This is a genomic window from Pseudomonadota bacterium (genome assembly GCA_039024915.1).
Lineage (GTDB): Bacteria > Pseudomonadota > Alphaproteobacteria > Rhizobiales > MH13 > MH13.
Genome location: JBCCPK010000003.1, coordinates 57,672 through 115,342, shown reverse-complemented (window position 1 = coordinate 115,342; position 57,671 = coordinate 57,672). Strand labels below are relative to the sequence as shown.

Here is a 57,671-nt window from a genome sequence, read left to right as displayed (position 1 = left end):
CTTGAGGATTGGCGTCGGCGCTTCATCATGAATGACGACTTCGCGATCGCCCAACCGAATCAGGGCTACGGGTGCATCGACACCTTGTACAAGCGTGGACAGCTGCACGGGATCATCACGCAGAACATTGACGGGTTGCACAAACGTGGTCGGGTGTCGGGCGAGCGCATCGTCGAGCTGCATGGCAACGCAACGTTCGGACGGTGCCTTGAGTGCTCGCGCGCTATGGAGCTTGAAGCGGTCCGGGGGGTTATCGAGCGCACCGGTGCCTGTCCCCGATGCGAATCATGCGGAGGGCTGGTCAAAGTAGCCGTGATCTCTTTCGGCCAAAACCTTGACCCAGCCGCCTTGCAGCGCGCGGCGCAGTGGTCTGCCGATTGCGAGCTTTTCCTTGTTCTGGGCTCATCATTAGTTGTCGAGCCCGCCGCCAGCCTTCCCCGGCTAGCGGCCAGTCAAGGTGCGACCTTGGCAATCATAAATCGAGAGCACACCCCCCTCGACAACCTCGCTGCCTGCATTGTCCGCGGCTCAATCGGCTCCGCTTTCACCCAAGCCGTCTCAATGGCGAGCTGAGCCTAGCGAGAGGCGAAGCAAATACGTCACGGTCCACGAAAATGTGTGCCTTTGCGACCACATCGGATAGGTAAAGATATGGTTAAGGGGCTTGCCCCGCCAGAAGCGCGAGGGGCATTCTTGCCATAAGAATCAGTTGGTGTAGCGCTGTGCGGCGCGCGCCAACGGTGGCGATTGTGGCAGCGGCGGACTGCGCAGGTTAGGTGGGTAAGCATGACGGGAAAACCACCCTTGGACCCCAAGCTTCTTGAAGAGCTTGGCGAAGAGGTAGGGCGTGATGATCCCAATCTCGATGTTTTCGAGGTGGCAGGGCATATCAAGTGGTTTGATGTGGGCAAGGGCTTCGGCTTCATCGTGCCCGATGATGGCGCGCGTGATATTCTGCTGCACGTTACCTGCTTGCGCCGCGATGGCTATCAGACTGCCTATGAAGGTGCGCGGATTGTTTGCGAAGTACTCGACCGTCCGCGTGGACTACAGGCGCTTCGAATCATTTCCATGGATGAGTCGACCGCCATCCACCCTTCTCAACTGCCGCCCTCGCGGACCCATGTAAATGTTACGCCGACCTCAGGCCTCGAGCGGGCGACCGTCAAATGGTTTAATCGCATTCGCGGTTTTGGCTTCCTGACCCAGGGCGAGGGGTCCGAGGACATCTTTGTTCACATGGAAACTCTGCGCCGCTTCGGCCTAACGGAGCTGCGCCCCGGCCAGGAAGTCATGGTCCGGTACGGCGATGGGCCGAAGGGCAAGATGGCAGCAGAGGTTCGGCCCGTTACCGGCACCGCGATCCCCGCATCCCATTAGATGTATGCCTCACGGAGTGCGCGCTGTTTATTTTTCAGCGTGCTTACCCCTCGCTGGCGGCTACCAAGCGGCGCTTGTCGTGTGCGCCAGCCGATCTATGATGACCGAATGGTAAGCAGAGCGGCCCGAGCGCGCAACATGAGCGCAATAGGCAACAAAGTTGTCGCGACAAGCGCCGTTTTTGTCGCGACAAGTCTGTTCTTGCTCGCGTCAGCCCTGGCGTTTGAGCAATCCAGTCTCGTTGTCGAGACCAAAACCGGCGAACATACGTTCCAGATTGAGATCGCCCGCACCGCGCAGGAGCAGGCGTTGGGACTGATGCATCGCCGCTCGCTCCCCGATAACTACGCGATGCTCTTTCCATTTGCCCAAGCGCGTGAAGCTTCATTCTGGATGCAGGATACGTTCGTTTCGCTCGACATGGTCTTCATCGCCGAAGACGGGATCGTTCACCGCATCGAGCGCGATACCGAGCCACTCTCGAGGCGCAGCGTCCCGTCGCGCGGGCCGGTCATAGCGGTGCTGGAATTTGTTGCCGGCACAGCCGACCGCATCGGGCTTGAGCCGGGCGATCGCGTCATCCATGCCGACCTGCAACGCTGACACGGTCGATGCCCCCGGATCGGGGAATACCCGACGCTCTTTCCCCGCCCTTAGCAACAACCCTCAAATAGCCACTTCGGTTCAGCCAGCCCCTCCGGTGCCAGGTTTGAGCCGCCGTCAATGGCTCGCAGGGGGTTTGAGCATGCTGTCTTTGGGGTTGGGTTTAGGGCTGCCGCATCTTGGCGGCGCAGCGCTCGCGGGCGGTTTCGACTTCCATGTCGACTCGGTGACTGGCTCAGACAGCAACGATGGCAGCATGGCAACGCCGCTTGCCAGTCTGGCTCAAGCGCTTTCCCTCAGCTCAAACGGCCAATCCATAGGGATCGCAGCGGGCTCGGCCATCAATGAAGGCAACCTCGATTTTCGTGCGCTTGATGGTATCCGCCTTGAAGGTTACGGCGACTTCGCGAGCCATGGGCTGCCCCTCATCTGTGCCGAGACCGTCGTGACATCTTGGCAGACGAGCGCTGAGCGCGGCGACAGCCACACCAGCGTCTACAGTTTTGACGGGACGATTGAGGCGGCCCCCGATAGCGGCAGCAACCGCCTCGTTCCGTTTATGGGGGAAGACGGTACGGTTCCCACTTGGGTTGAAAGTGTTGCGGCGGTGCAGGCAACGCCCGGCACCTACCATGTACAGGATGGTGCGGGCGCGAACGGTGAGCTGCCACCGGGTACCTATACGTTTTACGTTCACCCGCTTGACGGTAGCGACCCGCGCACCAACGGCAAGACCTACAGCTACACCCATGCAAGCGGCCCGGCGTTCGGTGACGATGCGACACTGAGATATTTGGAGTTTGGCCGTCAGCTCCATCGCAACGGCATCCGCGCAGGGTTCAACTTTCTGGCCACCAACATTGTGCTCAACCAAACCCACCCAGTGCACTCCCTGCTTGCCGCGAGCGGTTTGATGGAAGGCGTGTGCTGCATTCAGGACTTCGTTGATACACGCGAAAGCGCAATCGCATTGGAATTCTACACGCCTAGCGGCAGCGGCCAGACGGGAACGTTCCGGCGCTGCCATTTCCGCGGTGTTTCGGGTAGCTCCCAGTCCATGGCTGCCATCGGTGGACACACAGCGGACGTCAGCGACCTGTACGACCGCATCACGATCGAAGACTGCTCGATCTTTGCGGGCGATCTTGGTGGCGGTTCGTGGGCTGATGATGTGGTGGTGGAGCGATGCAAGATCGAAGAAGGCGAAATCCTGATAGGATCGCACGCCACATCAACGGTCCGCGATAACTGGTGCATCGGCGCGACCGGCGGACAGGCTCATTTCGTGCGGTATCTGAGCGAAGGAACCAACCTTTTTGAGGGCAACCGAACCTACGGGAACTTCACGGTAGGCGCGGTACGAGAGGCCGGCGATGCAACCACAATGCGCCGGAACGTGATCGTCCGTGCCGACAACACAAGTAACCATTATGTCGTTTCCCCTGGTGGAACATTGGTTTCGTTCGGCAATATCTTTGACGATAGCGGGTTCTGGTGGAACCGGACGTACAATGTGAGCGCCCTGGCCGCAGGCACAGACAACAATGTGTTTGCCAATTCGCCCAGAGCGCAGATTAACGGCACGGTTATAGCGCTGTTGCCCGACCTCCAGACGACAACCGCACAAGAGGCCAATTCCGTTCAAACTGACCCGCAGCTTGCAGATCCAGCGAACGGCAATTTCACGGCACACGCCTCCGGATTGCCAGCCAACTCGGGACTTGAGCGGTTCCCGACATACGCCGCCACCCCTGCCGACCTGGCATCGGTGCGAAGTCACGTGATCAACAGCTGACAAGCGGCGACGAGACTTCCGTCCCCCCGTCCAACACAATGACGGCGTCGTTGCATTCAAACCACGCTAACGCGGCTCTCCAGTCAGGCCCCAAAACAGCTGCCAAAGCTTGAGAAAGCCATTTTCATCCCCTGATATCAGTGCTATCTGGCCGTCCATTCGGGGATCGTTCAGCCTTCGCACATAGTGTGAGGCCGTCGAACGGTCGGAAACAGACATGGTCTCGGGGTATAGCGCAGCCTGGTAGCGCACCTGCTTTGGGAGCAGGGGGTCGCAGGTTCAAATCCTGCTGCCCCGACCAATCTGTAAAAACGATCGGTTCGTATCGAGGCTGATCGCTAGCCGCGAGAAAGCCGCTGGTGCGTGGGAGGTTCAACGATGGTTGCGCGGATCTATCGTCCGGCCAAAACGGCCATGCAGTCTGGTTTAGGCAAGACGAAATCCTGGGTTCTCGAGTTTAGCCGTGATGAGCCGCGCAGTGTCGAGCCGCTGATGGGTTGGACGTCATCCTCCGACATGAAAGCTCAGATCAAGCTGCAATTTGATAGCAAGGAAGATGCAATCGCGTACGCGGAGCGAAATGGGCTTGCCTTCCGCGTTGATGCGCCAAAAGAACGGGTTCGCAGACGCGTCGCTTACGCAGACAATTTCAAGTATGATCGTCGGACCCCCTGGACACACTGAACAACTGTGTCGCCTCCAAACCGCAAGCCCCCTTTTCCCCGACCATCTCTTCGCGTATTGGCCTCGTAGCTCAGCTGGATAGAGCACCGGACTTCTAATCCGACGGTCGCAGGTTCGAATCCTGCCGAGGTCGCCAATCCAAGCCGCGGCGCGGCACTGCAAAGAGGCGCTTTGCGTCATGGTTTCCCCTCCCGACGATTCCGACGATGCGGATGGTGCATCATCTGACGACGGCGATAGCTCGGGACAGAAAAAACCCAAACGTCGGGCTGGTACTGGCACGCGTAAGCGCACAGGCACCGCCACGCGCAAACCAGCGGCGGCGCGCAAGCGTTCGTCTACAGCCTCTTCCCGGACGCCTCGACAAAGCGATAGGTCAGCACCGAACCAGGCTGAAAGCGCGGCAGCGGGTGCAGGGGAGGCATCCGCGAACGCAACCCCAGACGAGGCCAAGGGCGCTGGCGACAAGGCCAAACCCAGTCGGCGCAAGCCCGCGCGCCGCAGCACGACGGCCAAATCGACCACCGCTAAACGCAGATCATCCCGCGCGGCGACGCCTGCATCGGGAAGCGATTCCACAGCGTCAGAGGACGCAGCAGCCGCAGCTGAGGGTAGCGCCGAGGGCATCGAGGCTACGGCAGCCAAAAGAAGCCGCTCCACCACGTCGCGAACCGGGGCCGGTACAAAGCCCGCCAGACGCAAGCGCGCGAAGGCAGGGACTGGCACCACGACGGCCAGAAAAACGTCCACCAGAAAGGCCACCGCACCGCGCAGGCGTGCTTCAGCAAGTGCAAAGTCTACCGCAGAGCAGGCTAGCGAAGACGATGGCAGCTCGTCACAGACCGGGCTGAGCATACCCGCAGCTGTTCGCGCGGGTTTGTGGGCGCCAGCAGAAGGTGACGCTGCCGATCTGTTCGACGTCCCAGCTGATGATCATGATGAAAGCGAGGCTGGTGGCGAAGACGGGCGAGCCGCCGCCTTAGCAACATCACTGCGCGAAAGCTCTGCGGCAGGTGCAGCGCGCATGCGCGATGGTGTTGGGCATCTGCGGACACAGGTCCAAGCCCAACGGCAAAGGATCGGTGAGCGCCTTGGATGGCTGGATCGGCCGGCCGCATGGTTGACCGCCGCTTTCGATGGGTTGGCCCGCGTGCGTCTGGTGGCCGTGCTGTGCGTTGCGCTGATCGCTACCGCGGCGTTCGTGCCGGGTGTTGCGACAATCCCCCCGATCGATCGCGACGAATCGCGCTACGCGCAGGCCAGCCGCCAAATGGTGGCTACCGGCGATTTCGTCGACATACGCTTTCAGGACAGGGCGCGGTACGACAAGCCAATCGGGATCTATTGGTTGCAGTCGGCAGCGCTTATCATAAGCGGTGCGGATGTTGAGGGTGACGCGCCGCCCGTTTGGATTTACCGAACGGTATCGTTGGTCGCAGCCGGTCTGGCGGCCCTACTGGTGTATTGGCTGGCGCTGAGCTTTGGCCCGCCGCCGCTCGCCTTTGCGGCGGCAATTTTGTTTTCATGCACGATCCTGGTTGCGGCAGAGGCACGTCTCGCCAAAACGGATGCCGTCCTTTTGGCGCTTACGGTCATCGCTCAGGCAATCCTTGCCCGTGCCTTTATCAGCAAGCGCGACAGCGCGGTCCGTTTTTATCATGCGGCGATCTTCTGGACTGCGATGGCCGCCGGTTTGCTCGTCAAAGGGCCGGTGATGCCGGCCATCGTCCTGGCAACCGGTGCTTTCGCGAGCCTTGCCGATCGACGCCTTTTATGGGTGCGCCGCTTGCGGCCCGGCTACGGCATCTTGTGGATGGCGCTTCTGGCGGTGCCATGGTTTGTGGCGATCTCGCTGACATCAGGCGGCAGCTTCTTCGATGTGGCGGTGGGACGGGAGCTTGCAGCAGCCTTTGAAGGCGAGCCGGGCGATCCCTCGCTTTTTCCGGGTCTCATAACCTTCGTGTCACTGCCGACCCTGGGATGGCCTATTGGGCCACTTGCCTTGCTGGCAGTTCCGTTTGCACTGCGTACCTGGAAAGATCGCGGCACCAAATTTCTCATCGCCTGGATTGTGCCCGCGCTTGTCATGTTGGAGCTGACCGCGCTGAAGCTGCCGCACTATGCGCTGCCACTTTATCCGGCACTGGCGGTGCTCGCGGCGCGCATGGTGGCGTTTGAAAAACTGCCTGCGGGGTTCTGGGCAGGCCTCGTTAAGCTGGTGATCTTTGCCGTTCCGGTTGCCCTTGCGATTGCGATGCCGCTTTTGCTGACCGAGTGGGGCGATGGTATCGCGCCCAGCGGCGCGGCGTTCGGGGCCGCGGTCATCTTGCTGGCTCTTATCGCATGGGGCTTTCTTCTGCATCGTCATGCCCGCGCCGCAAGCCTTTGCATCGTGGCCTGTGCACTGTGCCTGTTTGCCGGATCGTTCGCGGGGCATCTGCCCAGCGCAAGGACGTTATGGATCACGCCGCAATTGGCGGGCGCGCTAGATGCCGTGGTTTGCGCAGATCCTGAATTGGCGACGCTGGGCTACCGTGAGCCGAGCCTTGTTTTGATGACCCGCACCGATCTCATTTTGGAGACCGAGCCGGAGGGCGTGGCCGCGTTTCTTGCGGGCGAGGGGTGTCGTGCTGCCTTTGTGACCCAGCCTGAGGCCGATGCGGTTCGGCGGGCGCTGGCAGAAGAGGGTGCTGCAGTGCGGGCTGTGGCACGCGTCGAAGGTATCGTCCTCAACGGCTGGGACGCGGTGACGATTGATGTTCTCACCAACGATGCGGCAGCCGCGCAGCTGCGCTAGTCTTCAGTTCGCCACCGGCAGGCCTGCTGCTTGCGCTGCGCGCGCTATGTCGGCCTTTAGGTCCGCCACGTCCTCAAGCCCGATCTGCAGCCGCACCACCGGGCCACCCGACCAGCCCTGAACCGTCCGGCAGTGGTCCAGTTGCGCCTGAACCGCCAGGCTCTCATAGCCTCCCCAAGAGTAGCCAAGCCCAAACAGCGACAACGCATTGAGCATGGCCCGACCCTGCTCACGCGTGCCGCGTAAAGCAAACCCGAACAACCCACTGCCGCGCCCGTTGAACAGGTCCATAAACAGGGTGTGCCCCGGATCAGACGGCAGCGCGGGATGCATCACGCGCTCCACGAAAGGCTGTTCGTCGAGCCATTGCGCCATCTCCAGCGCCGAGCGTTCATGCTGTTCAAGGCGTACACGCAAGGTGCGCATGCCCCGCAAGGTGAGAAATATCTCTTCTGTTCCCGCCTGCAGCCCCATGAACTGGTGCGTCTCGCGCAGCGCTGGCCAAAGGCGTTTGGATGCCGAGACCGATCCAATCAGAAGATCCGAATGACCACCATAATATTTGGTACCCGCCTGGATCGAGAAATCGAAGCCCTCGGCAATGGGCTTGTAGATCAGCGGTGTCGCCCAGGTGTTGTCGATCATTGTTATGGCGTCGGCGCTCTTTGCAGCGCTCACAAACGCACGCAAATCGGGCATTTCAAACGTGTTGGAGCCGGGAGCCTCGGTGAAAAGAATGGTTTCCCCACCCTCTTTCATCAGCGCGCCGATGCCTCCGCCAATGAGCGGATCATAGTAGAGCGTTTCGACCCCGAGCCGTGCAAGCGTGCCGTCGCAGAAACGCCGCGTCGGCCAGTAGACATTGTCTGGGACCAGGATGCGCATGCCCGGCTTCGCCACCGCCAGAATGGGCAGAGTGACGGCTGCCAGCCCTGATGGCACCAAGACCGTACCGGCAGACAGCTCCAACGCGTCGATTGCCTGCGTCAGCGCTTCAGTCGTCGGCGTACCCGTCAGCCCGTACGTGTAGCGGACATCGCGCGGGTTCTCCATTGCCTCCACACTTGGAAACAGCACTGTCGATGCCCGCACCACAGGTGGGTTCACAAAACCATGGAATCGGTGGGAATCGCGACCAAGGTGCGATAGCTGCGTGTCGATAGCAGTGTCTGATAGATCGGGCGCTGGCGGGCCCGTTCGGGAGGAGTGTGTCACGCGTCGAAAGCCTTCAGTTCACCGCTTTGCGGCCCTCATTTCGCCTAGCGCATGCGGAAGCTTTGGGAAAGTTCTTCGTGCTATGGTGCGTCAAACCGGACGTCACGGCTCGAGCGAACAGCCTTGTGGCGCCATTGAAAACCCGAAGACCAGCCAACGTGAACATTGAACCGGTAGATGACCCAACAGACAGTCGTTCCCCAAGGACTTGCCCATCCGCGCCAAACAGCCAAAACGGGGCTCATTGCCCTGTGCGTTTTCGGTCTTGCAATGACGATGGCTGCGCCGGCTGCTCTGGCGAATGAAGGGACGTCAACGCTCGATGACGTGCTGGCGCGTGGCTTCCTTCAGTGCGGGGTGTCGCAAGGTCAGCCAGGCTTTTCCAGCATCGATGAGGCGGGCGAATGGCGCGGATTCGATGTTGATTACTGCCGCGCCATTGCGGCGGCTGTGCTGGGGGATGCCCAGGCGGTCGAGTTTACACCGCTGGCCGCCCAGGCCCGTTTTGACGCGCTCATCGAAGGTGAGATCGATGTTCTGTCCCGCAACTCGACGTGGACGATGGCGCGCGAGGCCGGACTTGGTATCAGCTTTATCGGTGTCAACTATTTCGACGGTCAGGCCTTCATGGTGCCTCAGTCCCTGGGGCTGACCTCCGCGCTCGAACTGGCGGATGCTAAAATCTGCGTCAACGCTGGCACGACTACTGTGCTCAATGTGACAGACTTCTTCGCATCGCACTCAATCGACATTGAGCTCGTCACATTTGAGAATGTCGCAGATGTTGTGTCGGCCTACGATGCGGGCGCTTGCGATGCGTACGCCCATGATACATCCGGGCTGTATGCCCAGCGGCTCAACCTCGCAGACCCATCGGCGCATATCGTCCTGCCCGAAGTCATCTCGAAAGAGCCGCTCAGCCCGGCCGTTCGCGACGATGACGTACGCTGGTTTGATGCCGCCCGATGGGTACTGTTCGCCATGATCAATGCCGAAGAACTGGGTCTGACCAGCCAGAACGTGGACAGTTTTCGCGATACAACATCGCCTGCGATTGCGCGGCTCGTCGGAGGCGCCGGCAACTTCGGCGAGTTTCTTGGGCTTCGCACAGACTGGGCCTACCAGGTGATCGCGCAAGTCGGCAATTATGGCGAAGTGTTCGATCGGACGATCGGCGAAGACTCGCCTTTGGGTATCGGTCGCGGCCTAAACGCGCTCTGGTCTGATGGGGGTATTCTTTATGCCCCGCCGATCCGTTGACCTATTGTGTTACGGCCGGTTCGACAGGCACCCTGGCGGGGTTACGACGTCTGCGGACCCTTGCCGATAGGCAGGTCGGGGTCTGCGCCCCATTCCGCCCAGGACCCATCATAAATACGCACATCCTGTGCTCCGGCCAGGGAAAGGGCCAGCCCGAGCGTTACGGCTGAGACACCGGAACCGCAGCTTGTGATGATCGGCTGGTCGGTATCGATCTTGGCATCCTTGAATAGGCTCTCCAGGGCTTCGGTTGGAAGCATCCGGCCGTCTTGTTGGACGCCAGTGAAGGGCAGGGACTGCGAGCCAGCGATGTGTCCGGCGCGCAAGCCCGGTCTGGGCTCCGGTTCTGCGCCTTCGAAGCGCGCCCTTGGACGAGCGTCAATGATAGCCGCGTCATTGCCTTGCACCGCTTTGAGCACATCTGCCGAATGCGCGACCGACGAACTGTCGAATTGCGCAACGAAGTGCGACGGCTGGCGACGCACCGGTTGGTCGGATAGCGGGTAGCCAGCTTCGATCCATGCCGGCAAGCCGCCATCGAGCAAGTAGACACGTTTGGCACCGAACGAGCGTAGCATCCACCAGGCGCGCGGAGCGGAAAACAGGCCCAGACCGTCATAAACAACGAGCGTGTGGGCGTTAGAGAGACCAAGACGCCGCATGGCCGAAGCAAACGTGACCGGGTCCGGCATCATATGGGGCAGATCGGACTTTTGGTCCGAGATGGCGTCGAGATCGAAGAAGACCGCGCCGCCAATATGCCCTGCCTCATACTCCATACGCGCATCTCGCGGCTGACCCTCGCGCGTCATCGTCGGCAGGTACCAACTCGCGTCCACGGCGATCACATCGGGATGGTCTGCCCGCTCAAGGAGCCATTGTGGACTGACAAAGACGTCATCACGCTGCATAGGTTCCCCCTTCAGGCCTCGAAACTAAGCGTCGTCATCAAGCAGCTTGATGCGTACACGCCGGTTCTGGCGACCTTTGTTTTCGATTTTGCTCACGATGACCGTTCTGATTTCAGCGGTCGAGGCCACATGGGTGCCGCCGCAAGGCTGCAAATCGATATCGCCGATCTGAACAAGTCGCACCTTGCCCGAACCGCGCGGCGGCTGAACGCTCATTGTCTTCACAAGCCCAGGGTTAGCATCGAGCTCAGCGTCGCTGATCCAACGCTGCGTCACCGGGTGATCGGCATCGACAACAGCTTGAAGCTGTTCGCTGAGCGCTGTTTTATCGAGCGAAGCGTCGTCGATGTTGAAGTCGAGGCGACCCTCGCCATCCCCGATCTGCCCTCCGGTGACGGGGAATGGAAGGACGACTGACAGCAAGTGCAGTGCGGTGTGCACACGCATGTATGTGTAACGTTGGGGCCAGTCTATGTGGCCGACAATCTTCGTGCCGGTCGTCAAGGACGTCAATGCCGGTGGCAGCGCATCGTCATCCTGGCGGCAGACAAGCAGAGCGGTTTGGCGTTCCGGGCCATATCGGGTGGTGTACACCTCGATCATGGTGCCATCGGACAATTCCACAGTGCCACGATCGCCAGGCTGGCCACCCCCTTGCGGGTAGAAAATTGTTCGCGCCACCAGGACCCCATCGGCATGAGGCCCCGCGACCTGCGTTTCGGCGGTACGAAGATAGGGATCGGCGAGATATGCAGCGTCCAAATCGGCCCTCAAGCACGTAGGGGTTCATGACCCTGGGTGGAGCGCTGGCGTACGCCAGTGGGCCTGATCGATCAAGAGCGTGATAACGGATCAAGAAATGTCACGCGATGTCCGGGATGGTACGTTCTTTCCCTCGCGGCGAGAAACCGATTTGATTGCGCGCATTCGACGGCTGTTATCGTTGTGGTGTTCGTGGCACTTTGCTGCCGATGATGCGGACGCGAAACACGTTCACCAGATTCGCAATGAAAGGGTGATCCGCTTAGTTCCTGTTCCGTAAAGACCGGTACGTTGAGCTTATTCGAAACGGTTTGAATCATACGGATGGCTCTCCGTGATTTTGGTCAATCTTTGCCGCGAGGGTATTGGGCGACCATGGATATTTAGGCGCTGCTTCGCATTTGGCGCTTCGACTGACACTGAAATTGGATTGTATGCTTTGAACGTTCTTGCCACTCGCCAAGTTGACATGGTTTCGGGACTGCTAGCCGAGTATGCGATCGGGGCCCTTTCGCGCCCTGTAAGCGTCGCCGTTGAAGCCCATCTCGAGTTGACCGGAAAAAGTGACCGCTGGATCCGCACACTCGATCAGGTTGGCGATGCCTTGCGTGACGACGATATCGAGTACGGGCGCGGCTTGTCATCGATTGAACCGGTTGCGTTTGATGACGCTGACGCTGCCCTTTCAGACATCTTCGCGTCCATCGATGGTGCCGAAAATGGCGCGGCCTCTATTGAGGCGCACCGCTCGGTGTCTATTGAGATGTTCATCGGCATGTCAGTGGCTGATGTTCCGTGGAAGCGGGTGATGCCAGGCATTGCAGAGCATCGTCTGCCGGACGTTGATGGTGCTGAGGTCAGCTTGCTGCGTATCGATGGGGGCAAATCGGTGCCGGTCCATACGCACCATGGTTCGGAAATCACCGTTGTCCTGCAAGGTGGTTTTTCGGACGGCACCGGTCACTATGGCGTTGGCGACATTGCCTATGCTGATGATGCGGTGAACCACCGTCCTGTAGCGGACGAAGGCGAAGTTTGCATCTGCTTCGCGGTGGTGGACGCGCCTGTCGAATTGACTGGGCCCTTTGGCCGGTTCGTCAACGGATTACGCCGTTAGGTCGAACAAGACCTGCGGTTCGTCGCACTTTCTTTCCATCGGAACTGAACCCGAACGTCGGCCAGCGCGTAGCGTGTGCGGTGGATGTTGTCAGGAAGCTGTAGATTCATGGCGAAATTGGTTTGGGTTACTGGGGCGAGTTCGGGCTTGGGATATGCGTTGGCGCTTGAAATGGCACGGCGCGGCTATCGCCTTGCACTTACGGCCCGCAGTGAAGAGAAGCTCGCCGAACTCAAAGCCGAAATCGAAAGCGATACCTCTGGCTCAGAAGTCTATCTCGCGGCTGGCGATGTCAGCGACGCGCCTCGGATGGCGGCCATTGTCGGTGAGATGGAGCAGCATGGCGGGATCGATATCGCTGTCCTCAACGCCGGTATATACATCCCGGTGGATGGCACCGCACCACCGCTTGATGCGATCCACAAAACCTTCGATGTGAACCTCAAGGGAACTGCGAACTGCGTCGTCCCGCTTATTGAGGTGATGAAGCCCAGAAGGCGTGGGCAGATCACCATGGTTGCATCGGTCACGGGCTATGTCGGGCTGCCAACGTCGGCCGCCTACGGAGCGACCAAGGCAGGGATGATCAATTTCGCTGAAGGTTTGCGGTTCGATACCGACCGGCTGGGCATCACCGTCCAGGTCGTGAACCCCGGCTTCGTCGATACGCCCGCGACGGCTGATAATCCTTTCGAGATGCCCTTCCTGCTGCAGGTCGACGACGCCGCCCGGCGCATGGCGGACGGGATCGAAAGCAAGCGCTTTGAGATTACGTTCCCCAAGCGCTTTACATATCAATTGAAGCTGCTGCGTCTTTTGCCCTACGACGTGTCCCATTGGATCCTGTCACGAACCACCGGTTGGAAGGACAAGCCGCTCGAGGGTGGCAAGAGCAGCGATGGATGAACGGCAAGCCGGTGCCTACGGCTTGTGGGCGTAGACCACCTGGCGCACATCAATGTTGCCGGCGCTGAACCCTGCCTCGCAATAATGCAGGTAATACAGCCACATATGCTTGAAGCGTTCGTCAAAGCCCATCGGTGCGATCTCGTCCCACTTTGACAGGAATGTCTCGCGCCACATCGCCAATGTCTTAGCGTAGTCCCGACCGAAACCGCGGCTTTCCGTCAGCTGCAGTCCGCAATCGGCTCCCAGGCTTTCAAGGTGTGTTGGCGTCGGCAACATGCCGCCAGGGAAAATGTACTGCTGGATGAAATCGGTTGCCTTACGATAATGCTCAAAAAAGCGGTCTTGAATGGTGATGATTTGCAGCCCAGCCTTGCCACCTGGTTTGAGGTGCTGCTTCAAGGTCTGATAGTAAACTGGCCAGTACCGCTCACCCACCGCTTCAAACATTTCGACAGAGACGATCCGGTCGTACAGTCCGCGCTCGTCACGATAGTCTTGCAACTTGATGTCGACCTGATCCGATAGCCCATGCCGCTGCATGCGCGCGGTCGCATACTCAAACTGCTGCTGGCTGATCGTCAGACCCGTCACGTAGGCCCCACGGCTGCCCGCGAGATATTCGGCAAAGCCGCCCCAACCGCACCCAATCTCCAGAACATGATCACCCGGCTGTACGCCGGTTGCATCGGCAAGTGCGGCGTACTTGGCGCGCTGTGCTGTCTCCAGATCGTTCGCACCGTCTTCGAACAGGGCCGATGAATAGGTCATCGAGGGGTCGAGCCAGGCTTCGTAAAAGCCGTTGCCGAGATCATAATGCGCCGAGATGTTGCGCTTCGCCTGCCGCTTTGTATTCCGATGCAGCCAATGCTTGATCCGCATGATCGTCCGCGCAATTGGATTGCTGTCGATGCGCTCGTGGATGATCTGCTCATTGTAACAGAACAGCTCTAGAAAGTTGGTCACATCGGTCGAGGTCCAGTGACCTTCGAAAAAGCTCTCCGCAACACCGATATCCCCGTGGCGCACCACCGCTGCCAAAAAGGCGTAGCTACGGATCTCGAGATCGGCAACCGGCCCATCTTGCCGCCCTTCGATGCGAAAGCGTTCGCCGCCGGGCAATGTGATGGCAAGTGTACCGTGCTCCAGCCCGATAACAAAGCCGAGAACCCGGCGCACCGCACGCGGCAGGTTCGCCGTCAGGTCAGAAAAATTCTCTTTCGTCAGGTGCGTGTATTCACCCAGCGAAAAGGACCTGCCCCGTCCATCTTTCAAAGCACTTTCGATGGTTAGATCGCTCATGGCGCACTCCTCCTGCAATCCGTTCAGGCGGGCTGTTTCAGTCAGCCTCTTGTGCCGAACCGCCCTTCCAAAACGCCGCAAGGATCACCGCTATCCGCTTCGGGATGATCCGTTGCCGCGACGACCCCATCGCGTACCGAGTGACGCGGTGGGGCGGGCGGCCGATGCCTTAACCTTATACCCTTTAACCAAAGTCGCAATGCTTCGTAGTGGATTGCACCTACGACCTTGGCTGTCTGCAGTGGCACGCGCATCGCCTGTTTGAGCAACGTGCGGGTCGTGACCGGCACCGCGTCGCCGTGAAAGCTTGCGGCCAAAATCGGCCCCTCAGGGTCGTGCTCAAGGATGCGGATGGTAATGCTCTCGCCCGGCGGCTTGAGATTGAAATGGTACCGCATGTCCATGTCCATCAGCGGCGAGACATAGAACAGCTTCTTGCGGGTTTGCCGCAAACCGGACGGTCGCAACTGCCCATCTTCGACCCGCGCGACATAGCTATGTCGCTCGCCAAAGGTGTTGCGAACCTCGTAGATGACGCCAACGAGCGCATCGTCGGCATCGTAGGCGTAGTAGACCGATAGCGGATTGAACACCGCGCCAAAGATGCGCGGGTAGCAAAGCAGAACGATCCGCGTCGCTGGCCGTTCCAGCCCCCCTTCGGCCAACAGTGCGTCGGCCCAAGGCCGCAAAGGTGAACCATCTGCCGGGCCATGGTCACGATCATGGACAGAGAACGCATTCCACCGGTTGTGGGAAAACAGTGGGCTGAGACGGTCCAGTGCGTCTGCTTGGTCGAGGTCCATCAAGACGGCGTACACGCCATAGCTGAACCTATGGGCCTTCGGGCGCATGCGCTGGTGCATGACCATGCCGGCATAGATCGTCAGCGGTGCATCAGGCGCGCGCAGCCTTCGCCAGTCGTGGGGCATGGCCTCTGCTGCTGCATGACCGGGGGCGGCATGGCCCGGTGCGGCAGCCACTGTCGGCTCGCCGAGATCCACGTGACCATGCTGCGGGTTCGGCGCGTCCAACATCCGACTACTCGGCGGCCTGCGGCAACATTGGCAGATCGTCATCATTGGCCGGCAGCAGCGCGGTCGAGCGGCGCCATGGGATGATTGCGCCTAGAGCTTCCGCCGCGTCCAGGCCTGACCGCAAACCATCCTCATGGAAACCGTATCCCGTCCATGCGCCAACGAACCAGACCCGCCCACTGCCCTGCACGGCCGGTAGGCGGTCCTGAGCTGCAAGGGCAGCTGCGTCGAACTGCGGATGGTCATAGTGCGTCTCGAAGAAAACCTTGTCCGGGTCCGGAGCAGTGAATGGATTAAGGGAGATGAACAGCGGCGTCGTATGATCGATGTTCTGTAGTTTGTTCATCCAATAGGACACCGAAACGCCGGTGCGCCCATCCGCGCCTCGCGCGTCCGCCATATAGTTCCAAGCCGACCACATGGCAGGACGATTGGGCATAAGCGCTGGGTCTCGATGCAGAAACACATGATTTGGACGGTAGCGGACAGCGCTCAAGATGCCCGCCTCGGCGTCGCTTGCATCGGCCAGCATACCAAGGGACTGGTCCGAGTGGCTTGCCATTATCGCATAATCGAACGTTGTTGTTTCGCCGCTCTGATCTGTGACGACGACGTGCTCGCCTTGCCGTTCGACACGTGTGACCGGCCTTCCGAGCAGCACCCGATCGCCCAGCGGCTCGGTCAGCACGGCCACGTAGTTGCGGCTGCCTCCAGTCACAGTGCGCCACTCGGGTGGGCGAATTTCAAGCAGGCGATGGTTGGCGAAGAACCGCACAAAGCTCTGCGCCGGAAAATGCAGCACATCGGCATCCGGCGTGGACCAGATCGCAGCGCCCATGGGGACCAGATAGTCTTCAATGAAGGCGCGCGAGAAGCCTTCTTTTGCCAGGTACTCCCCCAAGGAAAGACCGGCAAGACGCCCGCTTTCAAGGTCACGCAGGGCGCGTTTATTGAAGCGCAGGACTGATAAGAGCATGCCTATGAAGCGTGGCGAAACGAGGTTTCGCTTTTGGGCGAACAAGGCGGCGGGCCGGTCACCAGACCATTCGAGGGCACCGTTGCCCACCGAGATACCCAGGCTCATGTCGCTCCATTCGGTGGCAACGCCCAGATGGTCGAACAAGGCCGTCAGGTCGGGATAGTTACGGCCATTGTAAACGATGAAGCCGGTATCGACTGCGATCGGCGTCCCGTCATAGTCGATATCGACCGTTGCGGAATGACCGCCAGCTCGCTCCCGCTTCTCGTAGAGGGTGACCTCGTGGTCTGTGAAACTGTGCAGCGCCCACGCTGCGGCGTTTCCGGCGATCCCGGAACCGATAATTGCGACACGTGCCATGCGGGGCGATACTTCCGTGCGTTGTTCGTTCAAGGACGCCCGGAGTGGTGGCAGCCCTCAGGAAAGTGATTTGAACGCGTCGAGCGCGCGCTGGCGCGCTTCCGCGTGATCGACAATAGGGCGCGGATAAGTTTCGCCAAGGATGATGCCTGCATCGGAGAGCACCTTGTCCGGAGCTTCCCACGGTTTGTGGAGATATTTTTTCGGTAGCTGCGCTACCTCAGGCACCCAATGGCGGGTGTAATCCCCCGCGGCGTCGAACTTTTCGCCCTGAAGGATCGGATTGAAGATGCGAAAATAGGGGGCGGCGTCTGCCCCCGAACCGGCCACCCATTGCCAACTGGCTGCATTGTTGGCCGGGTCCGCGTCGACAAGCGTATCCCAAAACCACTCCTCACCATGTCGCCAGTCGATCAGAAGGTGCTTTACGAGGAAAGATCCGACGATCATGCGAGCCCGATTGTGCATCCAGCCCGTCGCGTAAAGCTCGCGCATCCCCGCATCAACGATTGGGTATCCAGTTTGGCCTTTCTGCCATGCACGCAAGTGATCTTTGGTTGGCTGCTTGTGTGTTGGTGCCCACGGAAAGCGGTTGAACTTGTCGGCGTAGTTTTCCTCGCTCAAATCCGGGTTGAAGAACAAAAGCTGGTAGGAGAATTCCCGCCAAAGAAGCTCTTGGTGGAACTTGTACACCGAGCTGCGTGGCGCATTGCTGACCTCAGCCGCGTGCCAGAGCTCGCGCGATGATATTTCGCCGAACTTCAGGTGCGGTGACAGGAGGGTTGTGGCCTCCTTGCCAGGCGAGTTGCGTCGGTCGGGGTAACCGGCGAGGCTCTCGCGGATAAAGGTCTGAAGCCGTGCTTGTGCACCCTCCGTCCCCGGGGTCCAGCGTTCGGCTAGCCCTGTAGACCAATCGGGTTTGGTTGGCAGCAGGCCCCAATCATCCAGCGCATCGCTTTCGGGTGCGCTTTCAAGCCCCTTGATCGTCGTTGGCGCGGGTTTGGGCCTTTCTGGTGACCCAAGCGCCCGAGCTGCCCGTGAGAATGGGGTGAACACCTTGTAGGGCTCGCCTGAGCCAGTTTTCACTGTCCACGGCTCATAGAGCAGATGACCGTTATGGCTCTCCGCTAAGAGCCCCGCATCCTTGAGGTGCGATTTGATCTCGGTGTCCTGTTCGATTCCGGCCTTGGTGTAACGCCTGTTCCAAACGACGGCACCAGCCCCGATCTCTTCGGCGAGCACGGGAACGGTCTGGCCCGCATCACCGCGGCGCAGCACCAGTGGGATGCCAAGCTTATCGAGGTTTTTGCCGAGGGCTAACAATGCGTGGTGCAGCCACCATTGGCTGGCATCTCCATGCGGGCGCTCGCGACGTTCGTCGAGCGCATAGACCGCGCACACCGGTCCGCCTAATTCAGCGGCGCGCGCAAGTGCGGGGTTGTCGTGGATGCGCAGATCGTTGCGGAACCATACGAGGGTTGGGGCAGGCTTCTCGGTCATGAAGTTTGAATCAGCAGTCGTGGTCAAGAGCCGGGAATACGGCGCGCGCCAGGCTGCGGATCATCATCGCGTTGCGACATAATGCCGTGAAACTATTGAAACTGAACGACAAATGGCTCCCCGAGTAGGACTCGAACCTACGACCCAGCGATTAACAGTCGCTTGCTCTACCAACTGAGCTATCGGGGAATACGTGTTGGGTGGGCAGCGCTATAACAAAGCGCCTGCGCCCGCGCCACCCTCTTTTTCACGCCTGACCAGCACACTCGTCACGTCCGCAATCGCTCATTTGACTGCGCGAGCAACGCTTTGCCGAAAAAATGGAGGCCTCGCCCGGAATCGAACCGGGGTACAAGGATTTGCAGTCCTCTGCGTAACCACTCCGCCACGAGGCCATGCCAGGCACGGCGCAGGCCTTTTGGCCCGAACGGGCGTTCACTGCAAGCGCTTTGCCACTGGAGGCGCAACATTCGCGCGTAACGGTAAAGGGTCGCTCCACCGGCTGGCCGGGAGCAAACCTTAGCAGCGGTCCAGTGCATTTGGGTGGTCATGTTATGCTGCCATAAGACCGCTGACACGGCTGGCGCTCGCATGGTAAGGCACTCTCTCAACACCCGAGCATGGATCGCCGACATGAATATGGACCAGCAACGTACCAAGATGGTCGATAATCAGCTTCGACCGTTCGACATATCGCACTACGATGTTCTGGCCGCTTTTCTCAGCGTCCCGCGGGAGTTTTTCATTCCAGCCAGCAAGCGCGTGCTGGCCTACAGCGACGCCGAGATTGAGATCGTTGATGGCGATAGTGTCCGACGGATGATTCGGCCGATGCACCTGGCTCGCATGATCCAGGCCGCAGAACTGAGCGACACGAGCGTTGTTCTCGATCTGGGGTGCCTGACCGGCTACTCCAGTGCGATCCTGTCCAAGATCGCCGGAACGGTCGTTGCGTTGGAGACCACTGAAGCCATGGTGGAGCGTGCAACGAACGCACTCTCCGACGCGGATGTGGACACGGTCGCGGTTCTGGAGGGCGACCTGACGGCGGGCTATCCCTCTGAAGGCCCGTTTGACGCGATATTTGCGGCAGGCGCCATGGAACAGGTGTCCGAAGCTTTGGTCAGCCAGCTTCGTGAAGATGGCGTGCTGATAACGGCGCTCGGCTATGGCGGCGCTGGACGGGCGGTGAAGATCTGTCGCGATGGCGATGGCTACACGGTGATCCCCTTGTTCAACGCCGCTGTCCCGCCTTTGCCGGGCTTCGAGCGTGTCCCGGAATTCGAGTTCTGAACCGCCATCGTTCATAACGGCGGGGTGTGAGCGCGACCGAGACGCCACGCGCGAGGCAAATGGCAAGCGGTGAGCCGTTTAAAAAGCTGGTAAATTTTCTGTCATGGTGTTGCTGATCTGCACAGATTCCAGACAAATGTTTGATTTCCCCGCATTGCCTCTCAGCATCACCATCTCGCGGCTTGCCCACCGCTAACACTTCTTTAATACATTGCCGAGCGCGACAATCTCGCCACCTGATTCCGGCGCGCCGTTCTGGAGCAGGGACGCCGTTAGGCGCCGCAGGTGAGTATGTTGCACGCGACTTTGTAGTGAGTAGACGTGAAAAGGCGCTGCTGTGGCGATGACAACGTTCCGTAATACCTTCTCAATGAGATCTTTGCTCATTGCGGGTGCCGCTTGGGTGCTCGCAATCGCCCCGTCTTCCGTCTCCGCCGAAACCTTGGCTGGCGCCCTGGCGCGCGCTTACCAGCACAACCCAGAACTGAACGCGGAACGCGCGTCGCTACGTGCGACCGATGAGGATGTTCCGCAGGCATTGTCTGGCTACAGGCCGACGATCACCTTCGATGCGTCAACCGGGATCACGGTCAGCCGTAATCGCCCCAATGGTCGGCCGAACACGACGACCACCTTGTATCCCAGCAGCCTGAGTTTGTCGGTGGTGCAGCCACTGTTTCGCGGGTTCCGGACGCAAAACGCCGTGGCGCAAGCCGAAGCTGGCGTTCGGGCGAGCCGATCATCGCTGATCAACACAGAGCAGAACATTTTTGTGTCGGCCGCACAGGCTTACATGGACGTCATAGCCGATCGCCAGATTCTGGTGCTTCGGCAGCAGAGCCTCGAGTTCCTCAATGAACAGGTGCGAGCGGCTGAGGCGCGCTTTCAAGTCGGCGAGGGGACCCGAACCGATGTCGCGCAAGCCAATGCGCGCCGTGCCTTCGCACTAGCTCAGGTGAGCGTCGCGCGGGCAAATCTGACCACATCCAACGCCGTTTACCGTCAGGTGATCGGCACTGATCCGCGCAATCTGCGGAGCCCCGCACCTTATTCCGGGATACCGTCCAACCTTGAGGGCGCATTGGCTGGCGCGCTGAACACGCACCCCGCCATACTAGCGGGGCGGGCCAACGTTGACGTCGCCCAAAGCGCGGTAGCCATCGCCGAAGGTGAGTTGCTACCAACGCTCGACCTGCAGGGCTCCGGCTCACGGTCATGGGATCAGGGCGCCGCTGGCGGCCCTAACGACAGCTTCTCTGCGACGCTTCAGCTGTCGGTGCCGATTTACCAAGGCGGTCGCGTGACATCGCGGGTCCGTCAGTCGATCGAGACACTTGGGCAACGCCGGCTGGAGCTGGTTGTCACCCGAGAGCAGGTTCGCGCTGCCGTCTTGAGCTCGTTCGCCGCGCTTCAGTCGGCACGAGCGCAGGTTGAAGCGTCCGAGTCAGAGGTGTCTGCCGCCCAGACTGCTCTCGCTGGCGTCCTCGAAGAGCGCCGGGTTGGCCAAAGGACAACGCTTGATGTTCTGGATTCGCAAGATGACGTTATCTCGGCGCAGCTGACGCAGGTTGAAGCGCGCCGTGACGTAGTGGTGGCCTCTTACTCCCTGGCGTCGTCACTCGGTCAGCTGACGGCCGAGTCACTAGGCTTGCAGGTCGCGCGCTACGATCCGACCGAGCATTACGACGCTGTCCGCGATGCTTGGTACGGTCTGCGGACACCAGACGGTCGGGGCGGACCGATTTTTGGCAGCGACTAACAGGCTCTAACGCTTGCGCTTATCGTTTGCAGCTTTTGCTGAGGCACAGTCGTTTTCCCCAAAAAAGCAGGGCGCTCGCCGGTGTTGTGCCCGGTGCCAGCCGCTCTCGTGCTGTACTCATACACGCGAATCAGTGCGTTATGCGGCTGCGCCTTGAGGGAAGCTTCCGCAGGCGCGCGTGTGTGCAGCTGAGCGCGTGAGAATATGTCGAAGTCTGGTGCTAACGCCGAACCATCTATGGAAGAGATTTTGGCGTCTATTCGCCAAATCATCTCTGACGATGAGCCGGAAGGTGAGAAAGACGCGGCGGCTGATGCTGCTGCGGCTGAAGAGCCAGTGGCAGAGCCTGCGGAAGCTGATGAGGCCATCTCCGAGGCCGACCTCGACGCTCTGTTTGCGACGCCAGCGGAAGATGATGAGGCAGCCGCTGAAGACCCCGATCCTGCTCCCTCAGAACCAGCAGACACCAATCAGATCGATTTTGACGCGATTGATATTGGTGGTGATGAACAGGCCGAGAGCGCTGACGCGGTATCGACGGATGGCGAGGCGGCGACCGCGTCCGGTGACGATGCTGAAGACGACGATGTTCTCGACCTGGGCATAGCGTCCGTCAAACTCGACGAGCCATTTGAACCGGATGCTGATGTTGATTTCGCAGACGCTGCGGTAGCTGACATCGAGCCGGTCCCGGCGGAACCTGCCGAGGCTTTGCTTACTGAAGAGCCGATGGAACCTCTCGAGCCTATTCGCTCGGAGATCGAACAATCCGTGCGCGCCAGTGCCACGGGGCTTCTGTCAAACGAGAACAGCCAAGCGGTGTCCTCGGCGTTCGCTGACCTCGCTTCGACCATGCTGTCGACCAACGCGCGAACGCTTGAAGATCTGGTTCAGGACATGTTGCGGCCAATGCTTAAAAGTTGGCTCGACGAAAACCTGCCTACGATGGTTGAAAAGCTGGTGCGCGAGGAAATCGAGCGAGTTGCGCGACGCGGCCCACGTCCCTGATATCAGGAGCCAGCACTGGACTGGCACCGGAATCATGCTCGGTGATACCCATCGGCAGTTTAATGTTGCATTCTACCCCGTAACTGACCCGTCAGCCGTGCAGCCGACTGGCTGTTGACAGCACCGGGTCGCTGGGCATTTAACGTGCACCCACGGGAATAGGTCTCCATGGCGCCAGCGCCTCGAAGAGCTTCAGGCCAATCATGAATATGCACACCACCTTCGACCCCGCCACGATTGAGGCGCGGATCAATCAGCTATGGACGAGCGCCAGCGCGTTTGCTGCCGGTGCCGGCGCCAAGCCCGGCGCAGCCAGCTTTTCCATTGTCATTCCGCCGCCAAATGTCACCGGCTCGCTTCATATGGGCCATGCGCTCAACAACACGCTGCAGGACATTTTGGTACGTTGGAAGCGTATGCAGGGGTTTGACGTCCTATGGCAGCCGGGCACCGATCATGCCGGTATTGCGACACAGATGGTTGTCGAACGGCAACTTGCAGAACGGCAAGAACCATCGCGCGCCGACATGGGTAGAGACGCTTTCGTTGAGCGTGTCTGGCAGTGGAAAGAGGAATCCGGCGGTACGATCGTCAACCAGCTCAAACGGCTCGGTGCGTCGTGCGATTGGTCGCGCGAACGCTTCACGATGGATGAGGGCCTATCCAAGGCGGTCCTCAAGGTTTTCGTTGAGCTCTACAATAAAGGCCTGATCTACCGCGGCAAACGGCTGGTGAACTGGGACCCGCAGTTCCAGACGGCGATCTCTGATCTCGAAGTCGAGAACATCGAGGTCGACGGGCATATGTGGCACTTCAAGTACCCGCTCGCGGGGGGTGCCACTTACGAATATGTCGAAAAAGACGAGGATGGGAACGAGGTTCTGCGCGAGACCCGGGACTATATCTCGATTGCCACCACCCGCCCTGAAACCATGCTCGGTGACGGCGCTGTAGCGGTGCATCCCGACGATGAGCGCTATGCGCCGATCGTGGGTCAATTGTGTGAAATCCCCGTCGGTCCGAAGGAACACCGGCGGCTTATTCCGATCATCACCGATGAGTATCCCGATCCGGAGTTCGGTTCAGGCGCGGTGAAGATTACCGGCGCGCATGACTTCAACGACTATCAGGTAGCCAAGCGCGGCGACATCCCGCTGTTCCGACTGATGGACGAAAAGGGTGCAATGCGCGCAGATGGCGAGCCTTACGCGGTCGAGGCGGGCAAGGCCAAAGCCATGCGCGAGCAAGGCGGGACGCCGGACGAGAACCATGTCGACCTGATCAATCTGGTCCCCGATGTCTATCGAGGCATGGATCGGTTCGACTGTCGCAAACAGGTTGTCGCCGACATCGATGCCGAAGGCCTGATGATCATGGTCGAGGACAAAAAGGTCATGCAGCCTTTTGGCGACCGGTCCAAAGTCGTCATCGAGCCCATGTTGACCGATCAGTGGTTCATCGACGCCAAGGTCATGGCGCAACCGGCGCTCGCCTCGGTCAAGGAGGGTCGCACCAACTTCGTCCCTAAAAACTGGGAGCGGACCTACTTCCAGTGGATGGAAAACATCGAGCCTTGGTGCATCTCCCGCCAGCTTTGGTGGGGACACCAGATCCCGGCCTGGTACGGACCTGACGACCACATTTTCGTCGCCGAGGACGAAGAGGTCGCGCTCGATATGGCCGTCCAGCATTATCTGGCGTCGGAAGGCCCATGGAAGGCATGGGTCGAAGACAAGATGAACGATTTCAAGCCCGGCGAGATCCTGACCCGGGACCCCGATGTCCTCGACACCTGGTTTTCATCGGCCTTGTGGCCATTCTCGACGCTCGGCTGGCCCGAAAAGACGCCTGAACTTGAGCGCTATTACCAGACCGATGTCCTGGTAACGGGTTTCGACATCATCTTTTTCTGGGTCGCCCGCATGATGATGATGGGCAATCATTTCATCCGCGAGGGCGACGGTGCACCGGTCGAGCCGTTCCACACCATCTACATCCACAATCTCGTCCGCGACGAGAAGGGTGACAAGATGTCGAAGTCGAAGGGCAACGTCCTCGACCCGCTCATCCTGATCGACGAGTTTGGCGCTGACGCCGTTCGGTTTACGCTCGCGGCGATGGCCGTGCCGGGCGCTGACATCAAACTGTCAACGCAGCGTATCGAAGGCTACCGTAATTTTGCGACCAAGCTTTGGAACGCGGTCCGGTTTGCGCAGTTGAACGGTGCTGCGCCGCAGGCAGGTTTTGACCCACAGAGGGTCGAACAGCCCGTGAACCAGTGGATACTGACTGAAGCAAGCCGGGCGCTCAACCAGATCAATGAGGCACTTGAGGGATATCGCTTCAACGATGCTGCAGGCGCAGCCTACCGGTTCACCTGGAAGCTCTTTTGCGATTGGTATGTCGAGCTGCTGAAGCCGACTTTGAACGGAGATGATGGGCCTGCGAAAGACGAAGCGCGGGCCACCATGGCTTACGTCACCGACGTGATCTTGAAGGTCCTGCACCCATTCATGCCGTTCATTACCGAGGAGCTGTGGTCAGCCACCGGTGGCGACACCGGCCGCGACGAACTGCTGGTTTTGTCGCAGTGGCCGGAGCTCAACATCGAGCGAGCAGATGCCGCGACCGACATCAACTGGGTGATTGACCTGATCACGGCGACGCGGTCGCTGCGCGCAGAAATGAACATACCGCCGAGCGCCAAGCTCAAGGGCGAATTGGTCGGTGCCGATCCGGCGACGGCGGCACGCGTCGTTGCACAACAGGCCGTCATCCAGCGGGTTGGACGCTTCGACAGCCTGGGCATCGAGATGGAGGCGCCTGCTGGCTCCATTCAGCTGGTCGTTGGCGAAGCAACGCTATGCCTTGACCTTGGTGATGTTATCGATCTCGACGCCGAGCGCGCACGCCTCGCAAAAGAGCTCGAACGGCTTGATGGCGAGATCGCCCGGATCGATAAGAAACTGGGCAATGAGAAATTTACCGCGCGTGCACCGGAAGAGGTGGTGCAAGGTGAGCGTGACAAGCGCGCGGGTTATGAGGCTGAAAAGGCGAAGGTTGGCGAGGCTTTGCAACGGCTAGCCGCTGGTTGACCGCTAGCGTTAGCGGGCACTCAGTTGGTGCTATCAACTCCCCGGATGCAGCGTTTTCCCGAGAATGTGGTCATCGCGACCGATGACCGCCGCTGAATGGCCCACAATCAGTGGGTCAGGTCCACGGGCCACGTCACGTGTCTTGTCAGGGTAGGGCAGCGACGACAGGAAATGGCGCATGCACCCGAGCCGCGCGCGCTTCTTGTCGTTTGATTTGATGACCGTCCAGGGCGCGTCAGCGGTGTCGGTGTAAAAGAACATCGCTTCCTTGGCTTCGGTGTAGTCGTCCCACTTATCGAGCGACGCCTTGTCGATGGGTGACAGCTTCCACTGCTTCAGCGGGTCGTGCTCGCGGGACGTGAAGCGGCGGCGTTGCTCCTCCTGGGTCACCGAAAACCAATATTTGAACAGCTTGATGCCTGAGCGTGAAAGCATCTGCTCGAACTGCGGCGTCTGGCGCATGAACTCGAGATATTCTGGTGGTTTACAAAAGCCCATGACGCGTTCGACGCCAGCGCGGTTGTACCAGGACCGGTCGAACATCACGATTTCGCCGGCGGACGGCAAGTGTTCGATGTAGCGCTGATAGTACCATTGGGACTGCTCGCGCTCGGTCGGCTTGTTGAGGGCAACCACCCGGGCGGTGCGCGGGTTCATGTGCTCCATGAAACGCTTGATGGTGCCGCCCTTGCCGGCCGCGTCACGTCCCTCGAACAGGATCACGATCTTCTGGCCGGTTTCCTCGACCCAGCGTTGAACCTTCAACAGCTCGACCTGAAGCTCAGCTTTATTGGCCTCATAGGTACGCCGACGCATTTTGGTTTTGTAGGGGTATTCGCCCGTCTCAAACAGACGCCGAACCTGGTCGGGATCCTTGCGATCATAGGGGGGTACCGGCGCCGCTTCGTCGCCCGCAACGGTCGGAGGAGCCTGCAGCTGCGGTGCACCCTCGGCTGCGCCGTTTGGTTTCGTGTCGCTCATGGTGATGTCCCCTCCGCAATCTACCTGCGTCCCGTTCATGCACACAACGCCGGACGGTGCCATGACACAGCGCAAAGATCGCATAAGTCGTTGATAAGCATTTGCTTAAATTCGCTTACGGCCGATTAAGGCTGGGCCGAAGGTTGGGCAAATGTGGCTGAAAGGCAACAGCGGAGAATTGCGGACTAGCCTACAAGGGCTGATCAACTCAGTGCCGCCTTTTGGCCCCACTTCGCGTCGATATGCTCGCGCTGCCGAGCATGGTGCGCCGAAGTCTGTTCTGCGGGGCCGCAAGCGCCAATAACAACAATTGCTCGGGGAGCCGATCCATGGACGCCAAGGTTTTTGACAAGTCGGGTTTGCCCAGCCGCTATGTGACGTCCGGTCCGCAGCGTGCGCCGCACCGCTCTTATCTCTACGCCATGGGTCTGTCAGAAGAGCAGATTGGCCAGCCGCTTGTCGGTGTTGCCTCGTGCTGGAACGAAGCGGCGCCCTGCAACATTGCGCTTATGCGTCAGGCTCAGGCCGTCAAGAAAGGCGTGGCCGCTGCAAGCGGAACGCCGCGCGAGTTTTGCACGATCACCGTGACCGATGGCATCGCGATGGGCCACGAGGGCATGAAGTCGTCGCTTGTCAGTCGGGACGTGATTACGGACTCAGTTGAGCTGACCATGCGTGGCCACTGTTACGATGCGCTGGTGGGTCTGGCTGGTTGCGACAAGTCGCTGCCCGGCATGATGATGGCGATGGTCCGGCTTAACGTTCCCTCGGTTTTTCTTTATGGCGGTTCCATTCTGCCCGGGAACTTCCGCGGCAAGCAGGTCACCGTTCAGGACGTTTTTGAAGCCGTTGGCATGCATTCGGTTGGCAAGATGTCGAACGATGATCTCGCTGAGCTTGAGCAGGTTGCCTGCCCCTCTGCCGGGTCGTGCGGCGCGCAGTTCACCGCCAACACGATGGCAACGGTCGCCGAAGCGATCGGCCTTGCCTTGCCCTACTCCTGCGGTGCGCCCGCACCCTACGAAATCCGCGATCGGTTCTGTGCTGCCGCCGGTGAAAAGGTGATGGAGCTGCTCGCTCGCGGCATCCGTCCGCGCGATATTGTCACCCGCAAAGCTCTGGAAAACGCCGCGACAGTGGTCGCCGCTTCGGGTGGTTCAACGAACGCTGCGCTTCATCTTCCGGCCATTGCCAACGAGATCGGCATTGATTTCGATCTGTTCGATGTCGCGGAAATCTTCAAGCGCACCCCGTATATTGCTGACCTCAAGCCTGGCGGCAAATATGTGGCCAAGGACATGTTCGAGGTGGGTGGCATCCCGCTTCTGATGAAAACACTGCTCGATGGCGGCTTTCTCCACGGCGATGCTCTGACCGTGACGGGTCGTACGATGGCGGAGAACATGGAAACGGTCGACTGGAACGACGACCAAGACGTCGTCTATCCGACCTCTAACCCAATCACGCCGACCGGCGGGGTCGTCGGACTGGCCGGCAATCTCGCGCCGGACGGCGCAATTGTGAAGGTTGCCGGTATGAGCAACCTGAAATTTACCGGTCCCGCGCGATGCTTCGATTCCGAGGAAGAGTGTTTCGATGCTGTTCAAAATCGGTCCTATGAAGAAGGCGAGGTTTTGGTCATCCGATATGAAGGCCCGATAGGCGGCCCGGGCATGCGCGAGATGCTGTCGACGACGGCAGCACTGTACGGTCAGGGGATGGGCGACAAGGTCGCCTTGATCACCGATGGCAGGTTCTCCGGCGCAACACGCGGTTTCTGCATCGGACATGTTGGTCCAGAAGCGGCCGTCGGTGGCGCGATCGGCCTGTTGCACAATGGCGACATCATCAGCATCGACGCCATTGAGGGCACAATATCGGTGGATTTGACCGACGAGGTTTTGGCAGAACGTAAAAAAGCCTGGAAGTCGCGGGAGACCGATCATGCATCCGGGGTGCTTTGGAAATACGCACAGACGGTCGGGCCGGCACGGTTTGGTGCAGTGACCCATCCCGGTGGACGAGCGGAAAAGAAGACATATGCTGATATCTAGCGCGGACTTGGCCGCGCCATCGACGCACCCACGATTGTTTGTCGGAGTGGACACCCTTTTGGGTGATGCGCGCCGTTTCGTAACAGCATTGGTCGCTGCGCTCGCCTTGGCCGTTTCCGGTACCTCTGCGTTGTGCCAGACTCCACCTGATAATTTGAACGCCGATATCTGGAACAACGATCCCACCGCCGCTTTTGCAGCTGGGACGTCTGCGTACTATCAAGGTGATACGGATACCGCTCTTACGGCGCTTGAAGCGGCTGCAGAAGGCGGGCATGCGATCGCACGCTGGAAGCTGGCGCGTATGTACGCTGCCGGCGATGGCGTGACCGAGGACGATGTTCGCGCGTTCACCTATTTTTCTCAGATCGCGACCGCCCACGCCGACGATAGCCCGGACACGCCCCATGCGCGCTTCGTGGCGAACGCGTTTGTCGCGCTCGGTTCCTATTATTCGAGCGGAATTGCTGACGTGTTGGCAGCTGATCACTATCGCTCGCGCCAGATCTACACCTACGCGGCTTCCTACTTTGGCGATCCGGACGCACAATTTCGCCTCGGCATGATGCTGTTGCGAGGTGAGGGCGGCACGGTGGATACACGGCAGGCCGGCAGGTGGCTGTCGCTGGCTGCACGAAAAGGGCATCTCGACGCGCAATTGTCGCTTGGCGAGCTTCTCTTCACCGGCGCCGCGCACGTCGAACCCTATCCCGTTGACGGCCTCAAATGGTTGATTGTCGCCGGTGAGTTTGCGCGCACGCCGTCGCAGACCGAACGTGTGCGCCCCATTCAGGAACGGTATTTGGCGCTTGCCGATGTGGATACCCGTGCCCGAGCAATGCAACTCGCCGAGCAGTGGTTGAGCGGCCCTGAGGGCGGGACGGTTCTGCGCATTCATCGCGCGGAAATGGCTCAACAAGCCGTTCGTTAAGCCGTCTGACTTAATAAACTCGTTACCCTGTTACTTTATCTATGACCGTCGGAGTTGGTGATGACGGTACACGATGAAAATTCTGGCTCTTACTGACGGCTCAGTCGAAGCAGTGAATGCGTTGGCAGCGTTCGACGGCGTCATGCCAGTCGACACGCATGTCCTCCCCAATCGCGTGCCGGCAGTCCTGCGCGATGCTGATATTGTGGTCATTGCACTGTCGTCGTTTCCGGCCAACTCGCTCAACAAAATGGTCGGGTGGCTACTGTCACAGCGCATCGAACAGATCCCCCGCATCCTGTGCTTGCCGGGTAAAGACCTGGCGCGGCTCGCCCATGAGCTGGGCGGCTCAAATACGACGGTGATCTCCATGCCCGTCGACCCCCAAGCCATGCTTGATGCGGTTCAGAGGCTCGACAAACGGTTTGTCAAATTGCTCGCCAAGCCCAGGCTCCCAGCAGCTAAGGCAGCGCAGTCCCTGTCGCGGACGTTTGGTGGCGTCTTCGGTAGCAAGGACGCCGATCCGATGAAGGTGATCGGCGCCGTTGAATCGGCGACTGACGATGTGACAACAGCGCTCGACAATGATGGTCTGGGCGCGTGGCTCGACTCCGTTGCGAACTACCATTCCTACACGGCCCGCCATTGCATGGCCGTTGCCGGCTTCGCCGCCCAATGGTCACGCGCGATGGGCGTGGAAGAAAGCGACCATCAGCTCTTCACACGGGGCGCTCTTCTGCACGATATCGGAAAAATGTCGGTGCCACTGACCATCCTCGACAAGCCGGGGCGACTGACGGACGAGGAATTTAAAGTCATCAAGTCACACCCGAACGAGAGCAAGCTCATTCTCGAGGCGACAACCGATGCCAACCCGCAGATTATTGAGCTTGCCTATCAACACCATGAGTTTCTCGATGGTTCCGGCTACCCGGAAGGTCTATCGGGCGACCAGATCAATGACATGGTGCGCTGTTTGACGATTATCGACATTTACAGTGCGCTGATCGATGCGCGCTCCTACAAAGCGTCCATGACGCCCGACGAGGCGTACGCTGAGCTTTGCACGATGAAAGGCAAGCTCGATCTTGATCTGGTTGGCGCCTTCCGCGTCGTCGTTGACGAGCACAAACAGCATCTCAAGCGCGACAAAGCCGCCTAGCAAGAAGCCTCAGAGCGAAAATTCGCCGATCACAGGCACATGATCCGACGGCTTCTCCCAACCGCGAACATGATCATCAATCCGCACGGAACTGAGCGTATCGGCCAATTCCGGTGACACCATGAGGTGATCAATCCGGATACCATGGTTTCTTTGCCAAGCGCCGCCCTGATAGTCCCAAAATGTGTAATGCTGCGCATCACTTACCGCGCGGACTGCATCGGTGTATCCGAGCGCTTCAAGTCGCCTGAGGGCCGCTCGGCTTTCGGGCTGATAGAGTGCGTCGTCCAGCCACGCTTTCTCTGAGTAGAGATCTCGTGCATCGGGTATGACGTTGTAATCGCCGGCGAAAACGATCGGCATTTCAACGTCGCGCGCCTGGCGCGCATAGCTGATTAACCGCTCCATCCATGCCAGTTTGTAGGGAAATTTTTCGGTGCCAAGTGGGTTACCGTTGGGCAGATACAGGCAGGCGACCCGAACCTTTCGCCCACTGCGCGCTGTTGCGGTGCCAACGATAAACCGGGCCTGCGGATCATCTTCGTCGCCGGGAAGACCCCGCTCGACGTCTTCGAGCGGGGTTTTGGACAGCAGGGCAACCCCGTTGAAGCCTTTCTGTCCGTGGGTTTCGACCGTGTAACCGAGAGCTTCAAGCTTGCCCCGCGGGAACGGCTCATCTTCCGACTTGATCTCTTGCAGGCAGGCCACGTCGGGCTCAGCCTCCTCCAGCCACGCGACGAGCGTGTCTATCCGTGCTTTTACGCCGTTAATGTTCCAAGTGGCGATTTGCACGAAGGGGTCTCAGGCCAAATTCAGATGGAAAAGCTTGTTCCGCAGCCGCACGACGCGGTCGCCTGCGGATTGCTGATCTCGAATGCAGCGCCCATCAACGAAACTTTGTAGTCGATGATGCTGCCGGCCAGATAGGGCTTGGAAATATCGTCAACGAGCACCTTTACGCGCTCATCGCCAAGCACCGTGTCGCCATCCATCATCTCCTTTACAAGCTCGTACTTGTACTGGAAGCCGGAGCAGCCTCCGCCCTCAACACTGACGCGCAGCATCGTTCCTTGGGGCTCGTCTTCAAGGAGCTTAGCCACCCGCGACAGCGCGGCGTCACTAACTGTGATGGCTTCCTCGCCTGCCACCGCTTCGGCAGCCAATGAATCAGGGTTTACAATCTGGTCCATGTTGCAAATCCTATGCGAAAATCTGTTTGCAAGCCAGCTTTTTGGCAATCGCGACCGCTCACAGGTAAGCATAGCATACGCCAGGATCAATTCCGCTGCCTTACCTTCTCGACCGGATCAACTGATCAAAATGGATACAGGCGCATGACCGGCATGAGCTTTGGCGGCCAGCTTCCGCATCTCGCGGCATCTGCGCTCGGCCGCTTCGATCGCAGCCATCCCGAGGCAGAGAGCCCTAAACGCAGCCCTTTTCGGCGCGATCGCGACAGGATCGTCCACGCGTCTGCGTTCCGGCGACTGGCCCACAAGACTCAGGTCTTCAGCTATCCCGAGGGCGATCATTACCGCACGCGGCTGACCCATACGATCGAAGTTGCACAGATCGCTCGATCTGTGTCGCGTAACCTTGGTCTCGATACTGACCTCACCGAAGCGCTCGCGCTTGCCCATGATCTTGGCCACACGCCGTTTGGGCATACCGGTGAAGACGCGCTTGCCGCCTGTATGGCGCCCTATGGCGGGTTTGAGCACAACGCGCAGACTTTGCGGATCGTCTCCAAGCTTGAGCAGCGTTACGCAGCCTTCGATGGACTTAACCTAACACATGAGACCCTTGACGGGGTCATAAAACACAACGGCCCAATCCTCATCCATGATGGCAGCGACGCGTACGCGGGAGAAACGGTCACTATGCCCTTCGCCTTAAAAGCTTTTTTGGATGAAAACCCATCCATCGCTTCTGCCATGGAGTTGACTCACCATGCGAGCTTGGAGGCTCAGGTTGCAGCCTTGTCAGACGACATTGCGTACACCGCTCACGATATCGACGATGGCGTGCGCGCCGGCCTGTTTGCATTGGAAGATTTGCTGCACATCGGTCTGGTGCGCGAGATCATGCTGTCGCTCGACGCCGAGCACCCCGGCCTGCCGCCATCGCGCCGTATGGGCGAATTCACCCGACGACTGATAACCCGGTTGATCGACGCCTTCGAACAGTCAATCCGCTCGCGCCTAGAGGCAGCATCGATCACAACTGCGCGGGCTGTTCTGACCGCTGATGAGCCAATTGCCGTGTTACCTGCATCGGTAGCTGAAGACCTGTGGTTGTGTAAGGCCTTCTTGTTCAAGGCGATGTATCGCCATGAGACGATTGTCGAGCTTCGCGACGAGGCGGACAGGGTTGTACGCGAGCTGTTCGGGCATTTCATGGCGTCTCCTGCTAAGCTGCCGTCAGATTGGCAATTGGCGTCATCAACGACTGTGCCCAATGAAGTGGAACACGCGCGTCAAGTATGCGACTTCATCGCGGGCATGACGGACCGGTTTGCCCTCTCGCTCCACGCGCAGGCGTTTGACGACACGCCTGACCTGCGATACGGCGCTGCGCTATCCCGCCAATCCACCTAAGTGATCGCATCGCCATCGGCCTTGTGCGCCCTCAAACCTGCCGAGATCGCTATTCATGTCGCAGCCAACCTATGATCTGTTTGCCGACTACCGGACCAGAATTCTTACCGCACTTGATGCGAGTGGTTTGCTGGACGGGCACGATCGCGATGCGTTGCCGCTTGGCGCGATTGTGGCGGAATTGCCGCGAGACCCATCGCATGGTGATTTGGCGACCAACGCCGCGATGGTTTTAGCGAAGCCTCTCAAGCAGAACCCACGCGCTATCGCCGAAGCTCTTTCGACCGCGTTGAGCGCGGATGGCGCAATACAGTCGGCGGAAGTTGCGGGCCCCGGGTTCATCAATTTACGCCTTGAGCAAACGGCATGGCAGGGTGCGCTCGGGCGGATCCTCGCCGAAGGCAAAAAGTTTGGCGCCGATAGTCTTGGGACGGCCGAGAGCTTGCCGAAAACCAACGTTGAATATGTCTCTGCCAATCCAACGGGTCCGATGCATGTCGGCCATTGTCGCGGCGCGGTCGTTGGAGACGCGTTGGCGAAAATTCTCGCCTTCGCGGGATATCCGGTGACCCGTGAGTACTACATCAACGATGCCGGGGGGCAGGTTGATACGCTCGCCCGGTCCGCCTTTCTTCGCTACCGGGAAGCGTTGGGCGAAGAGATTGGTGAGATACCGGCGGGCCTGTACCCAGGTGATTATCTGGTTGCGGTTGGCCAGCAGCTCGCTCGCGAACATGGCGACGCGCTCTTGGTTCAAGAGGAATCCGATTGGCTTCCAATGGTGCGCAGGGTTGCGATTGACGCCATGATGGAGATGATCCGCGGCGACCTCGGCGCTTTGAACGTCCATCACGATGTCTTTTTCTCCGAAGCAAGCTTGCAGTCCGGAGCTTCTGGAGACCGTGTGGCGCAAGCCATTGACGCGCTTTCGAGCCGCGGGCTGCTCTATGAGGGCAGGCTTGAGAAGCCGAAAGGGGAGGCGGCCGACGACTGGGAAGATCGCGAACAGACCTTGTTCCGCTCATCGCAATTTGGTGATGATACCGACCGAGCACTTTTGAAGTCAGACGGCAGCTACACGTACTTTGCGTCAGACATCGCCTATCACTATGATAAATATCTGCGTGGATATACCAATCAAATCAATATCTTCGGCGCTGATCACGGTGGCTACGTCAAACGTCTGAAAGCTGCCGTAACCGCCATGAGCGGCGGCAAAGCTTCGCTGGATATCCGTCTGTGCCAGCTTGTTAAGCTCTACCGGGCCGGCGAGCCCGTCCGAATGTCCAAGCGGTCCGGCGATTTCGTGACCTTGCGCGAGGTGGTTGACGAGGTCGGGGTCGACGCCGTTCGTTTCATGATGCTCTACCGCAAGAGTGACGCGCCGATCGACTTCGATTTTGAGAAGGTTACCGAGCAGTCCAAGGACAACCCTGTCTTCTATGTCCAGTATGCCCATGCCCGGTGTGCCTCGGTTTTTCGCCAGGCAGCCGAGCAGATGCCCGGTCGTGATCTCTCGGACGCAGCGCTTCAAAACGCCGATCTTTCGAAGCTGTTACATCCCGGGGAGTTTGGTCTGATCCGTACTCTTTCTGCGTTTCCTAAAACAATCGCATCGGCCGCTACGCAGTGCGAGCCACATAGGCTTGCGTTCTATCTGCACGATCTCGCAAGCGACCTTCACAGCCACTGGAACCGCGGAAAGGGGGAGGAGGGCTTACGATTTGTTAACCCTAACGATTCACCTTCGACCGTGGCGCGGCTTGCGTTGGTTCGCGCCGTAATGACCACGTTGGGGCAAGGTTTGGCAGTTCTGGGCGTTGGTGCACCTGAACATATGCGTTAAGGCAAAGCCCTGAGGCATTGGAACGCCTAGCAAATTAGGCGCAATGTTTGCCTCATTCCCGCCATCTGGCTGGGCAACGTATAAAGCTTAGTAAACGAAGGCATAGGCGATGGCTCAGTCTGGCGACGATTATCCGCCTAAGGCGAAACAAGCCGGCGAAACCGATTCGAGTGGTGCTGGAACAGTTGATCCGCTTGACGAACTAGCGCGGCTTATGGGCGCCGCGGGTCTCGAGCCGCCGCGGGGGTCCCAGCGCGCCCAAACCCCGGACAAGCCCTTGAGCAATGATGACGCGCTGCTGCCACGCGATCTTCGATCAAGCCGTGAACTGACCGATGATCAACTCATCGAAGATGCGCTCGCCGATGGCGATATCCTCGCGTCTGAACTTGATCTATCGGAGTTTGACCTGCAGCCAGGCCCCGGGGACGACCCGCTTGCCGACACTGACGAACTGCTGGCGGATCTGAACTTCTCGGATCTGCTGACACCGAGTGCAGAACCATCTGCGCCGGTCCCGCCCGCCGAACCCGCACTCACGCCGCCAGCTGCGCCTGCCCCGCCGGCCCCACAGGCTGCACCGGCTGTGCCTGCGCAAACAGCTGCGCCGTCGCCGTCGGTCGAGCCGACCCATACTCCACCGGTTGAGGCAGCTGCGCCGGCCGCTGCTGTATCCGAGCTGAGCTTGACGCCAGACGAGCCTGATCCCGTGCGACCTCAGCAATCGGTCGATGAGGAAGCGCTCCTCGCCGCGTTAGATGAGTTTTCCGTCGATGACGACGTGACGCCGACCGTCACTGCGTCAACGTCACCGGATGTCGGAGCAGCAGCGGAACCCTTTGAGGACCGCGCCGGAGAGCCCCCACTTACGGCCAACATGGCTGCCGCTGCCTTGGGCGGTGTCGCCGGAACTGCTGCGCTGTCCGGTCGTTCTCCGGAGACGTCGAACGATCCTTTGTCCATGGATGCTCCCATGGCGGACCTCGCCAGTGATCCGGATTTTGATCCCGGTGCGCCGCCGCTGGCGCCCCGGCCGAACGATCCTCAAACAGCGGAGCCTTTCGAGGACAACCTGCTAGAGGAATATGATCAGCCGGAACCAAAAAAGAACCGCAGCACAGTTTTTACTCTAGCCGCACTTGGCGTGCTCGCTCTTGGGGGCGCCGTTGCGTATGGGGTGCTGTCGGGCGGCTCAGCGGAAGGCGAAGCACCGCAGTTGATCGCTGCCGATGACGCGGAAATCAAGGTTGAACAAACCGACGATACTGCTGATCAGCCCGCACAACCAGGCGACGCGGTCTTCAGCGCGCTGGATGAACAGGGCGGTCCTGCAGACGATGACAATCCGCGCATTGTTCTGCCAGCCCCTGGCGCAGAATCGCTCACCTCCCAGGTCACCCCTGTCGGTCCAGCCGAGGACATCGCCCCCGCACCACCGGGCTCAACGGCGAGCCGGCCAGTACGGACTGTCACCGTGCTGGCTGATGGTACGGTTGTAGACGTTGCTGAGGAGGCGACCGAAACCGTTGGCGAAACTGCAGAGAATGCACCATCTGAGCTTGCAGCTGCGCTCGAAGACGTTGCGGGCGTTGCCCAACAGACCGCCGAACAGACCGTTCAAAACGCGGTAGACGAGACGAACACTGCGGTCGAAGCAGTTACCTCGGAGGTCCTCAGCACCAGAGCGGTCGAGACCATCGCAGTGGGCCCAAATAGCGGTCCGCAGATCGATCCAGCCGCGCTGCAGCAGGTTACGCCCCAGACGGAGGTTGCAACTGTTCCAGAACTGGGACCACCGGCGGGCGGTACCCCGTCAATTCGCCCGCCAGCCCCAACACCAAGGCCAAGTGCGTTGGGTACCGGGCTTGCGGCTGCACCCGTTACACCGGCGCCTGCGGTGCCAGCACCATCTGTCGATGTCGCTTCAACGACGCCTTCGGCACCAACCGCTCCGGCAACGCCAAGTGTCGCCCAAACGCCAAGTCCTGCCCAACCGCCAAGCCCTGTCCAGCTGACCACGCCGCAAAACGCCCCGCTGCCAGCGCAAACAGATCAATCCGCAGTGGTGCCCCCGAGCCAGACCGCTGCGCCCGCACAAACGGCCTCGACGCAAACGGCTACCGTCGCTCCGGCCGGCGATTGGGTCGTTCAGCTCGCAAGCTTGCGATCCGAAGAACAGGCATCGTCAACGTTCAGCTCCCTGCAAGGTCGTTTCGGAAGCATTTTGTCGGGGTATTCGCCCGATATCCAAAGGGTTGATCTTGGTGACCGAGGTATCTTCCACCGCTTGCGCATAGGTCCCATGGACCGGGCATCGGCGAACAGCCTGTGTCAGCGTTACCAGTCTGCTGGCGGAGAATGCTTCGTTCAGCGGCGCTGACTACATGCCCCTGACAGTGTTGAGAACGCCTCGATATGGCAACCCGCGCAACAGCTGATCCAGCACCTGGGCGGCTTGACCTGCCGATATTTGGGACCCGCGCTTTGATCTGCGGGCTTGCCGGTCGTCGGCTGAGCGGGTTCGAACGTGATTATCTTCGAACCGTCCGACCGTGGGGCGTGATCCTGTTTGCGCGCAACGTGGCAAGTCCAAACCAGGTCCGGGAGCTTACGGCGGGCGTCCGTGACGAATTGGGCTGGCATGCGCCAATCTTGGTCGATCAGGAAGGCGGGCGGGTCCAGCGGTTGAAGCCGCCGCACTGGCGACGCTACCCTTCCGCGGGACGGTTCGGCGCGATGGAAGTCGCTGCGGAAGGTCGAGGCGTTGAGGCGGCGCAGATCGCAGCCTGGATGATTGCTGATGATCTGCTGTCGGTCGGCATCGACGTCAACTGTGCGCCGGTGCTGGATTTGCGGCTACCGGGAAGCACCAACGCCATTGGCAATCGCGCCTATCACGGCTTGCCTGAGGTCGTGATCAAGCTGGCGCGCGCAGTGCACGATGCCTATTTGGAGTCCGGTGTCGTTCCAGTCATCAAGCACATGCCTGGCCATGGTCGCGCGCGCGACGACAGCCACATGCGTTTACCGCGAATTCGGGCCACGAAGTCGACGCTCGCGCTGACCGATTTCAGCCCGTTTCGCGCCCTGCAAGATGCGCCAATGGGGATGACGGGGCACCTGCTGTTCGATGCGATCGACAGCGAAACGCCCGCCACATTGTCCAAACCGGTTATCGACTACGTGCGGCACACCATGAAATTCAACGGCCTCTTGCTGACCGATGATTTGTCGATGGGTGCGCTTTCAGGTTCGATCAATGAGCGTGCCAAGGCTGCAATAGCGGCCGGTTGCGACATCGTTCTGCACTGCAATGGCAGCCAATCTGAAATGGACGCCATTGTGGAGAGCGTGCCAGAACTCACCGGCACCTCGGCGGAACGAGCGGCCCGCGCTCTGGCGCGACGTGGGCGGCAGTCGATTGACCGGGCAGCACTTGATAGTCGATTGGAAGCGTTGCTGGCTGATTTTTCCGGCAGCGACGATGACGGCATAGTAGATCCCACGAAGACCACCCACGCGTAGCCCTTTCTGCCGCAAAAGCAGGGGATGAGCGGCAACAATACCTGCGCCTTGGGAGTTGGCCGTTTTCACACCCCGCCGAGCGTGGTAGCAGCACACATACGCTTAAACCGCATGCGTCCACTGTCTGGTCTTGAGAGTGATCGCTTGCCTGCGACCCACAAGCACAACGCCGGATCATTATGTCTGACGTCATTGACTTTGCATCCAGTGCGGCAGCCCGCAGGGCGGCTGCGGTCTCCGCAGAGCCCGCGGAAAGCGACCTGGCGCCCGATTCCTTCATTGTGGATATCACCGGCTTTGAGGGGCCGATAGATTTGCTGCTGGCGATGGCGCGCACGCAAAAGGTCGATTTGAGCAATCTGTCGATTGTTGCGCTCGTCGATCAGTATGCGGAGTTTATCGAACAAGCGCGAGCAGGGCGACTTGAGCTGGCTGCCGATTACCTCGTCATGGCGGCGTGGCTCGCTTATCTGAAATCACGGTTGTTGCTTCCTGATCCCCCCGATGACGACGAACCTGATCCGCAGGAGATGGCAGAGGCGTTGGCGCTGCGCCTTCGTAAGCTCGATGCGGTCCGCACAGCGTCCCAGAAACTGTGGCGGCAGCCACAAAAACAGCTGCATATCTTTCCAACGGGTAATGATCGGCCAATAGGCGTGCCCGGTGATCCCACTTGGACCGCAGAACTGTTTGATCTGCTGAACGCTTATGCGCAAATCCAGACCCGTCACCTTGATCGAACAATTACCATCGCCCGGCGAGAGGTTTGGTCCTTGGCCGATGCGCGTGCACTCGTGGAACGCGCGCTTGGCAGCCTTGCCGAATGGACACCGTTCGACGTGGTACTGGCTGCCCAAGCCGCGCTTCAGCGCGGTTCATCGGCGCGGGCTCGTCGCGGGGGCATGAAGGCGGCTGCTTTTGCAGCAAGCCTAGAGTTGGCGCGCGAGGGCCAGGTTGAGTTGCGCCAAGACGCGCCTTTGCGGGCGCTCTTCGTTCGAGCCCGCGCCGAAACAGGTGATCAGTCGACAGACGGTGGTGCATCATGAGCGCGCCGTCTCGCAACGTTGGTGGCGATCGATCGCAAGAACTGCCTTTGGGCGATTTGCCCCAAGGCGATGGGCCCGAACAGGAAAGCAACCCGCCAACGCCGGATATGGCGCCTGAGGAGGCTGTCAGGGTCGTCGAGGCACTGCTGTTTTCAAGCGATGCGCCGATCACGGCCAAGCAGCTGGCAACCTACGTTGGCGATACGACCGTCTCTACGGCAATTGAGGCGCTGGAGAGTAAGTATGACGGCGGCGTCCGGCTGATACGTCTTGCAGGTGGGTACGCTCTTCGCACCGCTCCCGATCTTGATTGGCTTTTCGAAGCCCAAGCGCGCGAGCCGCGCAAGCTCAGCCGGGCTGCACTCGAGACACTTGCGATCATCGCTTACCACCAACCCGTCACCCGTGCCGAAATCGAGGATATCCGAGGCGTTGCAGCTTCTAAGGGAACGCTCGACGTCTTGCTCGAGGCCGGTTGGGTGCGCATGCGTGGCCGTCGTCGTACGCCTGGTCGGCCGGTCACCTACGGCACGACCCCGGATTTCCTGGACCACTTTACCCTCGACAGTATCGGTGACTTGCCGGGCCTTGAGGAACTCAGAGGTGCTGGCCTGCTCGAGACTGTTCCGGACCCCAATTCGCCGATCCTCCCGGGGCTTTCTGGCGCTGAAAAGCCGGACGAAGACCCCATGGATGAAGCCGATGAGCAAGCGGAGCGCGCATCGATGGCGCTATGGCCCTCGGATGAAGACGGCGACAGCGAGGCGAATGAGCCTGGCCCGGCGCGGGGCGAGGACGCTTAGGCGATGCACGGCCAAAGCGGGTTGGAGCAGCCCGAAAGCAGAGTTGCGTCCAAGGTCGAGATCGACGGCGTCGTCCACTATTTCGGTAAGAAGTCCGCTGTTCGCGGTGTCTCACTGACAGTTGAACAAGGTGAGATCGTTTGCCTGCTCGGTCATTCGGGATGCGGCAAAACCACTTTGCTTCGCATTCTAGCGGGAACCGAGCGGCCACAATCGGGCACTATCCGCCTCGATCAGAAAGTGGTCGTCGCTGACGATACATTTGTCCCGCCTGAAAAGCGCGAAGTTGGCCTGATGTTTCAGGATTTCGCCCTGTTTCCGCATTTGACGGTTCTCGATAACGTTCGCTTCGGGCTTTCACGGCTCACGCCAGCCGAAGCAAATCGCGAAGCCCGAGAGGCTCTCGAAAGGGTCGGTCTTGCGCAAACGGCCAACGATCATCCGCATATGTTGTCAGGCGGCATGCAGCAGCGTGTCGCACTCGCTCGCGCCATCGTGCCCAAGCCACGCATCATCTTGATGGACGAGCCGTTTTCGGGTCTCGATCGCCGGACACGTGACCGCGTCCGAGACGAAACGCTCGGAATTCTTCGTGAGCTAGGAACGACAACACTTGTTGTCACTCATGATCCCGATGAAGCGCTGCGCATCGCTGACCGCATCGTGCTTATGCGTGACGGTCGGATCGTCCAGGATGGCTCCGCGCGCGACTTTTACAACCAACCGGTTGACGCGTTCGCTGCCCGTTTCTTTCACGAACTCAACGAATTCGACGCTGTCGCAAAGGGCGGAAAGGCGCACACGCCCCTTGGCGAAATCGACGCCAAGGCACACGCGGATGGGACACAGCTTTTGGTTGGCATTCGTCATTCTGCGGTGGAGCTTAGTGATGCTGACGAGCAGTCCAACGGACCGCGTGCCACGGTGACCGCGGTTCAGTTTTTAGGTGAGATTGATCTCGTTCGCCTCATGTTTGAGGGCTTGGACCGACCGGTTTTTGCACGCTCGGCGGACATCGATCGACACAAGCCCGGTGATAAGGTGGGCATTCGCGTTCACCCAGAAGGCGCAATGGTCTTCCAAAACTAGGCGCCGACGCTTACATACACAGATGAGAAAGCAAGGCCGCGTGTAGACAAGCCGGGTGTCGTGCTGTTTGGCTTTATGACGAAGAGGTGGCGACAAGCCGTTCGCTGCCATTTGCGCGCCCATCGGGTTAGGCGTGCCAAAGGAGAGACTGATGGTTCCAGGTTGGATGCAAATTTTGCTGGTGGTCCTGCTGATTGTCCTACTGTTTGGACGCGGCAAGATTTCCGAGTTCATGGGCGACCTCGCCAAAGGCATCAAGAGCTTCAAGACGGGGCTTGCCGATGATGAGAAGGACGAGGGGCGGACGATAGAGCATACCGCCGAGGAGACGGTGTCTCCCAGCAAGACCGCCGAAGAGTCCAAGCAAGGCTAACCAGCCCTACCGCTTGTTCGGCCGAACGGGCTGCGTTTGTCGCGGTCTGGAGCGACCGTTGAACGAGGACGCGCATGTTCGATATTGGTGGCGTGGAGCTCTTGGTGGTTGCGGCGATCGCGATCCTCGTGGTCGGTCCACGCGAGCTCCCGGGAATGTTGCGAGCGGTGGGCCGCTTTGTCCGACAGGCGCGTTCGATGACCAGTCAGGTCCAACGCCAGTTCAATGATGCGCTGAAAGAAGCTGAGCTTGATGATGTGCGACAGACAATCAACGATGTGCGCTCGCTTAACCCGGCCACCAAAATCAAACAGACTATCGCCAAGGAAATGCGCCCGCTCACCGATGTTGGAAACACGGTGAAGGAAGCGGTTGATACAGCCCAGACAAGCGCGTCGGCCGCTACGCGCTCTCAGACGGCTGCTCCTAAGCCGAGCAAAACAGCATCGGTAAAGTCCAAAGCTGCGTCCAAGGCGCAAGCTGAGGGAGAGCAAAGCGTAGCCGATGGCTGAGAAAGCCGATCCAAACCAGGGCAACGGGGAACAGGAGACGAGCGGCGAGAGCGCGGCTGCGGACAAACCTCGCCGCCAGCCCGCTGCGCGCAAGCCATCTGGCAGGAAGCCCGCGGCCACTAAGCCCGCATCTAAGAAACCTGCGGCCAAAAAGCCTTCTGCCAAAAAGCCTTCCGCCAAAAAAGCGTCAGAGGGCAAAGCATCAACCAAGAAGGCTCCCAGCCGAAGTGCCGCCACCACCAAAAAGCCATCCACGAGGCGGACCACCACGAAGGCGGCATCGTCGTCTGCCACCACGGGTGAAGCATCCTCTGCGGGCAATGAGCTGCCCAACAAAACGGTGGGCAAGCCTGCGCCCATTGATGAACCATTGTCGCTGACGCCGGCTTCCGCTGCCGCAGGCTCGACCTTGCCGCCTGAAGACGATCCGTTCGAGGATGATCTGGAAGAGGATGAAGTCGAAAAATCTCGGGCGCCGCTGATTGAGCATCTGATCGAACTGCGCCAGCGGCTGTTTTTTGCCGTCATCGCGCTCGGTGTGGCGTTCATCGGCTGCTATTTCATCGCCGATCAGATCTTCAACATTCTGCTTGTCCCCTTCGACCGAGCCCAGGATGAGGCTTCCGATCTCGAACTCATCTTCACCGCGCCGCAGGAGTATTTCTTCACGCAGCTGCGGATCGCCTTGTTCGGCGCGCTCTTCATCGCTTTCCCTGTGATCGCAAGCCAGATCTATATGTTCATGGCGCCGGGCCTCTACAAACATGAACGCGGGGCATTCATCCCCTATCTTGTTGCGACACCGATCCTGTTCGTGGTCGGGGCGGCGCTTGTCTATTTCGTCGTTATGCCGCTCGCGCTGAACTTCTTTCTTTCGTTTGAGCAACAAGGGGGTGATGGACAGGCGTCCATTCAGCTCATGGCGCGGACGAGCGAATATCTCAGCTTGATCATGACCCTCATCTTTGCGTTTGGTCTGGTGTTCCAGTTGCCGATCGTGTTGACGCTCCTGGGCCGCATGGGCGTGGTGACCGCTGATGGCCTGGCCAAGAAGCGCAAGTACGCCATTGTCGGCACCTTTTTGGCCGCCGCCTTCCTGACGCCGCCCGATCCTATAAGTCAGGTGGGTCTTGCGGTGCCAACTCTGCTTCTTTACGAGGCGAGCATCTGGTGCGTGCGACTCGTTGAAAAGCGCCGGGCCGAAGAACGGGCCGAGCTCGACAACGATGATCCTGACGAGGCTCAACAAGCGTCCTCATAAGGCGGAGCATTCCTGCGGCCTGCACCAGTTCGCGTAACCGCCTCCCGGATTTTCTTGCATGCTTGATATTCGCCTCATTCGTCACGATCCGGACGCACTTGATCAAGCTCTGCGAAGCCGCGGCGAGGGACCCGCGTCAGCCCAGATTCTGGCGCTTGATGACGCCCGCCGCGAGCATCTTCAGAGGCTGCAAGATGCGCAGAATGCGCGCAATGTGGCATCCAAGGCGATTGGCAAGGCAAAGGCTACCGGCGACGAGGCCGAGGCACAGCGGCTTATCGATGAGGTCGCCAAGCATAAGGCCTTCATTCAGGCCGGTGAAGACACCGAGCGTGAACTGACCGAAAAGCTCAATGCGGCGCTGGCGCGTCTGCCCAACGCGCCACTGCCGGATGTCCCTGTTGGTGCGGATGAAGACGACAATGTCGTAGTCCGCACGTCTGGCAGCAAGCGCTCACTGGAGTTCCAAGCCAAGGAGCATTTCGAAATCGGCGAGGCGATGGGCCTGATGGATTTCGAGACAGCGGCCAAGCTCGCAGGCTCCCGCTTCTGCGTCATGAAGGGAGCATTGGCAAAGCTCGAACGGGCCTTGGGGCAGTTCATGCTGGACACGCACACCCGGCAGAACGGTTACACCGAAGTTGCGCCGCCGCTGCTTGTGCGCGATGAAGCGATGTTTGGCACCGGGCAGTTGCCGAAATTTGCTGATGATTTGTTTATTGGCGCCGATATCCCCGGACGTGGCGAAAAAGCTCGCGATGCCCTCGACTTATTCTGGACCGATGCCCACACCGAAGACCTGATGGCAAAGCGAAAGTCGGCCGCGGACCTTTTCGAGGAGGTTCTCGAGAACGCTCCTACGACTGAGCAGTACTGGATGATCCCAACTGCCGAAGTTCCGCTGACCAACCTTGTCAGGGAGGAAATCCTCCACGCGGAAACACTTCCTTTGCGGGTGGCCGCGCTAACGCCGTGTTTCCGAGCGGAAGCCGGCTCCGCTGGGCGCGATACCAAAGGCTATTTGCGCCAGCACCAGTTCAACAAGGTTGAGATGGTGTCGATCACCCACCCAACGGAAAGCGAAGCGGAACTCGAGCGTATGACCGCTTGCGCGGAGAAGGTTCTTGCCGATCTCGGGCTGCACACCCGCACGGTTGTGCTGTGTACCGGCGACATGGGATTTGGTGCCCGAAAGACCTATGACATCGAGGTTTGGCTTCCCGGGCAGGGACGGTATCGCGAAGTATCGAGCTGCTCGGTCTGCGGTGATTTTCAGGCAAGGCGCATGAACGCACGTTTCCGGGACGAAGACGGCAAACCTCAATTTGTGCACACGCTCAACGGATCCGGCGTTGCAACGGGCCGCGCGCTGATCGCCGTGATGGAAACCTATCAAACCGCTGAAGGCGGCATCACGGTGCCCGAAGCGCTGCTGCCCTACATGGGCGGGACCACAGCGATACAGCCTGATGGCACCGAGGTGGTATGATGCGCATTTTGGTCACAAATGATGATGGTATCCATGCCCCCGGCCTGCAGCATCTCGAGCGGGTCGCGGAGAAAGTAGGGGCGGAAGTGTGGACGGTTGCCCCGGAAACCGATCAATCGGGAGTTGCCCACTCCATGTCACTCAATGATCCTCTGCGCCTGCGACAGTTGGATGATCGTCGCTTCGCGGTGCGCGGGACGCCGACCGATTGTGTGCTTATGGCTGTACGCCATGTCATGCCTGAGCGACCTGACTTGTTGCTGTCTGGGATCAATCGGGGCCAGAATCTTGCAGAGGACATAACCTATTCCGGCACCGTCGCAGCCGCAATCGAAGGCACAATCTTGGGTGTGAAATCCATCGCCCTTTCGCAGGCCTATTCCTTCGCATCTCGTTCGCAGCCACCATTTGAGACCGCCGAAGCCCTTGCTCCGGACCTAATCGAGAAGCTCGCCTCGTTGGAGTTGCCCAAGCAGAGCCTGCTTAACATCAACTTCCCCGACCGTACGCCGGACGCAGTTGAAGGGGTTCGCGTCACCCAACAGGGCCGCCGGAACATCGATTTTCTCACCATTGACGCGCGCAACGATGGACGCCGCAATCCTTATTACTGGTTGACCTATACAGGTGAGATGCCACAGCCCGATGCCGGCTCCGACCTGGAGACGGTGCGTGCGGGCTACATCTCGATCACTCCATTGTCGATCGATATGACTGATGCCGCCAGTTTGGGTGCCGTCGAGAGTGCCTTGGGCATGCAGGGCAATTCATCGTGAGCCAGGGCCGTGGATGAGGAAACCGTCCGCCGCGCAAATCTCGTCCTGAGTCTGCGCTCGACCGGTGTGACGAGCCGATCCATCCTCAACGCCTTCGAGACTACCCCACGCCATGCCTTCGCCCCTAAGACCTACGCCGATGATGCCTATGCTGACCGGTTGATCCCAATAGGCTGCGGACAGACCATGGAAGCGCCGACGGTGCTGGCGCGCTTGCTGGTGAGCGCCGACATTTCACCGGACAGCACTGTTCTCGAAATTGGCGCGGGCTCTGGCTACCTCACCGCCCTGTTGTCCCGGTTGTGCAGGCGGGTCATCGCGCTTGAGAGATTCCGGCAATTGGCTGAGACCGCGCGCACAAACCTCTCCCAGCAGGGTATTGAGCGGGCTGAGGTGATCTTGACCGATGGCTCTGCCGGTTGGCCGCCAGCCGGCCCTTACGGCGCGATCATTGTCACCGCAGCGGTCGAGCGTTTGCCGCAGATGTGGTTTGAGCAGATCACTCCAGGTGCGCGGTTGATCGTACCCTTCGGCAAGGCAGACCAGCCGCAGAAGTGGCTGTGTTTTGTGAACACGCCCGAGGGATTGAAGTCCCCCGAAGTCATCGGATCGACCTTCGCGGCACCCCTTACACCGGGTCTGGCCCGCACGCTTTAGCGGCCGCTACTTCTCGCCTTCGCGCACACATTTTCGAGCCAGCTTAAGCCTTCGGAAAGATTAATGGTGTTTTGCTGCAAACCATCGGTTTGTGTGTTGTGAGTAAGTGTAATGCGTACCTGTTTCGCCGGTCAGCCGCGTTTTGCGGTGGCGCGCCTCGGTCTGGTTTCAGCGGCCGCGCTGGTGTTGTCCGCCTGTTCATCTGACTCGAACCGTTTGAGTTTCTTCGGCGTGGATAGCGATCCCGCACCAGCCATGGTGCAAGCTCAGCCCGTACATCCGGTGCAGGTTGGTCAGCCAATGCCGCCTGTCAGGTCTGCTACGCAGCCCGCCACACAGCCTGCTTTGGTGCAGCCTTCGACCCAACCACTCGCAGCTCCAACCGGTTACACACCGCCGAACACACAAGCCCCGGGTTATGGCGTGGTAACCGGCACCACGGCGCCGTCCCAAGCTCCATTCCGGACAACACCTCAGCCGCTTCCGCAGCCCGTGACTCAACAGGTTGCCCAGGCACCGCAGACGGCACGCGGCGTCTTTCCGCCGGCGATGGTCGGCGCCCAGCCGTCTCAGCCTGTGCAGCAGCCAGCGCCGTTGCCGCAACCACAGACCTTCGCCGCACCTCAGCCAATAACGAGCCAGCCTCAGCCGCTTGTTCCGCAAGCGGTTTCCGCACCGGCAACACTTCCCGCTCCAACCACACTACCGCAGGCTTCAACACCCCAAACGGTGCAACCCACCCATGGAAGACCCGCCGGTTGGTCGACCGTCGGTGGTACGCGGGTTCAGGTGGGCGCCGGTGAGACCCTGTTCTCGATCTCACGACGCTACGGCGTTCCGGTGGCTGCGATCCAACAGGCCAACGGTTTGCAGGACGCAAGCGTGGTTCGTGCGGGGCAGACTATCATCATCCCGACCTACTCGATGGCTGCAACGCCCGCGCAGGCCCCGCAGACGGCGGCCCAGCCGGTTCAGCGCACGGCATCGGTTCCCAGACCCACTCCAAGGCCGACATCGGCAGCGCGAGCGAGCACCCAGCAAACGGCTCCCCAGACGGTGGCCACAAGCGGTGTCCACACGGTTGTGTCGGGCGATACAGCCTTCAACATTGCGCGTCGCTACGGGATGACCGTTTCACAACTTGCAAGCGCCAACGGCCTATCCGATCCCGGTGCGATCCGTATTGGTCAGCGGTTGAATGTGCGCGGCGGTGCGGCAGCCCAGCAGGTCGCTTCCACTGCACCAACATTGCCGGTCGTGTCGCAAACGGCAACTGCGCCCCGCGTGACGCGAACGCCCGCGCAGGAGGTTGCCGCCCGAAGCTACACGCCCCCACAACCACCAGCTCAAGCCGAGCCCGAGGTCGCAAGCCGCCAAACACCGGCTGCCGAACCAGCCCAAGCAACCGAGAGCCCGCTTCAGTTCCGCTGGCCGATCCGTGGACGCGTTGTCTCTGGTTTCGGCACCCAGGTGAACGGTGCCCGCAATGATGGCATCAACATCGCTGTGCCCGAAGGGGCGTCGATCCGTGCGGCTGAAGATGGCGAGGTTGTTTATGCTGGAAACGAGTTGCGCGGCTTCGGAAACTTGGTCTTAGTCCAGCATCGTGGCGGCTATGTTACAGCCTACGCCCACAACAGCCGGATCATGGTCAGCCGAGGCGATCGTGTCAGCCGCGGCGAGATTATCGCGCGGGCAGGGGCAACGGGTGATGTCGATACCCCTCAATTGCACTTCGAGATTCGCCGCGGCACAACGCCGGTCGATCCAGCACCTTATCTACCGCAGGGCTAAACCAGCACGGCCAGCAGCGTCCTGAATGAACTGCCAGGCCACGCGTCCGGAGCGCGCTCCACGCGTGGTTGCCCATTCCAGCGCTTGTGCGTGATAGTCGGATGCTGAACCGGGCAGTTCGAAGTGGCCATGATAGGCGTCGATCATCGCGAGATATTCGTCTTGCGAGCATTTGTGGAACCCCAACCAGAGCCCGAACCGGTCGGACAGAGACACCTTTTCTTCCACCGCATCGCCTGGATTGATCGCCGTTGCGCGCTCATTGTCCATCATGTCGCGAGGCAGCAAATGCCTGCGGTTGGACGTTGCGTAGAAAAGCACGTTTTCAGGCCGGCCCTCGATCCCGCCTTCAAGCGCGACTTTCAGCGACTTGTAGGTTGTTTCGCCGGGGTCGAACGACAGGTCATCGCAAAAGAGGATTACCCGGTTCGGTAAGCCTCGCAGCATCGACAAGAGTGCGGGCAGGCTGGCGATGTCTTCGCGATGAATTTCGATCAGTTTCAGCGCTGTTTGTGTATCGCGACCCTCGTTGATGGAGGCGTGAACAGCTTTGACCAAGGACGACTTTCCTTGCCCACGTGCGCCCCAAAGAAGGGCATTGTTGGCAGCGAGCCCTCGTGCAAATCGCTCGGTGTTATCCACCAACGTATCGCGCGAGCGGTTGATACCCTTCAGTAAGCTGAGCGGAAGGGCGTTGACGCTTTCGACGGGCGTAAGCGTGTTCGATTCGGCCTGCCATACAAACGCGTTCGCCGCAGACAGGTTGATCTGCCGGTCCACAGATGGCGATAGACGATCAAGCGCGTCGGCAACGCGCTCCAAAAGGCCTTCAATCCGCAACAAATCGCTCATGGCCGTACTTTTGCGATGAAACCTGCATCAGGGGCGCGCATCACACTTGTGGGCGCTTCAACAAACCCGTAATCGACAAAGCGCCTTTAAACCGCTTGATGGTTTGGTGCCAAGGCCTCTGCGTGATGCATTGGTACGGCACGCACAAAACGCAATAGTGTTAGCGGTGTCTGGTTTGAAGTCCGTCAGCCCGCTTGCATCACCTGCGTTTGAGGGCCACATAACGGCGGAACGGCTGCACCCCATGCAGCCCGATCCCTAGGTTGTAAGTACGGTTGAAGCGGGGCTTCCGATAACGGAGTTTGCGTCTTCGACCACAAGGAGAAGTTGATGTTGGTAACCCCCGCCTATGCACAAGCCGCTGGTGCCGCCGGTGGAGGTAGTCTGGTCATGTCCATTCTGCCGTTCATCCTGATCTTCGTCATCATGTGGTTTTTGATCATTCGGCCACAGCGCCAGCAGATGAAGCGGCATCGCGAGATGATTGCCAATGTGCGGCGCAACGACACCATCGTCACTTCGGGCGGACTGATCGGAAAAGTCACCAAAGTCATGGACGATGCCGCCAACGAGATCGAAGTGCAGCTCGCCGACGGCGTGAAAGTTCGTCTGGTGCGCTCCATGATACAGGACGTGCGCACCAAAGCCGAACCGGTTGCGGCAAACGACAAAGGCAAATAGGGCAGCCCTCCATCCTCTTTCTGCGCTTCGCTCAAGGCCACCATGCTCTACTTTAAACCCTGGAAAATCGCTCTCATCATCGCATTCGCGGTTCTGTCTGTCGCGTTTGCGTTGCCCAACGCGTTTGATAGCGAGCAAGTCGATGGCTGGCCCGACTTCTTACCAAAACGGCAGATCGTCCTGGGCCTTGATCTGCAAGGTGGCGCGCATCTGCTGCTGCAGGTTGAGCGCGATAGTTTGGTGGAAGATCGCATAGAAGCCCTGCGCGATGATGTTCGCCGTACACTGCGCACCGAGCGGATTGGTTACACAGGTCTGGGGGCGCAAGGCGAAACCGTCCAGTTACGCATCCGCGATCTGGACCGACTTGATGAGGCTGAAACGCTGCTGACGGGCCTGTCGGTTCCCATCAATCCGCTTCAGCTTGGTGGCCAGGCCCCGGACGTCGCTGTGGACGTCGCGACCGATGGGCTGGCGCGCCTGACGCTCACTGAAGATGGGATTGATGCGCGTTTGGCGCAAGCGGTGGAACAATCGATCGAGGTTATCCGCCGCCGTATCGACCAGCTTGGCACGACGGAGCCAACGATCCAGCGAGAAGGTCAAGACCGTGTTCTGGTTCAGGTGCCCGGGCTGGGCGATCCACAAAGGCTGAAGGACATTCTGGGTCAGACAGCCGCGCTTTCGTTCCACCTTTTAAGCGATGAGATGAGCCCGCAACAGGCGGTCCAAAGTCGAGCGCCAGCGGGCACCCGGCTTTTGTATTCGGTCGATGATCCGCCGATACCCTATTTGGTGCAGTCTCGGGCGCTGATAACGGGCGATCAGTTGGCCGACGCGCAGCCGGGCTTTGACCAGCAAACGCAGGAGGCCATCGTCTCTTTCCGTTTCAACACCTCAGGCGCGACGACTTTCGGACAAGCGACGACCGAAAACGTCGGGCGGCCTTTCGCGATTGTCCTGGATGATGAGGTGATCTCGGCCCCCGTTATTCGGGAGCCCATTCTGGGTGGTTCGGGCCAGATTTCGGGGAACTTTACGCCCGAGCTGGCCAACGATTTAGCCATCCTACTGCGCGCGGGGGCGTTGCCGGCTGAGTTAACGATCGTTGAAGAGCGAACTGTGGGGCCGGGCCTTGGTGCCGACTCAATCGCCGCAGGCGAGATCGCCGGTGTCATTGGCGCCATTGGCGTCTTGCTGTTTATGGGCTTGTCTTACGGCCTTTTCGGGTTGTTCGCCAACGTTGCCTTGTTTGTGAATATCTCGCTCATTATCGCGGCTTTATCCGTCCTCGGTGCCACTTTGACGTTGCCGGGCATCGCAGGGATCGTGCTCACGGTCGGTATGGCAGTCGATTCAAACGTGCTCATTTTCGAACGCATTCGTGAAGAGGTTCGCCGGGGCCGCAAGACCATTATGGCCATTGATGTCGGCTTCCGCGAAGCGCTTCGCACCATTCTCGATGCGAACATCACCACTCTCATAGCTGCCGTCATTCTGTTTCAGCTAGGGTCTGGCCCGGTGCGTGGCTTTGCCGTCACGTTGGCGATCGGTATCGTAACGACTGTTTTTACCGCATACACCATGACCCGTCTGATGATCGCCCTGTGGGTTAAGTCACGCCGTCCAAAGGCTCTGCCGATCTAGCGGCGGCGAGGAGATACGTATGTCGTTTGCGCTCATCAAGTTGCTTCCTGCAGAGCCAAAGCTGCGCTTTATGGCCTACCGCAACTGGGCCTTTCCCTTCTCCATCGTTATGATGGTGGTATCTCTGGGCGTCTTTAGTTTCCTTGGGCTCAATCTGGGTATCGATTTCCGTGGCGGCACCGTCATTGAAATCCGTACAACGGACGGGCCAGCAGATGTTGGCGGAATACGCACCCAGCTCAACCAGCTCCAGTTTGGCGACGTCGAGGTTCAAAGCTTCGGCAACGAAACCGATGTGCTCATCCGCATTGAGCAGCAACCTGGTGGCGATCAGGCGCAGCAGGCCGTTGTCAACACGGTCCGAGCGGAGTTGGGCGAAGAGGGCATCGAATATCGCCGCTTTGAAGTGGTCGGACCGCGCGTTTCGGGCGAACTGGCCATCGCTGGGATCACCGCAGTTCTGGCTGCGCTTTGTGCGATCCTGATTTACATTTGGGTGCGTTTCGAGTGGCAGTTCGCCATAGGAGCGATCATAGCCACCGTCCACGATGTGATCCTGACCCTCGGGCTGTTTGCGGTGACGGGGCTGGAGTTCAACCTGTCGTCCATCGCCGCGATCCTGACGATTGTAGGCTATTCGTTGAATGACACCGTGGTCGTCTACGACCGTGTGCGAGAAAATCTCCGGCGGTACAAGAAGATGGCGATCGACGATCTTATTGATCTGTCCGTCAACTCGATGCTGTCGCGTACGATCATGACCTCGGTCACGACCCTCATCGCGTTGGGTTCACTGTTTATTTTTGGTGGCGAGATCATTCGATCCTTCACTGCGGCGATGATTTGGGGTGTGCTGGTCGGTACCTATTCCTCGATCTTCGTCGCTGGTCCTGTGCTCATCTTCCTCAAGCTCAGGCCGTCGTCAGACGACAAGCCTGAGGCGCCCAAAGGTGCAAAGCGCGCCACGGTCGATAGCGAAGACCCCAATGCCGGTGCGGTGGTGTAGGCACCAAAGCGTTGGACGAGCAAAGCGCCGAACGCTTTCTGCCGCAACAGGTGCCGATTGATGCGATGCTCGACGCCGGGTTTCGCTTCGCAGGTATGTCGCATCAGGGGAGTATCATGACAATGCCGGGGCGCACGCAAAGCTGGGCCGCGCCCACGTCTGCTTCCGCTCTCGCCACCCGTGATTTGCAACCGATCCTGGACCTGGCGGACAACCTTGATCTTCTGGTCATAGGGACCGGGGCCCATGTTGCGGTTCTGCCCCAAACAACACTTGATGCGGTCCGCGAAGCCGGTCTTGCCGCCGAGGTAAGCGCAACCCGCGCAGCCGTTCGTACCTACAATATCCTTCTGTCCGAAGATCGGCGGGTGGCCGCTGCGCTCATGGCGCTGACCTAACCGGGAACAACCGCAAACGGAGACGCGGGTGCCAGATAACCCCAATCAGCACGCTGCCGATCATCTGCGAACGCATGACCCTATCTGGCATGCCAGCTTGCAGTTCGTACCAGAGGACAGGCGGGCAACCGTCATGGCCTTGTTTGCGTTCCTGGCCGAAGTTGCGCGGACCCGGTCGATGATCTCAGAACCGATGCCTGGAGAAATCCGGTTGCAATGGTGGCGCGACGCTATCGGCGGGATTGAGCATGGCGCTGTTGGCTCCAACCCTCTCGCCGCGGCGCTGCTGGAAGCCATGGGACGCGATGGCCTACCCGCCGCAACACTCCAGGCAGTTCTCGATGGCCGAACTTTTGACCTCTATGATGATCCGATGCCCGAAACCCACACGTTCGAAGGGTATGCTGGTGAGGTCTGGTCAGGCCCAATGGCGCTTGCCATGGGCTACCTTGCTTCCGAGCCGGCAGGTCAGTTCGCCGATGCGGCAGGGCACGGTGGCGTGGCGCTGACAGTCGCTCGGGTGCTGACAGGTTTCCATCATTGGACGGCGCGGGGCCAGACGCTCATCCCAAAGCCGATGCTGGACGAGGCCGGCACAACGCCTGATGCGCTCCGGCTTGGCAAGCAGACGGCAGGGCTATCTGACGCGCTAAAGGCCTTTATCGCTTATGGTCAAAGCCATGTTCACAAGGCGCAAGAAGCTGCACGATCCTTGCCGAGCGCGGCCTATCCGATCTTGCTACCGGTATCCTTGGCAAGCCGTACCTTTAAGGAGGCAGAGGGGTGGGCCGACGACCCCTTTCGCGGCGCACTTTCGCACGCGCGTTGGAAACTCCTTTGGAGGGTATGGCGTGCATCGAAACGCATGCCCCGGCTATGATCACTCCGCCGCACTTGGGAGCATGGCCGCCTCAAAACGAGCCGCCCAATCCGCCGAAGCGGCAAGCGCGCGTTTGGCCATCGCCTGCTTGCGCGCCAAGCCCTTTGCCTTGCCCTTGATCCGCTTTCCGGCTTCATCGAGCAGTGGGCCGTCGAGCGGCGGGAAAAGGCCGAAATTGACGTTCATGGGTTGAAAGGATCGCGGGCCCTCGTCAATGGAGACAACATGGCCGCCGGTGATGTGGTTCACCAACGCACCGAGAGCAGTCGTTTCAGGCAGATCCGGGACCGGTAGCCCAAGCCGTTCAGCCGCCGCAAGACGGCCGACGTAAAGCCCGATCGCCGCCGATTCAACGTACCCTTCGCAGCCGGTAATCTGTCCGGCAAAGCGTAAACGCGGCTGTGCTTTGAGGCGAAGTTGCCGGTCGAGAACGACAGGCGAATTGAGATAGGTATTCCTGTGGATCCCGCCCAGGCGGGCAAAACGCGCCTGCTCTAGGCCCGGAATCATACGCAGGATATCGGTTTGCTGGCCGTATTTGATCTTGGTCTGAAAGCCGACCATGTTGAACAGCGTGCCGAGCGCATTGTCCTGGCGCAGCTGAACAACGGCGTAAGGCCGCTCGTCCGGGTTGTTCGGATCGGTCAGGCCGACCGGTTTCATCGGTCCGAACCGCAAGGTCTCACGGCCCCGCGCCGCCATGACCTCGATGGGGAGGCAACCGTTGAAATAGGGTGTGTCGGCCTCCCACTGCTTGAAGTCGGTTGAATCCGCCTCGATCAGCGCGTCGATGAAACGATTGTACAGCGCTTCGTCCATCGCACAGTTGATGTAGTCCTTGCCCGTTCCACCGGGGCCAACCTTGTCATAGCGGGACTGGAACCATGCCTTGTCCATATCGATGCTGTCGAAGTGGACAATCGGCGCGATGGCATCGAAGAAGGCGAGAGCATCCTCACCGGAAAGCTCCAAAATGGCCTGGGCGAGCGATGGCGCGGTGAGTGGACCTGTTGCGATGATCACGCTGTCCCACTCGTCTGGCGGTAAACCTCCCAACTCCTTGCGCTCAACTGTGATGAGTGGGTGGTCCTGGAGCGCTTTGGTCACGGCTTCAGAAAATCCATCCCGATCGACAGCAAGCGCGCCGCCCGCGGGCACCTGGTGCGCGTCTCCCGATGCCATGATGATCGAATTGAGCTGCCGCATTTCTGCATGCAGCACGCCAACGGCGTTCGATGTCGCATCATCCGACCGAAACGAGTTCGAACAGACAAGTTCGGCCAATCCATCAGTCTTGTGCGCTTCCGTGCCGGCGTGCTGCGGGGCACCGCGCATCTCGTGAAGGATCACTGGGACGCCGAGCTGCGCCACCTGCCATGCGGCTTCCGATCCAGCCAAGCCCCCGCCGATGATGTGAATGGGTTTCAAGGTAAGCTTCCCGCTGTGAAAAACTTGACAAGGTTTAGTGGCCCAATGGCAACGCTTCAAGGCGATCGTGCAGCACAGCAAACCTGACGGCCGGTTGATCGTTGCTCGGCAGCCCGGGTGTTGGTAGCCGCGACCATGGCCCTCAACAAGGAATGCAGCGTGCGCGGCTTAGCTCGGTCCATTTTGATCTGCCTTTCGGCCGGCTTACTGGCCGGTTGCGTGTCAAGCAGCGCAAGCCCTCTATCGTGGTATCCCAACCATAACGGCGTCGCGCCAAACGGGCTGCAGGTGACGATCTGCCATGGCTTCGGATGCATGCGCTCAAGCCGTGTCCAGTTGACCGGGCAGGACGTCACCGTGCTTCGCGGCATCATGGCTCGGGGCTCGTCCGATCCAGCTGCCGAGCGGCGCGCCATCAAAAATGCGGTTATGTGGATGGAGGAACGTGTCGCGCCGATTGCCGGAACGGGCAACGATGAAGGCGGTTTTGACATGCACAATTCCGGCGTGGCGGGGCAGACTGATTGCTTGGATGAAGCGACCAACACCACCTCAACGTTGATCATTCTGTCTGAGAATGGCCTTCTGCGGCATCACTCCGTGCAGTACCCGGTCGCGCGGGGCTTCTTGCTTGATGGCCGGTACCCGCATGCAACGGCGGTTGTTGCCGAACTTGAGAGCGGCGAACGGTGGGCGATCGATCCTTGGCCCTATCGTAACGCTGAAGATGTCGATGTCATGCCACTCTCAGCATGGTTTGCGGCGCGTTAGCTCTGCTGACGCGAAGGCGGGATCAGGACTGAAAAAGCGCTCCAACAGCCTTCGCGTCGGCTTCGAACGTGTACGGTGCATTGACGCATAAAACGCCGCTACCGATAAGCCGATGGTGTCCCGAGGCGGCACCGAAGCTCACCTCATGCCGGACACATTTCGGCAGCCCAAGTGCAGCGATCGCTTTCGCCATTTCCGCGCCTTCGCCGGTTTTGAGAAGGGGATACCACAGCATGATCACGCCAACCGGCCAAAGCTTGTGCAGCCCGCCTAGAAAGCTGGGCAGCCCGGAAAAGTCGTGGTCGAGCTCGTAGCTTGGATCGATAAAGATCAATCCGCGTCGTGGCGTCGGCGGGCAGATGCGCGCAGCCCACGGGAAACCATCCTCGTGGTACACATGGATGCCTGATTTTGGCATCGCCTCCGACAGTACAGTATGTTCCTGTGGGTGAAACTCCGCCAGTTGGAAGCGGTCCGCGCTGCGTTTGAATTGGTGCGCGATCAATGGCGAGCCGGGATAGGCCATCGGGCCATGCTCATTGCGAAACGCCTCAATCGCTTTGCGGTAAGGATGATCCTTGGCAAAGCGTTGAAGGAGGGCCTGCACGCCGTGGCGCGCCTCGCCCGTTTTCGCGCTCTCAGCGCCGGCGAGATCGTACATCCCGCGACCCGCATGCGTTTCGATGTAGCTGATTGGCTTGTCCTTGCGGACGAGGTACTCCAAGGCGAGTGCAAGCAGGGCATGCTTGTGGACGTCGGCAGCATTCCCGGCATGATAGGCATGTTGGTAAGAGAGCATTGGTAGATATGCTATTCCGCTGCAACTGACTTCGCCGAGCTGCGCGCCAGGACGTCCGCCAAATAATGGCCGGTATAGGAACGTGGCTCTTTGACAATCTGTTCTGGCGTCCCGACTGCGACGAGTTCGCCGCCGCCGTCACCACCTTCCGGGCCTAAATCGATAATCCAGTCCGCCGTCTTGATCACTTCCAGATTGTGCTCGATCACAACGACCGTATTGCCCTGTTCCACCAGCTCATGCAGCACTTCAAGCAGCTTGGCCACATCGTGGAAATGCAAGCCTGTTGTGGGCTCATCGAGAATGTAAAGTGTCCGGCCTGTTGAGCGCTTGGACAGTTCCTTGGCCAACTTCACGCGCTGCGCTTCGCCGCCTGAAAGCGTCGTCGCTTGCTGACCGACCTTGATGTAACCGAGCCCGACCCGGTTCAACGTCACGAGCTTGTCGCGGACGGCGGGAACGGCGGAGAAGAACTCCGCCCCTTCTTCAACGGTCATATCGAGCACGTCGGCTATCGACTTACCTTTGAACTGAATGTCCAGCGTTTCGCGGT

The 57,671-nt window shown here is 59.8% G+C and carries 50 protein-coding genes and 4 tRNA genes (2 of these 54 cut by a window edge); 38 read left to right on the top strand and 16 right to left on the bottom strand.

Features of this window, described 5'->3' with window-relative positions; genetic code table 11:
- From AAF739_06775 to AAF739_06740, 8 genes are all read left to right on the top strand, one after another.
- Window positions 1–573, top strand: partial view of a Sir2 family NAD-dependent protein deacetylase gene (locus tag AAF739_06775; GenBank protein MEM6382359.1) — the 3' portion only. Its footprint begins 198 nt before the window's first position; the window shows 573 of its 771 coding nt (coding positions 199–771); its start codon lies beyond the left edge, outside the window; its stop codon occupies window positions 571–573.
- A 213-nt stretch (window positions 574–786) separates the two neighbouring features.
- Window positions 787–1,380 carry a cold-shock protein gene (locus tag AAF739_06770; protein ID MEM6382358.1) on the top strand — a complete coding sequence of 198 codons (594 nt, stop codon included), beginning with the start codon at window positions 787–789 and terminating at the stop codon, window positions 1,378–1,380.
- Between the two features lie 138 nt (window positions 1,381–1,518).
- The gene (locus AAF739_06765) at window positions 1,519–1,983 is read left to right on the top strand and encodes a DUF192 domain-containing protein (GenBank protein MEM6382357.1); all 465 of its coding nucleotides are present in this window, start codon (window positions 1,519–1,521) and stop codon (window positions 1,981–1,983) included.
- Window positions 1,984–2,125: 142 nt separating this feature from the next.
- Entirely contained in the window at window positions 2,126–3,778 is a 1,653-nt protein-coding gene (locus AAF739_06760; protein MEM6382356.1) for a hypothetical protein, read from the top strand.
- A gap of 224 nt (window positions 3,779–4,002) precedes the next feature.
- Window positions 4,003–4,079 (top strand) — tRNA-Pro (locus AAF739_06755).
- A 77-nt stretch (window positions 4,080–4,156) separates the two neighbouring features.
- Entirely contained in the window at window positions 4,157–4,462 is a 306-nt protein-coding gene (locus AAF739_06750) for an ETC complex I subunit (GenBank protein MEM6382355.1), read from the top strand.
- A gap of 59 nt (window positions 4,463–4,521) precedes the next feature.
- Window positions 4,522–4,598: transfer RNA gene (locus AAF739_06745), tRNA-Arg, on the top strand.
- Between the two features lie 42 nt (window positions 4,599–4,640).
- Window positions 4,641–7,259 (top strand): phospholipid carrier-dependent glycosyltransferase, encoded by a 2,619-nt coding sequence (locus AAF739_06740; GenBank protein MEM6382354.1) that lies wholly within the window; start codon window positions 4,641–4,643, stop codon window positions 7,257–7,259.
- A 3-nt stretch (window positions 7,260–7,262) separates the two neighbouring features.
- On the opposite strand, the gene metC is transcribed toward AAF739_06740, so the two are convergent.
- A complete protein-coding gene (gene metC / locus AAF739_06735; protein MEM6382353.1) occupies window positions 7,263–8,474 on the bottom strand; it encodes a cystathionine beta-lyase in 1,212 nt (403 codons plus the stop codon).
- Between the two features lie 177 nt (window positions 8,475–8,651).
- Between metC and AAF739_06730 the strand changes: the two genes are divergently transcribed.
- Window positions 8,652–9,734, top strand: coding sequence for an amino acid ABC transporter substrate-binding protein (locus AAF739_06730; protein MEM6382352.1), 1,083 nt, complete (start codon window positions 8,652–8,654; stop codon window positions 9,732–9,734).
- 41 nt (window positions 9,735–9,775) lie between these two features.
- On the opposite strand, the gene sseA is transcribed toward AAF739_06730, so the two are convergent.
- Together sseA and AAF739_06720 are read right to left on the bottom strand one after the other, a co-directional pair.
- On the bottom strand, window positions 9,776–10,645 hold the full coding sequence (gene sseA / locus AAF739_06725; protein MEM6382351.1) for a 3-mercaptopyruvate sulfurtransferase: 870 nt from the start codon (window positions 10,643–10,645) through the stop codon (window positions 9,776–9,778).
- Between the two features lie 24 nt (window positions 10,646–10,669).
- Window positions 10,670–11,407 carry an alanyl-tRNA editing protein gene (locus AAF739_06720; protein ID MEM6382350.1) on the bottom strand — a complete coding sequence of 246 codons (738 nt, stop codon included), beginning with the start codon at window positions 11,405–11,407 and terminating at the stop codon, window positions 10,670–10,672.
- Window positions 11,408–11,846: 439 nt separating this feature from the next.
- Between AAF739_06720 and AAF739_06715 the strand changes: the two genes are divergently transcribed.
- Together AAF739_06715 and AAF739_06710 are read left to right on the top strand one after the other, a co-directional pair.
- Window positions 11,847–12,524, top strand: a complete 678-nt coding sequence (locus AAF739_06715) for a ChrR family anti-sigma-E factor (GenBank protein MEM6382349.1) — start codon at window positions 11,847–11,849, stop codon at window positions 12,522–12,524.
- Window positions 12,525–12,632: 108 nt separating this feature from the next.
- Window positions 12,633–13,430, top strand: coding sequence for an SDR family NAD(P)-dependent oxidoreductase (locus AAF739_06710; GenBank protein ID MEM6382348.1), 798 nt, complete (start codon window positions 12,633–12,635; stop codon window positions 13,428–13,430).
- A gap of 15 nt (window positions 13,431–13,445) precedes the next feature.
- Here AAF739_06710 and AAF739_06705 read toward each other — a convergent pair whose 3' ends face one another.
- From AAF739_06705 to AAF739_06680, 6 genes are all read right to left on the bottom strand, one after another.
- The gene (locus AAF739_06705; GenBank protein ID MEM6382347.1) at window positions 13,446–14,732 is read right to left on the bottom strand and encodes a cyclopropane-fatty-acyl-phospholipid synthase family protein; all 1,287 of its coding nucleotides are present in this window, start codon (window positions 14,730–14,732) and stop codon (window positions 13,446–13,448) included.
- 41 nt (window positions 14,733–14,773) lie between these two features.
- On the bottom strand, window positions 14,774–15,766 hold the full coding sequence (locus tag AAF739_06700) for a DUF1365 domain-containing protein (GenBank protein MEM6382346.1): 993 nt from the start codon (window positions 15,764–15,766) through the stop codon (window positions 14,774–14,776).
- Window positions 15,767–15,770: 4 nt separating this feature from the next.
- Window positions 15,771–17,105, bottom strand: a complete 1,335-nt coding sequence (locus AAF739_06695) for an FAD-dependent oxidoreductase (GenBank protein MEM6382345.1) — start codon at window positions 17,103–17,105, stop codon at window positions 15,771–15,773.
- A gap of 57 nt (window positions 17,106–17,162) precedes the next feature.
- Complete coding sequence (locus AAF739_06690) at window positions 17,163–18,605, bottom strand: deoxyribodipyrimidine photo-lyase (GenBank protein MEM6382344.1); 1,443 nt, start codon at window positions 18,603–18,605, stop codon at window positions 17,163–17,165.
- A gap of 113 nt (window positions 18,606–18,718) precedes the next feature.
- A tRNA-Asn gene (locus tag AAF739_06685) sits at window positions 18,719–18,794 on the bottom strand.
- Between the two features lie 132 nt (window positions 18,795–18,926).
- Window positions 18,927–19,000: transfer RNA gene (locus AAF739_06680), tRNA-Cys, on the bottom strand.
- Window positions 19,001–19,196: 196 nt separating this feature from the next.
- Between AAF739_06680 and AAF739_06675 the strand changes: the two genes are divergently transcribed.
- From AAF739_06675 to AAF739_06660, 4 genes are all read left to right on the top strand, one after another.
- A complete protein-coding gene (locus AAF739_06675) occupies window positions 19,197–19,898 on the top strand; it encodes a protein-L-isoaspartate O-methyltransferase (protein ID MEM6382343.1) in 702 nt (233 codons plus the stop codon).
- Between the two features lie 343 nt (window positions 19,899–20,241).
- Window positions 20,242–21,657, top strand: a complete 1,416-nt coding sequence (locus tag AAF739_06670; protein MEM6382342.1) for a TolC family outer membrane protein — start codon at window positions 20,242–20,244, stop codon at window positions 21,655–21,657.
- A 204-nt stretch (window positions 21,658–21,861) separates the two neighbouring features.
- Entirely contained in the window at window positions 21,862–22,665 is an 804-nt protein-coding gene (locus tag AAF739_06665) for a DUF2497 domain-containing protein (GenBank protein ID MEM6382341.1), read from the top strand.
- Between the two features lie 203 nt (window positions 22,666–22,868).
- Window positions 22,869–25,760: a valine--tRNA ligase gene (locus AAF739_06660; GenBank protein MEM6382340.1), complete on the top strand. Its 2,892-nt coding sequence runs from the start codon at window positions 22,869–22,871 to the stop codon at window positions 25,758–25,760.
- Window positions 25,761–25,793: 33 nt separating this feature from the next.
- Here the strand turns inward: AAF739_06660 and ppk2 are convergent, their stop codons facing one another.
- The gene (gene ppk2, locus AAF739_06655) at window positions 25,794–26,741 is read right to left on the bottom strand and encodes a polyphosphate kinase 2 (GenBank protein MEM6382339.1); all 948 of its coding nucleotides are present in this window, start codon (window positions 26,739–26,741) and stop codon (window positions 25,794–25,796) included.
- Between the two features lie 329 nt (window positions 26,742–27,070).
- Between ppk2 and ilvD the strand changes: the two genes are divergently transcribed.
- The 3 genes from ilvD to AAF739_06640 all read left to right on the top strand — a co-directional run bounded on the left by ilvD (window position 27,071) and on the right by AAF739_06640 (window position 30,888).
- Window positions 27,071–28,795, top strand: coding sequence for a dihydroxy-acid dehydratase (ilvD, locus tag AAF739_06650; GenBank protein ID MEM6382338.1), 1,725 nt, complete (start codon window positions 27,071–27,073; stop codon window positions 28,793–28,795).
- Window positions 28,782–29,726, top strand: a complete 945-nt coding sequence (locus tag AAF739_06645; GenBank protein MEM6382337.1) for a tetratricopeptide repeat protein — start codon at window positions 28,782–28,784, stop codon at window positions 29,724–29,726. The genes ilvD and AAF739_06645 overlap by 14 nt, the downstream gene beginning before the upstream one ends.
- Before the next feature lie 73 nt (window positions 29,727–29,799).
- On the top strand, window positions 29,800–30,888 hold the full coding sequence (locus AAF739_06640; GenBank protein ID MEM6382336.1) for an HD domain-containing phosphohydrolase: 1,089 nt from the start codon (window positions 29,800–29,802) through the stop codon (window positions 30,886–30,888).
- A 9-nt stretch (window positions 30,889–30,897) separates the two neighbouring features.
- Here AAF739_06640 and xth read toward each other — a convergent pair whose 3' ends face one another.
- Entirely contained in the window at window positions 30,898–31,680 is a 783-nt protein-coding gene (gene xth / locus AAF739_06635; GenBank protein MEM6382335.1) for an exodeoxyribonuclease III, read from the bottom strand.
- 20 nt (window positions 31,681–31,700) lie between these two features.
- Window positions 31,701–32,078 (bottom strand): iron-sulfur cluster assembly accessory protein, encoded by a 378-nt coding sequence (locus AAF739_06630; protein ID MEM6382334.1) that lies wholly within the window; start codon window positions 32,076–32,078, stop codon window positions 31,701–31,703.
- Window positions 32,079–32,222: 144 nt separating this feature from the next.
- Between AAF739_06630 and AAF739_06625 the strand changes: the two genes are divergently transcribed.
- The 14 genes from AAF739_06625 (at window position 32,223) to AAF739_06560 (ending at window position 48,656) form a co-directional block, all read left to right on the top strand.
- Complete coding sequence (locus AAF739_06625) at window positions 32,223–33,485, top strand: deoxyguanosinetriphosphate triphosphohydrolase (GenBank protein ID MEM6382333.1); 1,263 nt, start codon at window positions 32,223–32,225, stop codon at window positions 33,483–33,485.
- A gap of 55 nt (window positions 33,486–33,540) precedes the next feature.
- Entirely contained in the window at window positions 33,541–35,331 is a 1,791-nt protein-coding gene (argS, locus tag AAF739_06620; GenBank protein ID MEM6382332.1) for an arginine--tRNA ligase, read from the top strand.
- Between the two features lie 109 nt (window positions 35,332–35,440).
- On the top strand, window positions 35,441–37,711 hold the full coding sequence (locus AAF739_06615) for an SPOR domain-containing protein (protein MEM6382331.1): 2,271 nt from the start codon (window positions 35,441–35,443) through the stop codon (window positions 37,709–37,711).
- Between the two features lie 35 nt (window positions 37,712–37,746).
- Window positions 37,747–38,856 carry a beta-N-acetylhexosaminidase gene (nagZ, locus tag AAF739_06610; protein MEM6382330.1) on the top strand — a complete coding sequence of 370 codons (1,110 nt, stop codon included), beginning with the start codon at window positions 37,747–37,749 and terminating at the stop codon, window positions 38,854–38,856.
- Between the two features lie 179 nt (window positions 38,857–39,035).
- Complete coding sequence (locus tag AAF739_06605; GenBank protein MEM6382329.1) at window positions 39,036–39,902, top strand: ScpA family protein; 867 nt, start codon at window positions 39,036–39,038, stop codon at window positions 39,900–39,902.
- 107 nt (window positions 39,903–40,009) lie between these two features.
- Entirely contained in the window at window positions 40,010–40,705 is a 696-nt protein-coding gene (gene scpB, locus AAF739_06600) for an SMC-Scp complex subunit ScpB (GenBank protein ID MEM6382328.1), read from the top strand.
- A gap of 3 nt (window positions 40,706–40,708) precedes the next feature.
- A complete protein-coding gene (locus AAF739_06595; protein MEM6382327.1) occupies window positions 40,709–41,794 on the top strand; it encodes an ABC transporter ATP-binding protein in 1,086 nt (361 codons plus the stop codon).
- A 151-nt stretch (window positions 41,795–41,945) separates the two neighbouring features.
- Window positions 41,946–42,167: a twin-arginine translocase TatA/TatE family subunit gene (tatA, locus tag AAF739_06590; GenBank protein ID MEM6382326.1), complete on the top strand. Its 222-nt coding sequence runs from the start codon at window positions 41,946–41,948 to the stop codon at window positions 42,165–42,167.
- Between the two features lie 74 nt (window positions 42,168–42,241).
- Window positions 42,242–42,679 carry a Sec-independent protein translocase protein TatB gene (gene tatB / locus AAF739_06585; protein ID MEM6382325.1) on the top strand — a complete coding sequence of 146 codons (438 nt, stop codon included), beginning with the start codon at window positions 42,242–42,244 and terminating at the stop codon, window positions 42,677–42,679.
- Window positions 42,680–43,121: 442 nt separating this feature from the next.
- Window positions 43,122–43,940: a twin-arginine translocase subunit TatC gene (gene tatC, locus AAF739_06580; GenBank protein ID MEM6382324.1), complete on the top strand. Its 819-nt coding sequence runs from the start codon at window positions 43,122–43,124 to the stop codon at window positions 43,938–43,940.
- A 58-nt stretch (window positions 43,941–43,998) separates the two neighbouring features.
- On the top strand, window positions 43,999–45,429 hold the full coding sequence (serS, locus tag AAF739_06575; protein ID MEM6382323.1) for a serine--tRNA ligase: 1,431 nt from the start codon (window positions 43,999–44,001) through the stop codon (window positions 45,427–45,429).
- A complete protein-coding gene (surE, locus tag AAF739_06570; GenBank protein ID MEM6382322.1) occupies window positions 45,429–46,205 on the top strand; it encodes a 5'/3'-nucleotidase SurE in 777 nt (258 codons plus the stop codon). Before serS ends, surE begins: the two co-directional genes overlap by 1 nt.
- Window positions 46,206–46,214: 9 nt before the next feature.
- Window positions 46,215–46,862: a protein-L-isoaspartate(D-aspartate) O-methyltransferase gene (locus AAF739_06565; GenBank protein MEM6382321.1), complete on the top strand. Its 648-nt coding sequence runs from the start codon at window positions 46,215–46,217 to the stop codon at window positions 46,860–46,862.
- Window positions 46,863–46,973: 111 nt separating this feature from the next.
- Complete coding sequence (locus tag AAF739_06560) at window positions 46,974–48,656, top strand: LysM peptidoglycan-binding domain-containing protein (protein ID MEM6382320.1); 1,683 nt, start codon at window positions 46,974–46,976, stop codon at window positions 48,654–48,656.
- On the opposite strand, the gene AAF739_06555 is transcribed toward AAF739_06560, so the two are convergent.
- Window positions 48,642–49,508 carry an ATP-binding protein gene (locus tag AAF739_06555; GenBank protein ID MEM6382319.1) on the bottom strand — a complete coding sequence of 289 codons (867 nt, stop codon included), beginning with the start codon at window positions 49,506–49,508 and terminating at the stop codon, window positions 48,642–48,644. The genes AAF739_06560 and AAF739_06555 overlap by 15 nt on opposite strands.
- A 330-nt stretch (window positions 49,509–49,838) precedes the next feature.
- On the opposite strand from AAF739_06555, the gene yajC reads away from it, so the two are divergent.
- The 5 genes from yajC to AAF739_06530 are packed head-to-tail and all read left to right on the top strand — an operon-like array spanning window position 49,839 to window position 54,120.
- Window positions 49,839–50,189 carry a preprotein translocase subunit YajC gene (gene yajC / locus AAF739_06550; GenBank protein ID MEM6382318.1) on the top strand — a complete coding sequence of 117 codons (351 nt, stop codon included), beginning with the start codon at window positions 49,839–49,841 and terminating at the stop codon, window positions 50,187–50,189.
- Between the two features lie 42 nt (window positions 50,190–50,231).
- Window positions 50,232–51,836, top strand: coding sequence for a protein translocase subunit SecD (gene secD / locus AAF739_06545; protein ID MEM6382317.1), 1,605 nt, complete (start codon window positions 50,232–50,234; stop codon window positions 51,834–51,836).
- A gap of 19 nt (window positions 51,837–51,855) precedes the next feature.
- On the top strand, window positions 51,856–52,842 hold the full coding sequence (gene secF, locus AAF739_06540) for a protein translocase subunit SecF (GenBank protein MEM6382316.1): 987 nt from the start codon (window positions 51,856–51,858) through the stop codon (window positions 52,840–52,842).
- 11 nt (window positions 52,843–52,853) lie between these two features.
- Entirely contained in the window at window positions 52,854–53,240 is a 387-nt protein-coding gene (locus tag AAF739_06535; protein ID MEM6382315.1) for an Mth938-like domain-containing protein, read from the top strand.
- 28 nt (window positions 53,241–53,268) lie between these two features.
- Window positions 53,269–54,120 (top strand): squalene/phytoene synthase family protein, encoded by an 852-nt coding sequence (locus AAF739_06530; GenBank protein MEM6382314.1) that lies wholly within the window; start codon window positions 53,269–53,271, stop codon window positions 54,118–54,120.
- Here the strand turns inward: AAF739_06530 and trmFO are convergent, their stop codons facing one another.
- Window positions 54,121–55,548, bottom strand: a complete 1,428-nt coding sequence (gene trmFO, locus AAF739_06525) for a methylenetetrahydrofolate--tRNA-(uracil(54)-C(5))-methyltransferase (FADH(2)-oxidizing) TrmFO (protein ID MEM6382313.1) — start codon at window positions 55,546–55,548, stop codon at window positions 54,121–54,123.
- 315 nt (window positions 55,549–55,863) lie between these two features.
- Between trmFO and AAF739_06520 the strand changes: the two genes are divergently transcribed.
- The gene (locus AAF739_06520) at window positions 55,864–56,319 is read left to right on the top strand and encodes a hypothetical protein (protein ID MEM6382312.1); all 456 of its coding nucleotides are present in this window, start codon (window positions 55,864–55,866) and stop codon (window positions 56,317–56,319) included.
- A gap of 22 nt (window positions 56,320–56,341) precedes the next feature.
- Here the strand turns inward: AAF739_06520 and rlmJ are convergent, their stop codons facing one another.
- A complete protein-coding gene (gene rlmJ / locus AAF739_06515; GenBank protein MEM6382311.1) occupies window positions 56,342–57,118 on the bottom strand; it encodes a 23S rRNA (adenine(2030)-N(6))-methyltransferase RlmJ in 777 nt (258 codons plus the stop codon).
- Window positions 57,119–57,129: 11 nt separating this feature from the next.
- Window positions 57,130–57,671, bottom strand: partial view of an excinuclease ABC subunit UvrA gene (gene uvrA / locus AAF739_06510; GenBank protein MEM6382310.1) — the final stretch only. 2,371 nt of this gene lie beyond the right edge of the window; 542 of the gene's 2,913 nt are visible here — the last part of the coding sequence; the start codon falls outside the window, past its right edge — the gene reads right to left on this strand; its stop codon occupies window positions 57,130–57,132.

Excerpts from the sequence above, each read along its gene's own strand:
- AAF739_06770 (MEM6382358.1), top strand. The coding sequence starts at position 787 with ATGACGGGAAAACCACCCTTGGACCCCAAGCTTCTTGAAGAGCTTGGC.
- AAF739_06765 (MEM6382357.1), top strand. The coding sequence starts at position 1,519 with ATGAGCGCAATAGGCAACAAAGTTGTCGCGACAAGCGCCGTTTTTGTC.
- AAF739_06760 (MEM6382356.1), top strand. The coding sequence starts at position 2,126 with ATGCTGTCTTTGGGGTTGGGTTTAGGGCTGCCGCATCTTGGCGGCGCA.
- AAF739_06750 (MEM6382355.1), top strand. The coding sequence starts at position 4,157 with ATGGTTGCGCGGATCTATCGTCCGGCCAAAACGGCCATGCAGTCTGGT.
- AAF739_06740 (MEM6382354.1), top strand. The coding sequence starts at position 4,641 with ATGGTTTCCCCTCCCGACGATTCCGACGATGCGGATGGTGCATCATCT.
- AAF739_06730 (MEM6382352.1), top strand. The coding sequence starts at position 8,652 with ATGACCCAACAGACAGTCGTTCCCCAAGGACTTGCCCATCCGCGCCAA.
- sseA (MEM6382351.1), bottom strand. The coding sequence starts at position 10,645 with ATGCAGCGTGATGACGTCTTTGTCAGTCCACAATGGCTCCTTGAGCGG.
- AAF739_06710 (MEM6382348.1), top strand. The coding sequence starts at position 12,633 with ATGGCGAAATTGGTTTGGGTTACTGGGGCGAGTTCGGGCTTGGGATAT.
- AAF739_06705 (MEM6382347.1), bottom strand. The coding sequence starts at position 14,732 with ATGAGCGATCTAACCATCGAAAGTGCTTTGAAAGATGGACGGGGCAGG.
- AAF739_06700 (MEM6382346.1), bottom strand. The coding sequence starts at position 15,766 with ATGTTGGACGCGCCGAACCCGCAGCATGGTCACGTGGATCTCGGCGAG.
- AAF739_06695 (MEM6382345.1), bottom strand. The coding sequence starts at position 17,105 with ATGGCACGTGTCGCAATTATCGGTTCCGGGATCGCCGGAAACGCCGCA.
- AAF739_06690 (MEM6382344.1), bottom strand. The coding sequence starts at position 18,605 with ATGACCGAGAAGCCTGCCCCAACCCTCGTATGGTTCCGCAACGATCTG.
- AAF739_06675 (MEM6382343.1), top strand. The coding sequence starts at position 19,197 with ATGGTAAGGCACTCTCTCAACACCCGAGCATGGATCGCCGACATGAAT.
- AAF739_06670 (MEM6382342.1), top strand. The coding sequence starts at position 20,242 with ATGACAACGTTCCGTAATACCTTCTCAATGAGATCTTTGCTCATTGCG.
- AAF739_06665 (MEM6382341.1), top strand. The coding sequence starts at position 21,862 with ATGTCGAAGTCTGGTGCTAACGCCGAACCATCTATGGAAGAGATTTTG.
- AAF739_06660 (MEM6382340.1), top strand. The coding sequence starts at position 22,869 with ATGAATATGCACACCACCTTCGACCCCGCCACGATTGAGGCGCGGATC.
- ppk2 (MEM6382339.1), bottom strand. The coding sequence starts at position 26,741 with ATGAGCGACACGAAACCAAACGGCGCAGCCGAGGGTGCACCGCAGCTG.
- ilvD (MEM6382338.1), top strand. The coding sequence starts at position 27,071 with ATGGACGCCAAGGTTTTTGACAAGTCGGGTTTGCCCAGCCGCTATGTG.
- AAF739_06645 (MEM6382337.1), top strand. The coding sequence starts at position 28,782 with ATGCTGATATCTAGCGCGGACTTGGCCGCGCCATCGACGCACCCACGA.
- AAF739_06640 (MEM6382336.1), top strand. The coding sequence starts at position 29,800 with ATGAAAATTCTGGCTCTTACTGACGGCTCAGTCGAAGCAGTGAATGCG.
- AAF739_06630 (MEM6382334.1), bottom strand. The coding sequence starts at position 32,078 with ATGGACCAGATTGTAAACCCTGATTCATTGGCTGCCGAAGCGGTGGCA.
- AAF739_06625 (MEM6382333.1), top strand. The coding sequence starts at position 32,223 with ATGACCGGCATGAGCTTTGGCGGCCAGCTTCCGCATCTCGCGGCATCT.
- argS (MEM6382332.1), top strand. The coding sequence starts at position 33,541 with ATGTCGCAGCCAACCTATGATCTGTTTGCCGACTACCGGACCAGAATT.
- AAF739_06615 (MEM6382331.1), top strand. The coding sequence starts at position 35,441 with ATGGCTCAGTCTGGCGACGATTATCCGCCTAAGGCGAAACAAGCCGGC.
- nagZ (MEM6382330.1), top strand. The coding sequence starts at position 37,747 with ATGGCAACCCGCGCAACAGCTGATCCAGCACCTGGGCGGCTTGACCTG.
- AAF739_06605 (MEM6382329.1), top strand. The coding sequence starts at position 39,036 with ATGTCTGACGTCATTGACTTTGCATCCAGTGCGGCAGCCCGCAGGGCG.
- scpB (MEM6382328.1), top strand. The coding sequence starts at position 40,010 with ATGGCGCCTGAGGAGGCTGTCAGGGTCGTCGAGGCACTGCTGTTTTCA.
- AAF739_06595 (MEM6382327.1), top strand. The coding sequence starts at position 40,709 with ATGCACGGCCAAAGCGGGTTGGAGCAGCCCGAAAGCAGAGTTGCGTCC.
- tatA (MEM6382326.1), top strand. The coding sequence starts at position 41,946 with ATGGTTCCAGGTTGGATGCAAATTTTGCTGGTGGTCCTGCTGATTGTC.
- tatB (MEM6382325.1), top strand. The coding sequence starts at position 42,242 with ATGTTCGATATTGGTGGCGTGGAGCTCTTGGTGGTTGCGGCGATCGCG.
- serS (MEM6382323.1), top strand. The coding sequence starts at position 43,999 with ATGCTTGATATTCGCCTCATTCGTCACGATCCGGACGCACTTGATCAA.
- surE (MEM6382322.1), top strand. The coding sequence starts at position 45,429 with ATGCGCATTTTGGTCACAAATGATGATGGTATCCATGCCCCCGGCCTG.
- AAF739_06560 (MEM6382320.1), top strand. The coding sequence starts at position 46,974 with ATGCGTACCTGTTTCGCCGGTCAGCCGCGTTTTGCGGTGGCGCGCCTC.
- AAF739_06555 (MEM6382319.1), bottom strand. The coding sequence starts at position 49,508 with ATGAGCGATTTGTTGCGGATTGAAGGCCTTTTGGAGCGCGTTGCCGAC.
- yajC (MEM6382318.1), top strand. The coding sequence starts at position 49,839 with ATGTTGGTAACCCCCGCCTATGCACAAGCCGCTGGTGCCGCCGGTGGA.
- secD (MEM6382317.1), top strand. The coding sequence starts at position 50,232 with ATGCTCTACTTTAAACCCTGGAAAATCGCTCTCATCATCGCATTCGCG.
- secF (MEM6382316.1), top strand. The coding sequence starts at position 51,856 with ATGTCGTTTGCGCTCATCAAGTTGCTTCCTGCAGAGCCAAAGCTGCGC.
- AAF739_06520 (MEM6382312.1), top strand. The coding sequence starts at position 55,864 with ATGCGCTCAAGCCGTGTCCAGTTGACCGGGCAGGACGTCACCGTGCTT.
- rlmJ (MEM6382311.1), bottom strand. The coding sequence starts at position 57,118 with ATGCTCTCTTACCAACATGCCTATCATGCCGGGAATGCTGCCGACGTC.